The organism is Chloroflexus sp., assembly GCF_034434295.1.
GTDB lineage: Bacteria > Chloroflexota > Chloroflexia > Chloroflexales > Chloroflexaceae > Chloroflexus.
Genome location: NZ_DAOTZQ010000039.1, coordinates 1 through 57,671 on the forward strand (window position 1 = coordinate 1; position 57,671 = coordinate 57,671).

A 57,671-nucleotide genomic window follows, 5' to 3' on the forward strand; every position below is an offset into this window, starting at 1 on the left:
TACCCCACACAATTTACCCCGTCGCATCTGTTGGCGGTTCGACCGGTGGCTGTTCCACCGGTAACGGTTCTGCTGGTGGCGGTGTCGGCGTTGGCAATGGTTTGCCATCAGGGCCAAGATCGGCGGGATTGTACTCGAAAATATCCGGCCATGGCTTGAAGCGCGTCACAAACTCACGGCGCTCGATCTCTTTACCGTCAGGGCCAAGTACGATGCGTGTAAAGAGAATATCCATCCCACCACGTGCTTTGTCGCTTTGTCGTGGCTGGCCAACTGGACGAGAAGGAACCGCAACATAGACCGGCTCGGTCGGCGGCGGTGTACGATTGGTGATTACCGGCCCTTCTAACAGTACTCTCCGTCCGGTCTCAGGACCGTAGAGCCGCACTTCGGCCAGATTCCGCCGCGTATCAACCATCGTCTGCATCAAAATCCAACCACCGGTGTCGTTGAGAAACTTCAGGTCAGGGCCACCGGTGAAGATGGTGGCATCCATACCGGGGCCATCACCGTATGGCCCAAATGCATAACGGTCGTACCAGCTAATGTAAAATGAATGCCCCCAACGCTCGGTAATCGGCAAACCGGCCCAGAATGCAGCACGAAAGACGGTTGTGCTATCCTGGCAAATCCCACCACCCCACTCTAACTGAGTACGATTCTGAATGATGGCATAACCTTCAACAAAGCCATTTGAGCTATCAATGCGACCAATCGTCTGATTGAATGAAAACTCTTCACCGGGTGCAATGAGGATACCGTGCAACAACCGCATGCCGGCCTGGATATTGGTCACGCGATAGGCTGCCGAACCGGTGAAATCGCTACGACCAACCCCAAGCAGAGTCGTGATGCCCAACTGATCGAGGTTGTCAGCCGTGACCGGTGGCGGTATCTCGCGGAAGTTTACCGTTACCGTGCGTTGATCCGCCGGTTTGTTCAATGCTTCAAGTACCGCGTTCAGCGCCTGCGCTTCGTCGATTCGTTTACCTGGCTTGCCCGGTTGAAAAATCTCTAACTTCCCTTCGTTCCAGTTGAGACGTGGATAGGTGCCCTTAACTTCAGTTGAATCGCCGAGCACGATCAACTTTTCCATCACCATATCACGATCAACGCTCACCGCCAGCCGGTCGCCCATCGGATCGGAAATCCGCTCAACCCGAATCATCCGCGCCAGTTCATCGAGCGACCAGACAAACGGACGATTATCAACCAGCAGTGTTACCGGCCCCGCCAGGAGAGCTGCGATCTGATCCTGGGCGAGGAATGCTGCATCATCACGGAGTGATGGCTCAAGGGCACGAGTACGCAACGCGACGGTATCCGGATTCAAATCCTGAATTGCGGACAATATCTCTTGCAATGTCTCAGCTACAAGCACCTGGCGCCCCACCGCACTCGGTGCTACTTCCACCGTCGTGCCGTGTAACATCAGATGGGCATCACGTGCCGGTTGTTCAACCTCCGCCACCCTGGCTAGCAGGTAGCGTTGCATCGCATCTTGATCGATAGAGAGGCGTAAGGGAATATCAATCCCATATTGCCAGACAGCACTCATCTGCTGAAGATCGGTAAAGAGGTTCGCACTCCGCCCTACCGCCAGCGCTGCATCGAGTGCCGCGTCAATTTCAAGTGCAACACCCAACTCAGCAAGCGTTGGCGTCCAGGAACGACCACTGTAGGTTAGCACAACTGGCTGGGCCAGAAAAGGTGCAAAGCTGGCCTCAATCGCCGCTCGTGCCTCCTCACGGGTCATATTTCCAACCGCAACGCCGCGCACCGTCACATTGGGTAGAATGCGTCCGGTATACGAGCGATCAAGGAAAACCATGCCTGTACCAACAATCGCCAGGCCGAACAATACAACTAACAGCAACCACCACCATCCACGGGATACCCTGCGTCGGGTACGCCGGCCTGTGCCACGCTGCACTGCCGGAGGATGAACCACTTGATCCGGCCAGTCGACAGCACCGGGCAATGATGGTGAAAACACCTCACCATCGGTGCGCTCGTGAGTTGGATTGAAAGGCTGCGAATGCTGAACCGACACCAAAACCCTCCTTGCCACCTGTAAATTTGTCTGACAACCTAATATACTCTTGTCAATGGGGGATGTCAATAAAACAAAGCTGACAAATTGCTTGCTTTTGGCGGTTATATCGATATGAACAAAGTATTCCGCACGGTTGGCAGGACTTTAGCGGTAGCTGGAAGGGAAATCCACACCGGGACGCTTGTGCAGATTAAAACGTGCGCGGTGCGATAACTATGTATCCATCGGGTGAGAGGGGGATGTTTACTTGTGAACAGGGTTCTCGATCAACCTGCGCACTAACGCCAGTAATTCACTGGCGCGAAAGGGTTTTTGCAACGTAGCCATGACCGGCACATCCACCAGATTCTCTGCCTGTACCGCATAACCACTGACCAGGGCCAGCGGAATATGCGAATGCATTGCTGCAATCTGGCGGCAGACCTCATAGCCATGCATATCGGCAAGCGTCATATCGATCAGCGCACAGACTACAGGATGATCACTGATCGCCCGAATCGCGTCATTGCCATTATGAAATGCCAGCACACGATAACCGGCACGAACCAGAATGCGTTCGATAAGTGCCCGTACTTCAGGGTTATCATCAATGACCAGAATATAAGACTCCTCTTTCGTTGGTGATGGAACTGGTAACATTTCAGTTGTTACGGACGACATCACCGGTAACCAGACGGTAAAGGTACTCCCCTGACCGGGTTGACTATCCACTTCCAGACCGCCACCGTACCGCTGCACAATATGCAGCACACTGGCTAAACCCAGACCATGACCATGCGATTTGGTGGTAAAAAACGGCTCAAATATACGCTGACGAATAGCGGGATCGATACCCTCCCCGTTATCACGAACCTCCAGGATAGCATACTGACCGGGCAGCAAATGGTGCTGTCGTATCAACCGGCTCTGCATTCTGGCTGTCACCACACACAGACCGGTTTGGACCCAAATCTCACCCCTCTGATCCGGAAACGCCTCTGCGGCATTGATCACCAGATTCATCAACACCTGCCGTATATGTACCGGATCCGCCAGCACAGCAGGGAGACTCGGTTCTAACCCAATGCGAATGTGCACATGAGGGCCAAGTGAGGATTGTAGCAGAGAGACAGTTTCCTGAATGAGGTGATTGAGATCAACCGGTTGCAGCGCCGTCTGCCGACCGGTAGCAAACGATAGTAATTCGCGGACCAAATCACCGGCCTGATGGGCAGCCTCGATGAGATGGTGAATATGCTGATCGGCAGGAGAACCCGTCGGATAGATTGTTTGTAACGCATTGGCATGCGCGACGACCATGCTGAGCAGATTGTTGAAATCGTGCGCGATGCCTCCGGCCATGATTGCCATACTCTCAAAGCGTTCGAGCGCCTGAAGGCGCTGTTCATCACGCACCAACGCCCAGGTCTTTTCCCGCTGATCGGTTAAATCCTGGCCAACCAGTAACAACTCCCCGATGGTACCATTCGTCTGTCGCCGACAGGTCACTGTCCACAAGACGTAGCATTTCCGCCCATCTACCCAAAATGAGGTTTCAAATGAACGATCCCCCTGACCGGTAATGACTTCGCGCACCAGTGCAGCGAAGAGAGGGCGTTCAGCCTCACTCAGCAGCGTCGTGGCGAACGGACGCCCGATCACATCCTCACGCGCACGAGCCAGTACCTGGGCGGCCATGCGGTTAAATTCGGTGATGCGGAGATCGGGATCAAGGCATATCACTAGATTACCGGCCGGCTCGATCAGCAGGCGAAAGCGCTCGTTCGTATCGCGTAGGCGCTCGAACAACAACGAGTTGAAGAATGCAACCCCGATCTGATCGGCCAACAGGGAAAGTAAAAAGAAATCCTCATCGTCTAGCGCTGGATTACCCTGTGACTCGACGATGATGACCCCAACCGGTTCGGCTGTTTCGTAGCGTAACGGCACCGCAATACACTGCTTCGTGTCGGGCATTACCTCCAGAAAATCCGGATCGTGCTGCGCATCACGCACAAATTCAGCTCCCCCGTTGCGTATGACCCGCCCGGCAACCCCTTCGTGCAACTGAATAACCGGTAAGAGCCGGTCATAGCCAACGACTGCCTGTAGGTGCAACGCCCCATTCTGAAGCAGATACATGCTGACGAGCTGATACCCGAAGACATCGTGCAATTGTTTCACAACCAGCCGACAAATAAGATCGGTTTGCAAGGTTGAATTAATCAGGGCTGCTACCCGCTGTACCATCAGCAGTTGCTCTAAACGGCGTTGCGTGGAACGATGCAGCAGAATATTCTCGACTGCCATCGCGATGCGCCGGGCCAATTCGCAGATCAGATCGATGTCATTAGAAGTAAAGCGCCGCGATGAGGTATCGGTGATCGTCAAGACCAACGCACCACAGGTCATCCCATGCCCGCGCATTGGCACACCGAGAATATGACGTGGCCGGATTTGGTGCAGAATATCTCGGTACAACGGGGAAAATGCCGGGTCGTCGTAATATTCGTCGGACAGATCGGCAAGCAAGAGTGGTTGACTGCTATCCAGGACACGAGCCGGTATCGAATGGGGATCGATCAACAGAGAGTGTTGAATAAGATGTTCGACGAGGGGCTGGAAGCGAGTATCGGCATAGGCCAGAGCAACCCGGCGTACCTGCTGCCGTTCATCGCGGATAACGATAGCACACAAATCCCCTAGCAGTGGTACTATGTGGCGGGCAACCTGTTGCAGCGCCTCAATGCCATCTAATGAGACGAGTAAGGCGCCGACGTCGGCGAGCAAACGGGTTTGTGTCACAGTCCAACGTTTTGCCATCAGTTGGCTACACTTTCATGCATAGCAACCCGCCCGCCAGAAGATAAGTATAGTATACGCTTTTTTAATCACGACTTCAAGCAATCCCTGCTCGTGATACAATACTGCCAGTGAACAAAAACTACGTAGCGCGGAGCATAACGATGGATCGTGTGCAATCAATGGAATTAACTGCCACAACATCACCGACCAGCCTGCTCGACTGGCTGACGTTGACGTGTCGGCATATTGCCTTGCTGGCAGCAATGCTGGCTACTGGTGGTAGTCTCTTTTTCAGTGAAGTGCTGGGCTGGATTCCCTGTGAGCTGTGCTGGTATCAGCGCATTTTGATGTACCCACTGACAGTTCTCCTCTTCATCAGCATCTGGCGCGATGATCGTAAGGTCTATCTGTACGTGTTACCCCTCTCGCTCACCGGGATTGCGGTTGCGCTGTATCACTACCTGATGGTGATGTTGATTATCCCACCCGCACCTTGCGCCGGTGCGGTACCCTGCGCGTTTGATTACATCAACATTCCGGGGATACTGAGTTTTGTCAAGATTCCATTTCTGGCGCTGGTTGCTTTCATCATTATCAGTGTGATGATGGCAAATCTGGCTCTGGCCGAAACTGCGCCGGCACACGGTCGGATGGCGCGCACGATCGCCACGGCCATCGTCCTGGCAACCAGTCTCGCTTTCATCGGTCTCGGTGTGATGATCTGATTGTTAGCGATTATATAAGTAAACTGTCATTAGCAAGTGGCCCGGAGTATGGTATACTCTGGGCACTATGATCAAGATGATAAGGGCTGTGCGGGGGCACGGCCAGGAGGGAACAACGACCGACAATCTGCTTTGAAGCGCATGGACTTCGCGAGGAGCGAAGTTGACGAGGAGGGAGGTTCCCGGCGCGAGCCGGAGCTAACGGGTCTGAACGACCCGGAACATCGAGAGATCAGCGGAAGCCTCCCCGGTGCAGGGCACCACCGATAACAGACAAACCAATACCTGCCGGTGACGGTGAGGGCAACGTTGTCTGTAGTGACCCACCACTATCCATTCCCCCACTGATGACATGAATATTGGCTATGGATGCTACTCACGGTAGCAGGTCTGGCTGCTGCACGCTGTCGCAAACGGCGGCTGCCATGGGCTGCTATGGATTGCCTTTGCTTTCTTTGCTATGAAGGAGTTTCTGCTATGTGTGGTATTGTGGGCTATATTGGTGGACGTGAGGCGACCGAAGTTGTGCTGAATGGCCTTCGACGATTGGAATATCGGGGTTACGATTCGGCGGGGATCGCTATCTACGATCCAGATGCCGGGTTGCAGTTGCGCCGTAGTGTTGGCAAGCTCATCAATTTGCAACAACGGGTGCAGGCTGATCCACCACGTGGCCGGGTCGGCATTGGTCATACGCGCTGGGCCACGCACGGCGGCGTCACCGAGCAAAATGCTCACCCCCACCGTGATGCCAGTGGCAACATTGTGGTGATTCAGAATGGGATTGTTGAGAATTATCTAAGCCTGAAAGGGCGTCTGATCGAATTGGGGTATCAATTTGAGTCGCAGACCGATACTGAAGTGATTGCAAAGCTAATTGGGCATTACTACCACGAGCAGCGTGATCTGGTCGCGGCCACACGTCAGGCGTTGCAGGAACTACGCGGTGGCAATGCGGTTGTCGCATTTTGTATTCACGAGCCGGACACGCTGGTTGCAGCGCGCCTAGGCAACGCTGGTGGCATCGCGATTGGGCTTGGTGACAACGAACAGTTTATCGCTTCCGATATTCCGGCTATCCTCGATTACACGCGCAATCTGATCTTTCTGGAAGACCACGACATCGCCGTTGTCCGGCGTGACCAGGTAACGATTACCCTGCTCGATGGTACACCGGTGGCACGGGCGGTACACAGTATTGCCTGGGACCCTGTGGCGGCAGCGAAAGGTGATTATCGCCACTTTATGCACAAAGAGATCGATGAGCAACCACGGGCGCTGATGGATGTGTTGCGCGGACGGATCGATCAGGAGCTTGGTCTGATCACGCTCGAAGACCTCCGCCTCGACGATCAGGACTTACGTCGGGTCCGTCGTATCTACGCTATCGCGTGCGGTACGGCATGGCACGCCGCGTTGGTGGCGAAGTTTATGATCGAGAATCTGGCCCGGGTGCGGGTTGAAGTCGACTATGCCAGCGAGTTCCGCTACCGCCAGCCGATATTGCAGAGCAATGGTGAGCGTGATGCGCTGGTTCTTACTTTCACCCAGAGCGGCGAGACAGTCGATACGCTGGCCGGCATGGAAGAGGCACGCACGCAGGGCGTCCCCAGTGTAGCGATTGTCAACGCAATCGGTAGTCAGGCCGCCCGGCTGGCTGATGGTGGTCCGATCTATCTGCACGCCGGGCCAGAGATTGGGGTCGCATCGACAAAAGCCTTTACCTCGATGCTGGTTGCAGGCTACCTGTTTGCACTACGTCTGGCGCAGGCACATAGGACATTGACGCCGGCCCAGATTCGGGAACATATTCAGGCGCTGGTGGAATTGCCGGGCAAGGCGGCACAGGTGATCGAGCAGGTCACTCCTGTATGTATCGAGTTAGCCGAGCGCTACTATCGGGTTGGTAATGCCCTCTTCCTGGGTCGTCAAATCAACTACCCAATCGCGCTCGAAGGTGCGCTCAAGCTCAAAGAGATTAGCTATATTCACGCCGAAGGCTACCCGGCAGGTGAAATGAAGCACGGACCAATTGCCTTGATCGATGAGGGCATGCCGGTTGTCTGCATTGCTACCCGCGACCACATTTACGAAAAGATGATCAGTAACGTCGAACAGGTGCGTGCGCGTCACGGCCAGGTGATCGCAATTGGTCACGAGGGTGATGAGTTGTTGGCGGCAAAGGCGAATCATTTCATCGGGGTGCCAGCGACATTACCACTACTCCAACCGGTGTTGAATGTGATACCGTTGCAGATCCTTGCCTATCACATTGCCGTGTTGCGTGGGTGTGATGTCGATCAGCCACGTAATCTGGCCAAGAGCGTGACTGTAGAGTAGGCATTATCGAGAGCAGGCTACCAGATAACACTTTTCCGCACACTGCGCGGTGTGCTTCCGGGTTGCAGTGTGCGGAAGCCGTATCGCCACACTTCATACAGCGTAGACACGGACAGTTTGGTGTGAGAGCATTGGACGAGGAATGCATTCTGATGCGAGCCAGCGGCTTGCGCTCGCAGGAGTATACTCACCCGTTTCGACTCCCAGTTCAGTGTGTACCGACATCATGCCAGCCTCGTGGACTGGCATTTCGAGATCACATCACTGCTCAAAATACTGAAAAACTATACCGGCGCTGACGTTACATTACAGCAGTTATGGTTACTGTGCTTGCTGTGATGATGATAATGATGTACGCAGTCCATGCAACGAACGCTCGGCGGCATCAGCTTCATCGGCATCCACACCATCTGGTCGATAGCGTGCCCGTTCATACGTCGCAGTCAGATCGATGAGCGGCTGCCGGTCGGGCAGCGCCGATGAGATGTGTCTACACCACTCGGCTGGTGTCTGATCGGGTGGACGTTGCCAACCCTGGGCCTCCAGGGCGAGCAGTGCCTGAATATACGCTCGCCGCACACGCGACACCGCATCAGCCCCTCGCAGGGCAGCCAGTGCAGCTTGCAAGCCATGCAGACGCCGCCGGAAGGGGCGCCGGAATGAACCAAACAGATCACGAAGGTCAGCGATCAGACTCTGCCCGATGTCGAGCGACTGGCGTTCTTCATCGGTCACCGAACGACGGTGGCGTCGTCGCCAAAGCACGATGATGATGACCAATGCTACCAGTGGGATCAATGCCAGCAAGACGGTTGCCTGTTGGGCAATGGCGACGACTGTCTCTGCGGCAGTATCATCAACCACTACCGTATCGGGGGTTGGGGGTGGCTCTGGACGGAGATTCATCTGTGCCAGTGCCCGGCCTAATGCCCCCAGAAGTATACGTATCACTTCACCAAAGACAACGGTAATGAGATAGACAACTGCGGCACCGATGAGTGCAAATGGCAAGAGGAGCAGTCGCAAAAGCGAGATAATCCCTTCAAGGGCCAGATCACCGCTTAGTAGAGCGGCTAAACTGATACCAAGAGCGAGCACGGCACCGATCACACCCAAAAGCAGAAGACTCCACCGTACATCCAGTGACTGAACTTGATCGGATGTCATCTCAACAACGTGGGTCAGCGCCAGCGCAGCAAGACCACTACCCACGAAGACAACAATGTAGACCAGCAGCAGGTCATTACTAACCGCTTCGCCTGCACGCAACAGTGGACCGAGGATGAGTGCCAGTACCGCACCGATCACACCACGTCCGGCCAGGGTCAGAATAGTAGCACTGTCGTGGTCGGCGAGTCGCACACCACGCCAGACCAGAAAGAATGCAACCAACACTGCCAGATAGATCGGGCCACTTTGGGGTTGGCCAGGACGTAACACTGCGAGCAATGTAAGCGGATCGAGGTCGAACGTCAACCAACTCAGCCAGGCTGCCGCGACTATTGGTGCCAGCATGAGCAGCGAGCGATTAAACGGCCAGCGCAGACGGCTCCCGATCTCATCAGCCACCCGTCCCAGCACGACGGCGCTGAATAGCCCCGGCCACGACAAGGCAATGGTCGTCAGTGTCAGGAACGGCAACCCGACAACCGTTGCTTCAAACGCAGCCAGAAGTATTGTGCGGAACAGGCGAGTCATGAGAGAACAGATTTCAGGTCAGGTGTGGCGAAGACGTACCTTAGCAAACCGCAGGAGGTACAACTGACGCAAAGAAAAACACCGGGAGCGGTTATATCGCTCCCGGCCTCTCGACTTACTTCGTCTCACGATAGAGCACGTGGCGGCGAACAATCGGATCGTACTTGCGCAACTCGAGACGGCTCGGATCGTTGCGGCGGTTCTTCTCGGTGGTATAGGTATGACCGCTCTCAGTGCTCTTCAGCTTGATCACGATGCGGTTTCCCTTTTTGCTGGCCATGGCAATTCCTCTTCCCAACACTACACACGAAATTGCGCCTATCGGCGCACTACGCGCTAGTATACCATATCGCCTGAAGGCGGGCAACTGGGCATGAAAGACGGGCGTAACCTTTAGTGGTCATGCGCATCAGGCAGCCACATCCCGCCGGAAGACAACGCGGAGGGATGAGTCCTCAAAGAAAGCATCTTGGGCCCGCAAACGGGCCAGTGATTGTGGAAGTACAATCCGATGACGGTGCCAGCCAACCGAGATCAGTAGCTCATCATCGCTTTGGGCCAGATGAACCTGATCTTCAGCGGCAAAGGGCAAAGGCACGATCAAATCATAGCCGTAGGCAGTCTTCTCCACGCGCTGGGTTGGCCCTTGATACAGGAAGGCTGTCGGATCACGGTCGGCAAAGAGATGGTCGGCCAACTGCGACAGCAGTTCGGTACCAACGATCTCTTGCGAAAAGTGGGGGGCACGCAGGATGGGCAGCGGCTCAAACATCTCTTCGACCATCGGCGCGTACTGCTGCTGCATTGCCCGCCACTGCGCGAAGTGAGCATCAACCTCAGGGGGTAAAATCCGGTTTACAATAATGGCATCGACCGCGTAGCCAAACAGACTGAGGTAGGTCAACGACCGTTGCGCTTCCCGAATTACCATCTTTTCGAGGTTCATGACGATGCGAGCGGTGCAAATCTGCTGATTGGTTAGCAATTGGCGCACATCGATCAAGGCATCAATCGCTTGCTGAGCAGAGGCCAGCACATCATCATCGGCAATTGGCATATCGGTGACCCGGCGCGCTACCGGTCGTACCACGCGCAACAGAGCACGGGCAATCGGGAAGAGGCGGGCGATCCACCAGCGCATCACATCTGGGAGCGACAGCAGGCGCAACGTCTCGCCGGTAGGGGCCGCATCCACGACAATCACATCGTACTTACCTTCATCGTAGTGACGTTTGATCTGGAGCAAGCTGAAGAGTTCTTCGGTGCCGGGAATAACCGACAACTCACCCTGGGCGATGGTCTCAACACCCTGCCAGGCCAGCAGATCGGCCAGATAGCGTGAAACTGTACCCCAGCTCGATTCAAGTTCGTGCAAGGCATTGATCTCTTGTGCCCACAGATTGGGGGCAACCTGAAGCGGTTCTGCCCGCAGATCAACACCGAGCGAGTCACCCAGAGAGTGGGCCGCATCGGTCGAGAGCACGATGGTTCGATAACCGAGCTGAGCGCAGCGGAGGGCACTAGCCGCTGCAATACTGGTTTTGCCAACGCCGCCCTTACCGGTGTAGAAGAGAATGCGCATACTCGACCGTTCGTTGTAGAAGCGATTTTGTATTATGATAGCGTTAAATTATCTTTTATGCAAATTCGTCGTGCGTGTATCAATTAGCATGTGCAAGCTACCCTAAAGGTAGCCTGAGTGTTACAACGTGACGAATTGCAACGGATAGATGAACCGCCCCGACCCTGATCAGGCCCAACCCAAATCATCCGGCTTCCCGGTTGAGCTGCTCTCATCATCTTTCTTACCGCTCAGTTCTTCTTCGAGCATCTGATCAACCATCTCGTCCCAGTCCTCACCGGCATCTTCACCCAGCTCCTTGCCTAGCCGCTTGGCCCAGCGCGCAATCGAGCGGGGGTCGTTTTCGTCAAGCCCCATGAACGTTGAAGGATCGGCAAGCGATTCGAGGCGATCTTCCTCTGATTTGAGGGTTGCAAAGCGCGAGATTGCACGACGCACCCCCGTGTTGCCGCAGCGTGGACAGGCCAGGCCGGGAGGGTCACTGAATCCACGTACCAGTTTTTGAAACTGGCCGTTACATGCTGGACAGAGATACTCGTAGATTGGCATAGCAACCTCTATTTCCTGGTCACTCGGTGTTAGCGAATAATCTCTTCAACTAAGGGCAATGGCGGTGGTGGCGTATCATGAATAGTATAGGCATACTGAAGCCGTTCGGCAACATGATCGACATCAGCTTCACGTGCAGCGTGGATGGTGAGCAGTGGCGCACCAGCATCAACAGCGTCACCAACCTTTGCCCGCAACACCAATCCTACTGTATGGTCAATTGTATCGTCTTTGCGTGAACGTCCGCCACCCAGCGTATTGACCGCTAAACCCAATGCCTGACCATCAATCGCCGTCACAAAACCTGCCCGTGGTGCCGGGAGATCGACCTGCACGGGGGCGACTGGCAGGTGTTCAGGATGATCAATCACATCTGGATCGCCACCCTGATTGATGACCATGGCCCGAAACTTTTCCCACGCTGCACCCGACTGCAATGCCTCGCTCAACAACGCACGTGCGGCATCACTATCGTTGCGTAAGCCGGCCATGCGCACCAATTCACTCCCCAACACAAGGCACAGCTCAACCAGATCAGACGGCCCGGAACCGCGCAGAGCTGCGATAGCTTCCCGCACTTCCAGCGCATTACCGACCGCAAAACCGAGCGGCTGTTGCATGCTGCTCAGCACTGCAGCAACTTTACGCCCTGCATGCTGGCCGATTGCCACCATCGTTTGGGCCAGACGACGGGCATCGGCGAGTGTCTGCATGAAAGCGCCACGCCCATATTTTACATCGAGCACGATACAATCAGCACCCGCTGCCAGCTTCTTGCTCATCACACTGGCCGCGATCAGTGGAATTGACTCGACGGTGGCAGTGACATCGCGGAGGGCATAGAGTTTTTTGTCAGCCGGTGCCAGATCGCCGCTCTGGGCAGCCACCACTAGCCCCAGTTCACGCACCGCTCGCCGAAACTCCTCGGCACTGAGATTGGTGCGAAAACCACGAATGCTCTCCAGTTTATCAATTGTGCCACCACTAAAACCGAGACCCCTACCACTCATTTTTGCCACCGGCAGGCCAACGGCAGCGACCAGCGGTGCCAGTACCAGGGTCGTTTTGTCACCGACACCACCGGTTGAATGCTTGTCAACCGTCAGCGGGGCAATATCGTGGAGATCGAGCATATCGCCGCTGCGAGCCATAGCGATGGTCAGATCAGCCGTTTCGCGATCATCCATCCCGCGCAACACGATAGCCATTGCCAGGGCAGCCATCTGATAATCGGGAATCGCACCGGCTGCATAGTTCGCGACCACCCATTCAATCTCTTCAGTGGTCAATGCACGGCCATCCCGTTTCGCGGCAATAATTTCTACCATACGCATGGCAGGCATCCTTTCTACGTCCTGGCCCGGCAAATCAGCCGGTGCGCAACTCTTGCATGACTGATGGCAACAGCGGCAACAAATCACCGGCAACAACGCCGGCATCACCAAAGGCCATACGCGCTCTGGCCCCGGCGGCACCGTGCAGGTAGACACCCAGCGCCGCGGCAGCGAATGGCAGACACCCCTGGGCAATCAAGCCGGCAATCACACCGGCCAAGACATCACCCGAACCGGCTGTCGCCAGAGCCGGATTCGCCCCATCAAAAATCAGCGTGCGGCCATCTGGGGCAGCAATGACTGTGGTTGCACCCTTCAGGACGACCGTCTGTCGCCAGCGTTGCGCAGCTTCAGCCGCCGTCGCAACCCGATCAGCAGGTAATTCACTTACGCCAAGCAGACGACGCATTTCGCCGGGGTGCGGGGTAAGCACGCAACGTTCGGACGATAACCGCTCGAACCAGTTTGGGGCAGTGGCAAGAATATTCAGGCCATCGGCATCGATGACTGTAGGTGGTAAAGCCACTGTTTGCTGGGGCTGATTGGTACGTGGTTCACCGACGGCAACAAAGCCGACACGAGTCCGACTTCGCGTGTGATCGAGACCAAAGAGACGCAGTACCAGTTTGCGGGTTGCCTCTGCCTGACCCAATCCCGGCCCAAGCAGTAGTGCCTGATAGGCTGACAGATGCTCGGCCAGATCGTCAACGGCGGCAGGGCCGATTGCACCCCAGTCACCTTCGGCAACCGGTAACAATGTCACCTCTGGGGGTAGCGTAGCCAGCGACAAGACTGTGCGGCCAGTGGCAAGGGTGACCAGACCGGCACCGGAGCGTTGGGCACCGGCACACGCCAGTACGGCTGCACCAGGGTAATTGATCGAGCCGGCAACCACCAGTACTTTACCGAAAACACCTTTATGAGCATCAGCCGGGCGGGGTGGCAACAATGTACGTGCCTGGCTGGCAGTCAACAATTCGCTCATTGTTAATACTCCATCTAATGATGACAGGCCGATGGGGGCTACCACAATCTCTCCTGCATAGCCACGACCGGGCCAGAGCAGTAATCCCCGCTTGATCAAACCGGTCGCAACGGTCAGATCGGCACGAATGGCTACGGTGGGTACCTGACCGTCATCGGCACCAACGCCACTGGGAAGATCAATAGCTACCACTCGCAGATCAGATCGTTGAGCACGTTCGGCATTCACAGCCTGAATGATAGTTGCCAGGTCAGCAGTCGGTGGTCGGGCGCCGGTACCCAACAACCCATCAATTACCAGAACTGCCTTACTGAGAGTCTGCACGAGGAGCGAACCATCACCATCAGTTGCGGCGAATAGCTCAGAGATGGCTCGCTCACGACAGGCTTGCAGGTTGGTATCAACCCCACTACGGCGCCAGACGTAAAGGGTGACCAGCGCACCGGCATCGGCCAGATGACGGGCAGCGACCAGCGCATCACCGCCATTGTTACCTGGGCCAACCAACACCAACACCTGTCGATTGGCTAATGGTGCAGCGTAGTGCAGAACTGCGTCGGCCACACCGGCCCCGGCCTGCTCCATTAAAGCCGCCCAGGTCGTACCATGCGCAACCGCAGCCTCTTCCGCAGCCCGCATCTGACCGGCAGTTACTACAAATGGTAATTTCTCCATAGACATCAGCTACTCCGCCCATGCCACAACACTGGCAAGGGCCAGTTCACCGGTATGAGACAAACTCACAGCCCAGGCACGAATTCCCAAAGCTGCGGCTTGCCCGGCGGCAAACCCTGATAAACGTAATACAGGACGACCATCGTTGTCACGTACCACTTCGATCTCGTGAAAGCCGGCGCGCGGGCGATCAGCGACTGCCAGTGCCCCAAGACCACGCAGCCCGATACCCAGGGCTTTGGCACATGCCTCTTTCGCTGCCCAACGTGCTGCCAGTGCTTCGTAGCGAACATCGCCCGAAGCGACGAGACAGTCAGCCTGTTCGGTCGCGGTATACACGCGCTGCACAAACCGCTGACCGTAGCGCATAACTGCACGCCGGATACGCGCCACCTCTACCAGATCGATCCCGTGATACAGCATAAGGCAACCTATTGCGTTCCGACCAATGACACCTCGGCCACCCGTGCGTCGTAATCATGGCCATTGGCGTAGATCTCAACACTGCGCAGATAACGATAATCGGGCAACCAGTTCTCATCACGCAAATCGACTCGGAACCGGGTCCAGGTCGATGGTTCGACGCGCAGGTAAAAAACCCCATCGGCACGTACCCGCAACGCATCATCACTGGCAGCCGTGTACATGCAGATCACACGCTCCTCATCGGGATCGGCTGGACTGCTATGGCGGGCAACGATACGGATCATTACCGGACATTCGGTGCCGCGATCACCCGCTGCCGGTAATGATTGATAATCCACCCGTGCCCACAGTGAAAAGACCAGAGAACGAAACTCGGACACATCGACCCCACCCCCTTGTACACCGAGTGGTTGGCGAATACTGGTGACAAAGCCTTTGGTCTGCCCGCCAACCCGATAGAACCACGCCGCGGTACGCCAGTCTTCGAGGGAACAAACCAGCGTATCGTTGGGAGGCCGACAAATCTGCGCCAGCCGGAAGAAACCGCGTTCAGGCAAGGGCAGACTCGGTGTGCCTGAAACCTGCCAGGTGGTTGAACGTGGCAAGGTCGGGTCATCGGTGCGCGTGGTATTGTTATACTCAACCTCAGAAAAACGGGAAAAACCGCCATCGCGAATAAGCTCCCAGCGTGCCGGTATCGGTAATCCTGGAATACCTGCCGGATCGACTTCGATCCGCTGTCCGGCAGCCAGCCGTACAGGTTGACCAACCACACCGGTAACGATAGCACTCCCGCTGCGCACAGCAACATCGGCTATCAATGCCGGACGGCCATCACTCCGTATCACTCGACGTTCGGGTGGATAGAGATTAATGCTATAACTACCACCGGGTAATAATTTGACCTGGGCATCGCCTACAGTGACGGTGAAGAACACATTTTGAAACGGTTGATCGCCGCGCACATCGTAGCGCACATACCCATTCGTCTGTTCGAGCGCAACCTGTAACGTGCCACTATGCCAGCGCGTCGTGCGCAGCGTTGTCAGCCGTAGTTCGGTGCCGGCCCATAGATCAAGTTGACTACCCTCGAACAGGCGTAACGAGGCCACCTGCCCGTAGCCGGCATTGGGCAGGGTACGCACCGCTTCCCCCTCACTCAAAGGTTGCTGGTCGCGCACCCCCTGAAAAATGGTGCGACCGGCCGGCTGCCAGACGATGCTTTCATTGGAGCCACGCACGACCAGAACCGCGGTCTGTACATCGGTCGCCGTCAGATACCACTGACGGATATTCCACACCACCCACGAAGTCAAAGCAAGGAACAAACCAAAAAAGACGAAAAGCGTCAGCCACGCAATCCGTAAGGTACGTCGCTGCGCTGCCAATCGATCTTGTGCTGCAACCGTTGATGTTCTCATGGCTGCCATTATACTCCAGGCCGACCTTGCGCTTGCCAGAAATCAACCTTGCCAATGATACGATGAAATGATGACAGGCAGGATACGCTTTCACAGATGGTATAACGTCAAGTGTAGCAGACAAAAACTTGAACAAACGTACTTGACAAAACAAGTGTTCGTTAGCTATAATTGCTACATAAGTTCTAATTTTTTCGCCGCAGCCCATCAAGGTCGCGGCCAACGAAAGGAAAGCGGCCATGAGAAGGCACGAGATGTCTGATCGACAGGCGGAAATCTATCAATACATTGTTCGTTTCATCAAAGAGCGTGGTATTTCGCCGTCAATCCGCGACATCCAGCGCGATCTGCACATCTCATCGACTTCAGTTGTCTCCTACAATTTAGATGTTCTGGAGAAGCTCGGCAAGATTGTACGTAACGATAAAATCTCGCGTGGTATCAGTCTACCGGGGATGGTACCGGCACTTTTGAGAAATGATATTGGGAGGGTACCATTGTTAGGTACGATTACTGCCGGTTCACCGCTCCCCGATCCAGAAGAGATCGATATCAATCGAGCAGAGCAAGTGGTTGTTCCAGCCGATGTTGTTCCCCCAGAGCGATTGAACAATGTGTACGCATTGAAGGTACGTGGGCAATCAATGATCGACGCCCTGATTGATGACGGCGACATTGTCCTGCTCCGCCAGCAAGAGACAGCCGAGAACGGGCAGATGGTGGCGGCCTGGTTGATTGACGAAAATGCGGTGACGCTCAAGAAGTTCTACCTTGAAGATGGTCGCGTTCGCCTGCAACCGGCCAACTCCACGATGCAACCTATCTATACGACGCCCGATAATGTTCGTATCCGGGGACGGGTGATCGGGGTGTTGCGCAGCCTGGTATAGTACGCTACCAGTGTTTGATATACAGATCAGTGACTGATACTGCTGTTGCTTGAGCGGGATGCGATACATCCACCGTATGCCAGACAAGAGGGTGATGACAGGCATGCTTATACCTGTCATCACCCCGATTTTTTGTTCTCCTAAGCACAGATGATATGACCAATGCATCGGGTACGCATTGTCAGCTAATGCTGTTGGACGATATGTACAGGCAGGATTCCACGCTTTAGCAGTTATCCCGTGCTGCCTGGTCAGATGATCGTGACGTGAACGCATGTTGTACCATTGCGAAGAGTAACCGTGTGACAAGCACCTGGATATGGATCACGGTGAGTGCGGCAGCGCATGGCTTCCGCACTTCACATGACAGGATATTTCTCATCTGGTAACATAGCAGTCGGGACACACCAACCAGCTATCACCCTAATGCAGCACCTGAACAATACACCACAGGAGACCAGTAGAGGCGACGCATGCGTCGCCCCTGCTGCCGCACCGCCGACGATCCATCAGCGACTCGCCGATAGCACACCTGGCAACGCTTCAGCACGAGGATCACACCTGAACGATGCACATTGTTGAGCAGGATTTAGAAGTTATCTCAAATTACTGATAGACGACATCATCGTGACGATCACACACATCATCCCCCTGAGCGGCAGGATGAACAGTGTGACACGCACCCGTCATGAAGCACGGCTGGGGCGGCAGCGTGCTGCCACATTCCAAACGATGCGACACGCCTATGACAAGCGTGCAACGAACCAATTCAGCGAATGATTACACGACCGAAGCAACTCTCTGCTATACCAACGGGTTGGGAGCAGGATAGGCTGTTCTTCGTCCCGCTGCCGTCGTTCCATACTGCATAGTACACTTCACGGCGCCTTTGGCACATCAATCGGCATCGGTTCTACGGGCATCAGCCAGGGATCGACCGGTGGGATGATCCACCACCACTCGATAGTCACCCACATCAGCAGAATCATTGCCCCAATTACAGCGATAAAGCCCAGATCGCTCCAGCGTGGTCGCCATCGCCGTACCGGGAGCGCCAGATGCGAACTAAGCCAGAGCAGAATGAAGGTGCCTAAACCAAAGCCCAGCAATGTTGCCCGGTAGACCGGCATGACGACTGAGCCTTCCGGCGTGTAACGAAGGATGCCAATGCTGAACTGTGACAAAAACGGCACGATCATAAATGGATCATTGACACTGAATAACGGAAGATCGGGCTGAGATACGTTCGGCGCAACTGTAGTCACGGCAACGATAGCACTGAACGGATTGAGGTAGAGTAACCATGGTGGTGGACTCTGTCCCTGCGGGTTACTGAATTGTGGCCAGACAGAGGCGATTAGCAAGGGAATACCGCAAATCACCAGTACAATGCCATAGCTCAGGATCGTTGCCGGTGTTGTTCGTCCAAACAAGGCCGAACTAAATAGACCGATTGTGCCGAAGAAGAGTGCAGCACCACCAAGCAGCAGCACGGTAAGGGCAAGCATTCTTAATTCAACCCCGCCAAAGATCAAGACAGTGCTGAAGATCGGGATCGACGCAACAATTAAGAGCAACAAATAGCTTAGGGCGCCGATTAACTTTCCCGCTAACAATTGCCCTGGCCGCAAAGGTGTTGCCAGCAACATATCGTAAGTCAGACGCTCTCGTTCGCTGCTGATTGCCCCGCTCGTCAGGATCGGGGCGACCAGGACGATAAAGAACATTTCAGTGAAGGCCAATCCCTTAAACAAAGCCTGCCCGATGTGTGAACTGAGCACAACCATTCCCGTGCGCGCCTGAAGCACCATATACTGATAGATACCAAAGGTGGTAAGTATCAGCAGCAAGAGAAAGAGCGTCAGGATCAGGTATGGTCGCGCACCGCGCATTCTGGTGCGGGCTTCGCGCACCAGAATTGGGTTGAGCAATGGCCTGCGAATCTGTGTCGTCATATTCTGTCCCTGGTGTGGTATTGCCACTATGAAACGCCTGTCTGCGAAACCTTACCGGCTCAGAGGAGTGTCACGCCTTCCCCACAAATCGGCAGTGTGCTAAGATCAACCGCCAACTAGCGCGCATCGGTCATCGTCAGCCGTAAGAAAAACTCTTCGAGGCTCTCACTGCGCGCACTAAATTCACTGATTGCAACGCCAGCATGCACCAGGCCGGCAAGCAGACCGGCACACTGCTCTTCGTCCACTGTTTGCGTCAGTTCGATAGTAAGTGACCGCGGATCGGCTGGGACAGTGCTGATCGCCTGTACCAGCGGTTGCTGTTGTAAGAACGATACAGCACTGATCAGGTCACGCTCATGCACAATGCGGAGACGAATGCGTGATCCGGTGACCAACTGCTGCTGTACTTCGGCCAGCGACCCACTGATGATCATACGGCCATGATCGATAATGCCAATCGCATCACACACCTCGGCCAGTTCACTCAAAATATGCGAGCTGAGCATAATGGTTTTACCCATATCACGCAGAGTTCGCAACAACTCACGCAACTCAACCCGCGCCCGCGGATCGAGACCACTGGCCGGCTCATCCAGGAGCAGGATAGGCGGATCGTGTACCAGCGCGTGGGCCAGGCAGAGACGTTGCTGCATACCACGCGAAAGGGTCTGCACGAAGGCATCTCGTTTGGCGCTCAGATCAACCAGATCGAGCAGCTCGCCAACTACCTGGCGGAGACGCGTCCCACGCAACCCGTAGCAGCGGGCAAAGAAATCGAGGTATTCCCATACACGCAGATCATCGTACACACCAAAAAAATCGGGCATATAGCCTACTAATCGTTGAGCTGAGCGCGTTGTCAATCGCTCACCCAACAGGCGAATCTCTCCACTGGTCGGCGTGAGCAATCCGGCCAGCAAGCGCAGGGTCGTCGTTTTACCTGCGCCATTTGGGCCGATGAAACCGTAAATACTTCCCTGACTCACCTGCAAATTAAGGTGATCCAGAGCGACAAACTTCTTATAACGGTGCGTCAGATTGATGGTCTCTATCGCCAACGTCATGGTAAGCGCCCTCGCACTACAGGATCGGCGTAGACACAGGTAAAGTTCTGGAAATCGCGATTTTTCAGACGTAACCGGATGACTCCCTGACTGCTCAAGAAGCGATCGGGTTGCGGTATATCAAGGGCCACACTCTGAAAGGCATCGGTTGGAATCGGTGTCCAGCTCCCGGTTATCCAATCGTACACCTCAATCTCACCGCTCCAAAACGAATCGGAGCGCAGGTTGATCAGCAGGACGCTAGGTTGTAAACCGATCAGATCGGCTGGGAGGGTAAAACGCATGATCGTTGGTTGCAGGTCAGGGGCAATACCGAGCAGATTTCCATTATAGCAGGGGCTGTTGGTGCCGGCAGTTTGTTCAAACGAACCAATAAAGCCGTTGCTGGTTAGCTTTACTTCATCGGTTACTTGCAATCGTACTGCTCCACGTACCAGCGTCAGGTGCTGCATTGTAGCCCGTCGGTCAACCGGGATCAAGGATGTTTCAGTATCCTGATACCAGGCCAGCAGCAAAGGCTGTGCGCCACGAGTGATCGAGCCATAGCCGTAGAGGGAATCGATGATGCGGCTGCGCAGTTGGAGCGTTGGCGACACCGGTTGCGCGACTCTGCTCATCGCTTCAAATTGTGGGCCATAGATAAGATAGCTTAGCGAGATGCCATCGAAGGCATGACTAGGCCGTTCGAGCGTAGCCGAGCGCTGTTCACCGGGAGCCAGTGCATTGATCAGCGCAATCTGTTCACCGTAGGCCAGAACAACATCTTCGAGTGTTCGTTCGCTGCGATTCGTAACTTCGCCCTGCACTGTATCACCGTTCACGGTGATCTGGGCGGTAATGAGAGGTGCACTAATCACGCGATCAGAAGCAATCGCTTGCATTGACCATTGTGATATTTCCAGGTTCTCAACGACCAGATTATCATCAGACCCCTGCACATAAGCACCATTCGTTAATGGCGGTGAACTCCATGGCCCTTGTACCGACACCGGTCGTACCATTGTCACACTCTCGGTCGCCTGCAAGCGATAGGCATACCGATCTGGCGAAAAAATACCGATAAATGACCGTTCGTGTGCTGACGTTGGGGTATTAGCGTCAATCAGCGTAATCTGGCTAACTATCACTTCACCACCACGCAATTCGTAACCGATGCCATACGCACCCGCGGCAAAGATGCCTGTCAACACCGGAACAACCACCCAACCCCACGCCAGCCGATCCAATCGCCGTAGAACGAGATATGTTACCGGTCCTACCATCACCAGATAGCAGGTGAGCAAAATCCCGATCAGGTTCAGAGAAGGTAAATCGAGCGCCGGCAGCGTGGTTAACGCGCTGGCCAGATTCTCTTCGACATAGGTCGAGTAAAGCTTTGCGCCGAACCCAAGGCCTGACGGAATGAATGAAGGTGGTGGTAGTAATGCCTGCCACAACTCACGCCAGCCACTCCAGTTCACCACTTCAGGGGCTGCGAGATCAAACGTGAGTACGACTGTTTGACCATTACCGAAACGCTTGCCATAAGCCAGTGGCAACGGCGTTGACGTCAGCGGCAGGGTGATTGGATACACGTCGGGTGCGCTGGCAGATGGTGTCAGAGTCACCGGTGTTACCGGTGGATCAGTAAGCGGTGCAGCCAGCGCACCCGTCGTAGCCGGGATCAGATCGCGAGGCAAGCTAGACAGGGTACGCGCAATCCCAACGTCACCATTCACAAGGAGTGTACCCCCACGCTGCACCCAGGATTGTAACGCACGTTGCTGATCGGGTGTTATCTCATTTGCCGCGACATCGGTGATAATCAGCGCATCAAATGGTGATAGGCCCAGACCCTCTGGCGGTAGATCGGCCAACGATACAGGCACACTCGTCACTCTGATACCGTCAGCCAGTTGTGCAGGTAAGCGCAATTCACGCTCACCAATCACACCAACCAGAAGCCCTTCTGTCACCGGCTGTAAACGTGTTGAGGCTGTCGTTACCTCAGTACCATTGACTAACACACGCACACCAAGTTGACGAGGCGCACCGTAGATGAAGGCATATAATATCACCCCCTTACGCCCGCCACCAGGTAACTCGACAAACGTACTCTGAAAGGGGCCATTTGCTGTTCCGACAACGATCTCAGCCGTGCGATCAACGCCGTTGTTCGTCACCTCAACTGTCACCGGCAACCAGACCCCTGGACGAACCATACCTTGAAAGGCCGGACGTACAACCAGTGTTATATCGGATGCTTGTGCTGCTACGGAATGCGGCAACCACGTACCAAATCCGATGCAGAAGACGCCGAGAAGTATCAACCACCCTGCCCACGCACGCAATCCTCGCATGCGGTATCCTCCATGTAGTAAGGCAAAACCGACATCACTGTTAGAGACGTGATCAGGGAGAAAAAAGTTCCTCGTAAGACAAACGCGCCTACCCTTACAGCGAAGGGCAGGCGCGGCACACGTGGCTGCTATATAATAGAGCGCGTTTAACGGCGCGGACGGTGCAACGGATAGCGATCACGGATTCGAACACGGACCGGATCGGGCTGCACCCGACGCAGCGATACTAACAATCCACCGGCTATGAGAACGAATACCGCCAGTAGTAATAGAGTGGTCATACGCGCATCCTTTCCGCTGCGAAATGGGCCAGCACCCGCAAGCGCAAGTGCATAGTTTCAGTAGTGAGTAGTATAACGAAAAATTGTTACCGCGTCCATACCATTTGATGGATTTTTAGTGATTTTTCATTTCCGACAACACTACCTGCCATGTTGTCACGTCAACTCAGGTATGTATCGTGCGATGGAGATAGGGTATGATTGATCCTGTTGCAATTCGCGCCGGACTAGAGCCGGGCGCGCTGGCTCCGATGACAATCTATTGTTATGATCGAGTTGGTTCAACCATGGATCTGGCCCGTGAAGCAGTGCAAACACTACCACCTGATGCGTTACCGGTGTTAATCGTTGCCGACGAACAGACTGCCGGTCGTGGCCGCCTCGGACGACGCTGGGTAGCCCCGCCCGGCAGTGCTCTGCTCTTCTCGCTCGGCCTGCACCCTCCAGCAGTTGCCACCACCCTGCCGACAACTCTAATCTGGCTCGCAACCGTCGCTCTCGTGGAAACTATCGAGCAAGAGACACCTTTACAAGCCGGCTTGAAGTGGCCCAACGACGTTCTGGTGAAAACGTCAACCGGTTGGGCAAAGACGGCAGGCATTTTGCTAGAGGGTGGCTGGGACAAGAACAGCCTGGTATGGGCAATTATCGGTTGTGGTATTAACATCAATGCGGCACCCGATCCACAGCTCACGCGCTATCCGGCGACGGCGCTAGCCATCGCTGCTGAAACTACTATCGACCGCCTGCACTTTCTGCACGTGCTGATGCGCCGCTACGATTACTGGTTACGGCGACTGTACAGCGGTGAAAGCGATCAGTTGTGGCAGACCTGGCGTAACCGGCTGATCACATTGGGACAAGCGGTACACATCCATAGCGGCAACGATCTGGTGTACGGCACAGCAATTGACGTAGAACACAACGGTTCACTCATTGTTCGTGAACCAGATGGCACACTGCGTCGCATCGAGAGTGGTGACGTTGGTTTGGTCGATGACCGCTCACACAATGAGGTATAAACGACCAATTCGAGCCAGTTTTACCGGTCATCAGTGATTTTTCATCCAGCCATCATTGCAAGCGGTATTCACGTGCTAATAATGATATGGTATAGTAACAGGCAGTGTACAATATGACAGCAAAGATGCCTGAGCCGATCCACGCCCGATCGTGAGGCTGTACGACGATAATTGCAACAAAGGTTGCCATTATTGCGTCGCACAGACGGAAAAGGGTATCTGAAATGCGGAGCTGGAGGTTATGTTGATTGTATACAGGCGCGTAGTTGCTGGCGCCGTCTTTATCATCAGTGTGATTGCCGTAGCCATGATGCTGCGCATCGGATTTGAATGGCGTCAGGCGCTGGTTGATATTGACGCAATGATCGTCACCCCGGCAACTATACCAGATGAAGTTATCACTGACCCAACGGCACCCCCTGTTGTATCAGAAGAGATATATGGTCCTCCACCAGCGACACCGGTCATTCAACCGACGGTCCCCCCTCCGGCGACAGACAATTCACCGGCTGCCACCGCAACCGCCGAAGCGATCCGACTCAGCCGTTCAGAACTCAATATTCTCTTACTAGGGACGGACGCACGCCCTGAAGAGGCTGGACCAACCCGTACCGATGCGATTGTCGTTGTCCATATTGCCCGTGATACCGGACAGGTCAGTATGCTGTCTATTCCCCGCGATCTCTGGGTGAAGTACCCTACCGGTGGCGAAGGCCGAATTAACGCCGCTTACGCTATCGGCGAGAATCGCTTTGGGCCAGGTGGTGGTGCAGCGCTGGCCAAATCAACGGTGAGCAAACTACTAGGTATCCCAATTGATTACTTTGTCCTGATCAATTTTGAAGGTTTTAAGAAGATCATCGACCTTATCGGCGGAATAGAGGTCGATGTGCCGCACGCCATCTATGATCCAGCCTACCCAACAGACGACTATCGAACGATAGAAGTCTCTTTTGCTGCCGGACGCCAGTGGATGGACAGCGAACGTGCACTCATTTATGCGCGCACGCGCCATGCCGATAGTGATTTCGGTCGTAATCAGCGCCAGCAGCAGGTACTGATGGCAATTTTCCAGCGTATTCGTGATCGCGGCCTCTTACAACAGCTCACCAGTCTTGACGATTATACCGGTGCGCTGCGTGGTTATGTACTTACCGATATTAACTATCGCATGATGCTGGAACTGGCAAGTTTCGCGCGCACGATTGATAGCGAGGATATTCTGCGCTATGCTATCGACTCTTCATCGATTGTCGAGCTGAGTGGTGGCGCAACGTTTAGCGTTCAACCACAAGCTCTCCGTCGTATCGTTTCGCAATTCACCGGCGAAGCAGTATCAACCGCCGGTGGCGAATAGCTCACGCTTGTGACCGAAACCTCGACAACGGGCGGCGTATTCCGCAGTATCGCGCTGGCAGCGTTGCTCATTAGCCTGGGCAATATTGCCAGCCGTCTCCTTGGCCTGGTGCGCGAACCGATCATCGCCGCCTACTTCAGCCGTGGACTGGCAGTTGATGCCTTCACCCTGGCCTGGACAATCCCAAACGCACTTTATGAATTACTCATCAGCGGTGCAGTGAGTGCTGCCCTGGTGCCGGTATTCAGTGAGTATGCCGAACGTGATCGTGATGAGTTCTGGCATGTCGTCTCGACGGTCATCACACTGGCCTGCACGGTGCTGGTGATTGCCAGTGCAATACTGGCCTGGCAGGCACCACTGGCAATAGCCCTGCTGACCCGACCAACCGAGTCTGCATTGCAGGCTGAAGCGGTAGCACTGGTTGGCTGGCTGCTTCCAGCCGTGACGTTGATGGGTATTTCGGGCATTGTAACGGCAATCTTACATGCCCAACGGCAGTTTCTGTTGCCGGCATTTGTCGCAGCAGCCTTCAACGCCGGCATGATCGTCGGCATTGTTACCCTGGCCCCGCATGTTGGGGTGAAGAGCCTCGCGGCGGGCACCCTCATCGGTGCTGCGGCACAATTGATCATTCAATTGCCGGGATTGCGCAGGGCGTACATCCGCCCGCGCTTCGATCTGCACCATCCGGCAGTTCGCCGTATTCTACGCCTCTACGCCCCGGTCACACTTGGGATCGGGTTTTCACTAATCGGGGTAACGATTGATCGCTGGCTGGCATCAGGATTTCCCGCCGCAATCTCAACCATGCGCTTTGCCACAACGCTCATCCAGTTTCCGCTGGGACTGGTAGCGTCGGCAGTGGCACTGGCGGTGTTGCCAACCCTCTCGCGCCAAAGTGCTGCCGGCGATGAAGATGCTTTTCGGGCGACGCTGGCCATGGGGCTTAAGGTTGTGTTGCTCTTAATCCTGCCCGCTACTGCTGGTCTGGCAGCACTCAGTCAACCAATTACGGCTGCTCTGTTCGAGCGAGGAGCGTTTCAAGCGCAAGACACAGCAATTACCGCCCTGGCGTTGCTGGCGTATCTCCCCGGATTGCCGGCGGCGGCCATCGATCAGATGCTTCTCTTCGCGTTCTACGCTCGCAAGAATACGCTGACCCCCAACCTGATTCAAGGTGCGGCTATTCTATGCTATCTGGTGGTTACCATACCGCTTGCCGAATGGACATCGTTGGGATTTTTGGGCCTGGTACTGGGCAATTCCGCGCAGTGGATCGGTCACGCAATTATCACCGCGTGGTTGTTGCAGCGCTCGCTACCGCTGAATGGATTACGGCTTGGAGAGGCAATGATCAAGGGAATCATGGCAAGTGGCGTGATGGCAGGTGCAGTCAGTGGGATCGCAATCCTGACCCAGCCATTACCACCCCTTGTTCAGGTGATTGTGGCTGGCAGTGCCGGGGTCTTCATCTATGCGCTGCTCGCTATGAGATTGCGTTTAGAGGCAGCTACCTTCTTTGTGGAGACCCTTCGCCGTCATCTGCATCGTTCGCATTAGTGCCGGTGGTAGACATTGGTCATCGTTACCAAACTATGCGTTGGCGTCTGGCAACAAACAGGAGCCAGGAGTTGCGGTGTGCCAATCGCGCCCGCTAGAAAACACGTGGGTACGGAAGCCTGGCTTCCCTTACGCCCTGAATGGCATATCTGTCGAGAGCCTGGGCGAACAGCCCTTTCAGGATTGACATTTGGGGGGCAGATGCAGGCAACGGCTTCACCTGCCCCACGTGACAGGGTATCTCTCTAGGAATACAGGCGTTGTTCGAGGATCTGCATTCGCTCAACAAAGAGCGACAGGAAACGGGGTGTATCGAATTCTACAACTGCCCGCGCGTTTGGCTGACGACCATCGCTCAGCATAAAATCAGCCACCGTAAAGCCCATCGTTAACGGGCTACAGGTCTCAACCGTCACATGCACATCGGCATAGGTTGCCAGATCGGGCAGAAAGACCAGCGCCAGTGCAGCCGGATCGTTAATTGCACAGCCATCATAGCCAAAATAGCGACGATGGAACTCGATGTAAAACCGGGTAGCATCGGCGATGAAGCGACCAATCGGCTTTCCTGCCTGGGCCAACCGATTGACTTCACTCTCGTGGAGGCGCACCAGGCGCGTAATATCCCACGGCATAATCACCAACGGGGCACCCGCCGAGAAGACGATCTGGGCAGCGTGCGGATCAGCGTAGACGTTAAATTCAGCCCTTGGCGTCACATTACCATCGGCCCGCAACGCTGCGCCCATCATGACAATCTCACGCAACGCGCCAGCAAGCCGGGGTTCTTTGCGTAGCGCAAGAGCAACATTAGTCAGGGGGCCAACTGCAACCAGTGTCACTTCTCCGGGTGCTTCCAGCGCGGTACGAATGATAAAATCGACCGCGTGTTCAGAGGCCGGTTGGAGTTGAGCCGGTGGCAGTTGCGCATACCCCAAACCACGCTGCCCGTGTGTGTCGTGCGCAGTCGTCAGGGGTCGCAGTAACGGTCGATCACAGCCGACAAAGAGCGGGATATGGTGGCCGCCGCCCAGTTCCAGTACCGAGAGACCATTGGCTACCGCCTCGGCCAGCGTACAATTGCCGTGCACAATACTCAAACCGGCCAGCTCAATCTCAGGCGAGGCCAGCGCGAGCAGGATTGCCAGGGCATCATCAATACCTGGATCGGTATCAAGCACGATCCGGCGAGGTAAAGGACTCATTGTTCCTCCTGCGTGGAAACAAACGCTTGTGCAAGATCGTTGATTACTATAGCACAAGTGAATACACGTCCGACAAGCAAGACGAGAGTACGGCGATTATAGTGTTTAATTGACGCTTTGCCGGGGGCGTGCCATAATTGAACGCGAATAACGAGCAACAGGAGCTGGCATGCGTGCCTATCTTGATATTGAAACAACGTATAGCGGCACGATGAGCGTGATCGGAATCTACCGACCCGACAAGGGAGTCATTCAGTTGGTTGGTAGCGGCATCCGTGATGTCGCACTCTACGAGGCGCTCGAAGCTGTTTCGACTATTGTGACCTTCAACGGTAGTAGTTTCGATTTACCGGTAATCAAGCGGCAATTACAGGCAGACCTGCGTGCTGAGTTCGCCCATCGCGATCTCTTGCACGAATGCCGGCGCCGTGGATTACGTGGTGGGCTGAAGGGAGTAGAAGAAAAACTCGGCATTACCCGTGTTTCGTCCGGCCTGACCGGTCGTGATGCGCCGCGCTTGTGGGAGCGATACGAGCAATATGCCGATCAACTGGCATTGCAAACCTTACTCGACTACAACCGTGATGATGTAGTCAATCTGGCTGTACTGGAAGCATTGCTCGATGCCGGCAATCCACCTCTCGCCAACCCGGCGCGTTTTGTTAAACTATGGTAACCAAACAGCGATATTATTGCATCACTCTCTGCAAAAACAATGCAACCACAACTACTTGACGGTCGTTATCAAATCGAACAGCTCCTGGGCGAAGGCGGCATGGCCCGCGTCTACCTGGGACGTGATCTCCGGTTGAATCGCCCAGTCGCGATAAAGATTCCGCATCCTCATCTCATGACCGATCCCGATTTTATGGCGCGTTTCCGTCACGAAGCACACGCAGCGGCGATGGTCAGTCATCCGAACCTGGTCGATGTCTACGACGTTGGTCAGGATGGTGACCGACATTACATTGTGATGGAATACGTTGCCGGCACAACGCTCAAACAACTGATCAACCGTGAAGCACCGTTTGCGATTCCCCGGGCGGTGCGCATTGCCGAACAGATTGCGCGTGGTCTGCACGCTGCCCATCGCGCCGGATTGATCCATCGTGACATTAAACCGCAAAATATTATCGTCACCGACGACGGGCAAGTGCGCATCACCGATTTTGGGGTTGCCAAGAGTCGGCTCTCGACCGCCATGACCGAAACCGGGGTGACGCTGGGGACGGTTGATTATATTGCGCCAGAGCAAGCCCAGGGTCGGGCAGCAACACCTCAATCGGACATTTACGCTTTGGGGGTCGTGCTGTACGAGATGCTTACCGGACGCCTCCCGTTCACCGGTGACAACCCGGTAGCAGTGGCAATGAAGCATATCAGTGAGCCACCACCACCACCACGTCGCTACAACCCGCAGATTCCGGCTGCCCTGGAAGCGATTATTCTGCGGGCATTAGCCAAAGACCCGGCACAACGGCAACAGAGTGCACTTGAACTGGCCGAGGAACTACAGGCGTATGACCGGTTGGTATCACAGGCGACAGTGGTCAACCCAGGTATTGCACCTCCGCCTGCTCAGGTGCAGACGCGCTCACCCGGCCCACAACGCCCGACGCAGGTCACAGCAGCACGCCCGGCACCAATTCCCAGCCCCCGTCCGGCAACCACCCGCGCCCCGCGCCAGGAAAACGTCGGATGTGGTGTCTTCCTGGTAGGTATGCTAACCCTGGTTGGCGTACTGGCGATTGTCTTTGTAGTCAGTAGTGGGATGTTGAATAACCTTTTCAGCGGTAATGCCAATCGCCCGGTCACACCATCAACCGGTACCAATCCTTCAGAAACTCCTTCACCAACTATCGTCGCCACTGCCATTGTCCCCGACATTGTGGGGCGCAGCGATGGTGAAGCCCGCACGTTATTAGAACAAAATCAGCTCATTCCGGCACCAACCGGTGAATATAATCGCGATGTACCCCAGGGCATTGTTATTACCCAAACCATTTCCCCCGGTACGATTGTCGAGGCGAATAGTCCACTGTCGTATACGGTGAGCCTGGGGCCGTTGCTGGTATCAGTTCCCGATGTCACAGGTACACGTAGCACTATCGCTCGCAATCAATTAATAGCCGCCGGTCTGACGGTGACTGTGGTAGAAGAACCCAGTCAAACTGTTGATGCCGGATTTGTGATCAGACAATCGCCGAGTGCAAATCTGCGCATTCCCCAAGGAGACGAGGTAACAATTTATGTAAGCCTGGGTGATGTGGTGCGCTTCCCCGACGTTATCGGACGGAGTAGAGCAGAAGCTGAAGCCATTCTGAACAATACGCCGGGTATCATTCTGGTTTATGTCGATGTGCAGGGGCGCGACCGACTCCCCAACTTTGACAGTTATGCCCCCAATCAAGTGGTGAGTGCCGCACGGGAAACGAGTGGTGGGTATGTTGGCCTAAATAACGGCGATTATATTCCGAGGGGAAGTCGGGTTGTGCTGGGAGTACGGGCAGAGGAATAGTGCGTCTGTCGGTCAGTCGTCTTTGGTCTGGTAGGAGGCAACGCTGCCTCCTACAATCATTTCACGCTGGCATACACCATCAGGTGCGGTCAACGGAGACACTCTGAGTTCGCAAGAGTTCAGCTTCAGCCAGCAGGCGCTGTCGTTCACTGACGCTCAGGGCGCGATCAGCGAAGCGACGCCACTCTTCATTGGTGGCCCAGGCCCACTGACCGGCCTCAGTCGTAATCCAGCGCGGTGCCTTTGGGGTTGTATGGTGATTAGTTTGCATCATATTGAATACACCTCCTCTTCATCAAGTACATGACTCTACTATCATATCATCACCGGTCACAGAGCATATCATAAAGCTATAAGATTGCGACCGGCTGAATACACATCTAGTTGTGGTGACAGACTGCTCATCAAACTGCCGACAACGCCACTTCCTGAATCTGACCATTGCGTAACTGAAAGACGCGGTCGGCTACACCAACCATCTCGCGGCTGTGCGTCACCATGATCAGGGTCTTGCCCTGCTGGCGGGTAAGCTGGTCGAGGAGATCGAGTACCTGCGCACCAGTATCACTATCGAGATTACCGGTTGGCTCGTCGGCCAGCACGAGATCAGGGTTATGAACCAGTGCGCGGGCAATTGCCACCCGCTGCTGCTCGCCACCACTGAGGCGATCAGGATAGGTATTGGCGCGGTCAGCTAATCCAACCGCTTCAAGCATTGCCAGTGCTGCTGCGCGTGCAGTTGTCCCGCGCTGACCATTCAATTCAAGGGGCAGCAATACATTCTCCAGCGCGGTGAGCGTAGGCGCAAGATTATAAAACTGGAACACGAAGCCGATTGAGCGACGACGAAAGAGCGTGCGCTCCCGCTCACGCAACTGATCAAGGCGCTGCCCGGCAACCCAGATTGCGCCGGTGTCCGGTATGTCAATGCCGCTCACGAGATTGAGCAGGGTGCTTTTGCCACTCCCACTCTTGCCCAGCAAAACAATCAGCTCGCCAGCCTGAACCCGGAACGTAATGTCTCGCAAGACGATCCGCTGACGTTCGCCTTCGAGATATGACTTCGTAACATGCTCACAACAGATAACAGTTTTGTCAATCATTTGCATTGGTTGTTGAAATATTTTGCACAGATACACTGACATTATACGGCATGTTGTCCAGGATATGCAATGGGGGATATTTGCCCATTATTGAGCAAGCGGTAGTATTACGCGACGAATTGGATACTGCATTCCACCGTGTGCAATGCCGGGTGCGTATCGTACCGATTACTGGTAAATCTGGTAGAACAGAACGTATGACATACTATCAACGCTTTACCCTGGTGCTGCACCTGAGTGCTCATACACTGCACCAATGCTCACGCACAGCGACGACCAAACAGCGGCTCACCGGTGGTCGTTGAACATGGCATGCGAGCAGAGCAAGTAGATCACACATTACGTTTGCGAAATAAAGGGGCGTAGTGACACTACGCCCCGCTTTGCGACACTATGTACCTTAGCGACAGGCTTCTTCCCGACGCTTCATACGTACTCAAGCCACCCGTAACGATCGGGACGTTCACCCTGCACGATCCCGAAGAACACCTCTTGCACTGCGGCCGTAATTGGGCCACGCCGGCCTGTACCGACAGGAATCCGATCCACTGATCGGATTGGCGTTATCTCAGCAGCAGTTCCGGTAAAGAACAGCTCATCGGCCAGATAGAGCATCTCCCGCGGGAGCACCTGTTCACGCACTTCAACTCCCATCTCGCGCAGCAACGTCATCACTGTATCACGGGTAATCCCGCTCAGGATCGATGAGGTCAACGGTGGCGTGTAGACAACGCCATTACGCACCAGGAACAGGTTTTCGCCACTACCCTCGCTGATATGCCCATCGGCATCGAGGGCAATCCCCTCGGCGTAGCCGTTGGCTATTGCCTCCATCTTGATCAACTGAGAATTCATATAGTTGCCGCCCGCTTTGGCGAGGGCCGGCATGGTGTTGGGGGCAAACCGATTCCACGACGAGATGCAGACATCGACACCCTGTTCCATTGCCTCGGCACCGAGATATTTGCCCCATTCGATGGTTGCGATGGCCACTTCAACCGGATTGTTAAGCGGATTCACCCCGATCTCACCATAACCACGGAATACCACCGGTCGAATGTAGCCTGAACGCAAACGGTTCGCACGCACAGTTTCTTTGACCGCCGCCACTAACTGATCGAGCGTGTAGGGAATTGTGGTGCGATAGATCTTCGCCGAGTCGATGAGGCGCTGCATATGGGGCGTGAGCCGAAAAATCGCCGGCCCCCGTGGCGTTTCGTAACAGCGAATGCCCTCGAAAAAGCTGGTGCCGTAATGAATGGCATGCGACAACACATGCACCGTCGCCTTATCCCACTCCACCAGCTCGCCATTGAACCAGATGTAATCCATTTTCTGGATCGGCATTGATCGCCTCCTTCTTGCGTATCACCAATCACCCGTAAACAAACCAGGCTGCTGCCAGCGTTCTTGTGGCTGCCAGCAGATTATGCCGTTAGGAACCGGTCGTGCACGAGGCGGCAGTACCTGCATGCGAGGTAAACGCTGTACACCGGCCTGTCGTAGCGCCTGACTGACACCACTTAGCGCAGTCTGGGGCGTATTGGCCCGACGTGAGACGTGCGCCAACCAGACATCACCGATCCCGCTATGGGTGGCAACCTGCGCCAGTAGTTGACCGCACTGGATGTTGTCGAGATGACCGAGCGGACTACTGATTCGTTGACGTACCGCCACAGGGTAGGGCGAAAGTGGCAGTAATTCACGAGCGTGATTCGCTTCAACGACAATCAGATCGGCCTTCGCCAGCACTGTTACCGTCTCGGCATTCCAGCTCCCTAAATCAACAGCTATCGCTACAGACACGCCGGCCACCTGTATACGATACCCAACCGGATCAGCAGCATCGTGCGCGACGCGAAAACTCTGAACGTTGAAGACGCCGATTGCACCGTATTCGCCTGCCGGGAGCGGATCGAGTGAGACGGGATCGGGCGACTCACCCAGGGCAGTCAGTGTAGCCGCAGGCGCGACCAGAGGCACGTTGTAGCGGCGGGCAAACGCCAGTGCGTACTGTGCATGATCGGCATGTTCGTGGGTCAGTAAGACAGCCTGTACTTGCTGCGGCGTAGTACCACAGGCGTGTAACAGATTCGTGAGGGTACGAATCGAGATACCGGCATCGACGAGCAGGGCCTGATCACCTGCTCGCACCAGTAACGCATTACCTGTACTTCCTGAAGCGAATGACGCCACCAGCACAATAGTCTCCGTGCATCGATCTGGGCCATCACTAACTACCAGACGAACGCTGCCAGCGCACCAACACCTCACGCGCTGCACGTGCCGCCTGCGCCCGATGACTGATCTGATTCTTCCGTTCAGCACTCAACTCGGCCAGTGTTGCGTCCTCGTCGAGCACATAGAAGAGCGGATCATACCCGAAACCACCACTCCCACGCGGCGTAAACTCAATCACACCGGGAAGCATACCTTCCACCAGCTCGGTTGGATGGTCAGGATGGGCCAGGGCGATCACACAAACAAAACGGGCCAACCGTTGATGCCAGGGAATATCACGCATCTGGTCGAGCAGGTACTGCAACTGGGCCGGCCCTGACAGGCCACCATAGCGCGCCGAATGGACACCGGGAGCGCCACCGAGAGCCGCTACTTCCAGCCCGCTATCGTCAGCCAGTGTCGGTAAACCGCTCAATGTCAGATAGCCTTCGGCCTTGAGGCGTGCGTTTTCCGCGAATGTCTGGCCGGTCTCTTCGATAGTCTTCTGAATGCCCACATCGGCTAATGAATAGAGGCGTAGATTGAGATCGGCAAAGATAGCGGCAAACTCGCGCAGTTTACCGGGATTATGGGTCGCAATCAGTAATTCACGCATACGAGTCACTTTGCGATAGGCCGATGTTTACGCGTGTTACGTGACACCTGGAGGTATCGCGTACTATGATGACAATACGCTTGCTGTAGCAGCCAATTGATCGGCAACAAGACTGAGCGCCATTGTACACGAATGTAGTGACACGAGCAACTATATGCGCGACCACGATGGACGCACGCAACATCGTGGTATCAATGTTCACACCGGAATTCGCCGAGGTGCAGAGTAGACGGAGAAAGACCGGCTATCTCGATCATGCTCCTTATGGTCACCAGCATGCGAGATGCGAGGGGTGTGGAATGAGGAAGGAGACACACGAAAAATGGCACCACTCTGCCTTAATTCCAGACAATTAGTAGCAGGGTGGTGAGAACGGCGTAACCGGCCAATGTGCGGAAGCCAACAGGGGAATGCAAAGAGCGCTTCAGGCACCAACCCCACTTGCCCGCAACCGTTCGGCATTATCGTAGATAATCAGCGCTTCAATAATCTTATCGAGTTCACCATCGAGCACAGCCGGCAAGTTCGAGAAATTTTGCCCAATCCGGTGATCGGTTATTCGATCTTGCGGAAAATTGTACGTCCGAATCTTCTCAGCCCGCTCACCACTACCGACCTGCGCCAGTCGTGAAGCGCCAATTTCGCGTTGTCGTTTCTCTTGCTCGCGAGCATACAACCGTGCACGCAGCACCACCATCGCCCGCTCACGGTTCTGAATCTGTGATCGGCCATCCTGACAGGTAACTACAATCTCTTCAGGTGTACCGGGCTTATAGACAATTCGTACTGCCGAGTCGGTAGTGTTGACACCCTGTCCACCGTGACCGGCACTCCGAAACACATCAACTCGCAGATCTTCAGGTTTGATTTCGATCTCTGTTTCTTCTACTTCGGGCAGCACGGCTACCGTTGCAGTCGATGTATGGATGCGGCCACGCGCTTCGGTGGCCGGTACACGCTGCACACGATGAACCCCGCCCTCATATTTCAATTGGCTGTACGCGCCTTCGCCATGAATCTGGAAGATAACCTCTTTGATGCCACCGATACCGTTTTCGGTCAGACTATCAACTTCCACCTTCCAGCCGTGCGACTCGGCAAAGCGGGTGTACATACGGAAGAGATCGGCAGCAAACAGCGCTGCTTCATCGCCACCTTCACCCTGCCGAATCTCCATAATGACATCTTTTGAGTCGTTTGGATCGCGTGGCAATAACAACAGCTTTAAGTGCTCTTCCAGACTCGCCAGACGCTTCCGTTGCGTCTCAAGCTCTTCCTGAGCCAGTGCACGCAATTCAGGATCGCTATCTTCGAGCATGGCTTCAGCCTCATCAATTGCGCGTTGGGTAGCCTGATATTCGCGATAAGCATTAACAATATCTTCAATTTCACGCTGTTCGCGAGCATACTGCTGCAAGAGGGTAACGTTGGTCGCTACCTCTGGCTGAGCCATCAACTCGGTTAGTTCATCATAACGTGCAGCAACAGCAGCCAGTTTATCAAACATACAATGATTCCATTACGTTAAGATGGCCGATGGCACAATACGCACTGTTGGTGCAGCGTATGTGCCATCGAGAAGTTTTTTCAATTACAGGCCAAGCGCGGCCGCTTTAGCCAGCTTCTTGCGACGATTTCGTTCGGCACGGCGGCGCTTCTCCTTGCGCTGCTCGCTCTTCGAGATGAAGTGCATCTTCTCGCGATAGGCCTTGGTGATGCGCTCGGCAACGACACCTTTATTGAAGCGGCGAATGAGCTGTTCGACAGTTTCGCCTTCACGACGTTCAACTCGCATAGCGCTGCTAGATCAACGGTACGTCAGGCGACATAGAACATCTGTCGGTACGGGGCAATACCTGTTCTATGGTCGTAACCGTGATCCCTCCTCATCACCTCCTTCGCTGTAGATTTGGTGCGCCCCGTAGCAGCGATTATGCGCCATTATTCTTACACCGAAACGATAGTATACCGGATCGCCGATGAATGTGCAACTGGCTACGCTTCACGACGTAAGATCGCCCCGCCATACGGCGGCAGTGCGACCTTTCCAGCCACAAGTTCGGCAGTCTGGCTCGGCAAGACAACCGCCCAGCGACCTGGAGGTACAGGAATGGTACCGGCATGTGGAGCATTATTCAGCACGACGAGCCAGGTCTGGTCTTGAGTCGTACAGGTATACGCCAGATGTCCACGCTGATCATCAATATGGGTGATAGTCCGCTTACCTCGCCAGACAGCGGTCGTTGCCCGCCGCAACGCGCCCAGTTGCCGATAGAAATGGAGCAACTCCTGATCCTGTTCATCGCCCCAGCGCATCGGTAACCGCGATTCTTCCGGGTGACCACTTCCGTCGGCATGGCGCACATCGAGCCATTGGCTAAGACCAACTTCAGTGCCGTAGTAGAGTACCGGTGGATGGGGCAGGGTGTACTGGCAAAGTGCCGCGAGCCGCAGACGACGTGTGTCACCACGTACTACCCACAGAAACCGATTCATGTCATGATTGTCGAGGAACGTCGGCAAGCTGAAACCGGGCGGAAAGTAGTTCAGATGCCGATTGAGAAAGATAGCAAACTGGCTGGCACGGATTTCATCGAAGGCGAAAAAGCGGCGAATGGCTTGCAGAAGCAGAAAATCCAGACAACCGTCAAGACGGCCAACATACGAGCGCAGCACCTCAGCCGTATCCACAGCTTCAGCGATGAGCACACAATCGGGCCTGACAGCACGCGTTGCCGCCCGGAATAACGTCCAGAAATCGTGCGAAGGGCCAATGGTATAGTCGAGGCGATACCCGTCAACTCCCTGTTCCAGCCAATAACGAGCGGCATCAATCATAAACTGGCGGGCTGGTGGGTAGTCCAGATCGAGTTGCGGTAATTCGGCCACCCCAAAGAACGACACATACCGATCAGGATAACGGGTAAAGATAAACCAGTCTCGTTCTGGACTGTGGGGATCGCTGATCGCTCGCTGAAAGATAGGATGTTTGTTCGAGAAATGATTAGCGGTGTAATCAAAGATCACTCGCATTCCCCGGTCATGGGCCGCAGCAATGAGCGTTTGTAAGTCGGCCATAGTACCCAGGCGTGGCTCGACGCTATAATAGTCGGTCGCATCATAACCGTGGTGAGAGGGTGAAGGGAAGAGTGGCGAGAGCCAGATCGTCGTTGTACCCAGACTGGCAATGTAATCCAGATTGCTGGTCACGCCGGCGAGAGTGCCCCCGTAAATCCCCATCGGAGTCGGCGGGTTGGCAAACTGTCGGCCAGGACCAGGATGGAAACGATCAATGAAGACATGATAAATGAGCGCATCATCAAGCCATCCCGGTACTCCCTCATCACCAACCCGATATGCACAGGTACGTGGACGGCGGAAGAACGTCAGGTTGAATTCATACCCCATCTCGTGCAGATAGTGATCGCCCGGCCCTGGTTGCCCGAGAACACTGCCGTCACCCGCAGTTGCTCCGATCACTTCGCTGTACCAGAGTGAGCCGTTCCCCTCACGAAGCCAGGCTTCAATCCGGTAACGAACCACCGTGTCGGCTGGTTGTGGTGGGAGATCAATTACCCACTCCTCGGCATACCCCCAGAGCAGGGTATCCCAATGGCTGGAGAGGCGTTGCCCGTGCGCCACGTAACTTCCCGGTGCCGGCTGACCTCGTTCACCGTGTGGCTCACTACCATCTGTTGTGTAATAGACACACACCTGATCGGCGACAATTGACGGGCCAAGGGTGACGAAGAGCCGCACCGGTTCGCCCGGCTGTGGAGCGAGAGGCTCCATTCGATAGCGGTGCGAAATACCGGCTAACTCGGCCCGCACGTACCCCAATCGCCGACTATCGGTCGCCATAGTCCCGAAGATAAAATCGGCAGAGACGTGATACTGTTCCACGATGAACCATCCTTTGAGTTGACATGTGTTAGAACGAAATTGTTTACTCTATGCAGAGCCAGAGGGGAGGAGATATGGGATGGGATGCGCCATCTTTCATCCCATCCCATATGGCAGCAGCGCCTAGCCTTTCACACCACCCAGCGTCAAACCACCGATGATATAGCGCTGTAACAGCAGGTAGACAATTGCAACTGGCAGTGACAGCAAGATCGAGAAGGCAGCAAAGCGCGACCAGGGGATCTGACCGGCATACTGACCGGTCATGTTGTAGAGTGACATGGCGAGCGTAAAATCTTTCGGGTCAGTCAGGAACTGCCACGACAAAAAGAACTCGGTCCAACCACCGGTAAAACCGAGAAAACCGGTCACTGCCAGGGCTGGCGTGGCGAGGGGTAACACGATTTGGAAAAAGACCTGACTCGGTGAAGCACCATCGATAATCGCTGCTTCTTCCAGCTCTTTCGGGATGGTGTCGAGATACCCTTTCAGATTCCAGATCGCGAACGGCAAAGCCCCCGAAACCATGGCGATCCCAACCCCCAACAGAGAGTTGCGTAAGATGAAGACCTCACTGCGTGCCGGTGTGATACCGCCATAGATCAAACCGAGGCTGATCGCCAGACCAATTGCACCAAAGAAATAGTTACCCGGTCCTGCCGATCCCAGACGGATGGCCGGTGCTACCGCAAAAACAGTCAATCCAAGCAGCATCAACCCGGCCAGGATCAGTACAATGCTCATAATTGCGCTGCTGATACGAATACTGTTCAACAGGGCAAACAGCGGTGCAATGGTCGCCACACTCGGCAACACCGTAATCGCCAGCACTGCAATCATCATAAACTGGCGACCGGGGAACTTGAAGCGGGAAAAAGCGTAGGCAGCACTGACACCGATTAACAAAGCAAAGGCCGAGACGCCACCGGCGAGGCGCAGACTGTTGAAGGCCAGCTCAGTAAACGTGACCGGATTGGCCGTTGGCCGGTCGAGCACCTGCAAATAAGCCTGCAACGATGCACCGGGAGGGATCAGATTCAGCTCGGTCGGACGCGAGATATTGCGTGGATCGAGTGACATACTCACGATCCAGAGAACCGGGAATAAGACGGTGGCGGCGATGAACAGACAGATCGCCTGCAACACTAATTGTTGCCACCACTTCAACCGGCGACCGGCGGATGTACTGCCTGAACGACGCGAACGAATGGTGACACTAGACATCGTAGCTCTCCGTGGCGCGAGAAATCTTGTTAGTGATCAAGAAAATCGGGATCAGCACCAGAGCAATAATGACCGAGAAGGCAGCGGCAACACCGTAGAGTTGATTAACATTAATCAGCTTAAACGCCTGCGTAACCATAATCTCGGTGCGACCGAGCGGACCACCACCACTCATAAAGTAGATGACGTGGAACAGGTTAAATGTCGTTACAATACCAACCATTGCTGCTGGAACCATTGCCGGGCGTAGCAATGGGAGAGTAATCCGCCAGAACTGCTGCAAACCGGTTGCGCCATCGATACTGGCCGCCTCATACATCTCTTTCGGAATCGATTGAAGCGCACCGGTAGCAACGATAGTCATAAACGGCCATCCCAACCAGATATTGGCAATCAACATTGCATAATAACTAAGCGGTAAACCAATCCCTGGAATGGGGTCTTGAATCTGGTTAAACCAGCGAATTTGTACCGGATCAAGACCGAATGGCGTGATAAAGAGGTTAATTAACTGATTAATTGAACCGTACTGATCGTCAAACATATTGCGCCAGACGGTAGCAACAACAATATTCGGCAGTACCATGGGCAAAATATAAATGGCACGGTAGATTTTTCGCCCCCAAAGCCCTTCTACATTCAACAATACTGCAATGATCACACCTAAGACGACATGAAACCCGACATTCGAGAACGTCCACCACAGATTGAACGCCAGTAAACGCCAAAAATCAAAATTACCACCAAGACGAGCGACAAACTGGGGGTTATTGGTAATGATGTCGAGGTAATTTTTCAAACCAACATATTGAGCTGGTCGATAATTGGGTGGTGTCGTGCCGTTTGGGCCAAAGGGGTTGAGCGTTTGTTTACCCTCTTCTTTGATTACACCGTAGTCGGTAAATGACATCCAGACCTGAAATGCCAGCGGATAAAAGGTAACCACCATCATGATGATCAACGCCGGCAACAAATAGACAATTGGGGTACGCAGTTGTTTCCACCCCTCGCGCAGAGCTGAACGCGGTACCCGCACCGATTGCGAGGTCAGCTCTGGATTTGTGGTTGCCATGCGGCTTCCTCCCCTTTGCTTGGACTGATTGCCTGAGATGGTGCTCTATTGCGCAACCGTATCATATCACTGCTTTTGCCCGGTATACCAGTCATCTTTGATCAGACTATACCGGTTGCGACTGGCGGGAGCATATTACAGGCTATCATGCTCCCGCCAGTTTTGTAGACTACGCTACACCATCATCAACCGATTGTCGAAAACGGTCAACAATCGTGGTTGCCGTCTGGCGAACGATTGGTATGAAGCAAACTTACTTCCCGTTCGCAGTGTTCATCAGAGCACAGGCCTCGGCCACGGCTGCGGCTGGATCGGCACCACCGTCGAGCACCTTGGTCATCGCATCACCGAATGGCCCCCAATAGTTATCCAGCTCAGGGATCTGAGGCCGTGGCACACCGGTCGCCGAAGCCTGCGCAAAGGCCTGCACCAACGGATCGCTGATCTCAACCTTCGTGCTGACCGGAACGTGCCCGGCTTCGTCAACGTACACCTTCATCGACTCAGGGCTGGTCAGGAACATCGCCAACGCAACTGCGCCCGCGACATTCTGGCTGTTGATACTGACGTAGAAGCCATCCACACCGGTCAACGGACCAGCCGGTTTTGCAGCGCCCGGCATCGGAGCCACACCGAGATTATCACCCAACACGGCCCGGTAGTCGCCCAGCACCCACGGGCCGTTAATAATCATATCAGCTTTGCCATCTTTGAAGAGCGAGTCGGCCTGACCACCGTCGGTCGAGAAGGTCACCGTCGGAACTTCCTTCAGCGCCTTCAGGAAGGCAAACCACTCGGCACCACCGGACTGATCGGCAATACACTTTCCGCTGGCGTCCATCAACTGACCACCGAAGGCCTGCAACCAGCCGAAATTGTGGTAGGCATTCTGGTTGAGCACCAGGGTGTTACCAGCTTTCACCAGCGCCAGCAATTCATCAGTGTTAGCCGGCGGGTTGGCAACCTTGCTCTTGTTGTAGTAGAGAGCAACTGCCTTGAACGACTCAGGAATGCCGTACAGCTTGCCGTCAAGCGACATCCCGGCCACACCGGTCGGCGCAACATCGGTCAGCTTGCTCTGATATTCGCTGAGATCGGCCAGTACGCCAGCGCGGATCTGGCTACCAAGGCTGTCGTTCGGGGCAATAAACATGTCAGGGCCACCACCTGATGAGACCTCATTGTTGAACTTGTTGAAAATCTGATCGAAGGGAATTTGGAGAACGTTGATGGTGGCATCAGGATAAGCAGCACGTGCGCGATCAATCAGCATATTGATCGCTTTTTCCTCAGCACTTCCGGTACCGTAAGCATGCCAGAGTGTTACTGTACCGGTAATGGCCATACCATCGCCGGTTGATGGGGCTGGCGCGGTCGTTGGTTGGGGAGCAGCGGTTGGTTGAGCAGCAGGGGTCTGACCACAGGCGGCCAGGATGGAGGCGAGCAATGCCAACAAAGCGATAAGTGAAAACGACAGACGCTTCACAAGAGACTCCTTTGCTTGAGGCAACAATGCCAATACCTAATGATAAGCGTACAACAGTCCTGACTCACTAATCACGCTCTGGCGATATGTCACCTCCTTTCACACCATTTGTCCCGTGTTGCAATATCGTTAATTCGCGACGGAGCTTGAGCAGTAACCGAATGAGGGTTTCATGCTCGGTACTATCAAGCGTTGACCAACGTCGCCTGACCGATTCAGTAAATGCAGATCGAACTATACCCAAATGCTCACGTCCCTGTCTGGTCAACACAATCCGCTGTACCCGCCGGTCACTGGCATCAGCAACTCGTTCGACCAAACCGAGCGCACTCAACCGATCAACCAGCCGGGTGGTGCTACTCTTATCGATCAGAAGATGCTCACTCAGATCCGATAAACGCACGCCATTGTGCTCGGCCAGCAGCAGAAGAGCTGCGTACTGCGTAGGGTTGAGCTGGAATTGACGGAGTACACGACGATCACCGTCATCCAGCAAAACATAGACTTCTTGTATCATGCGGTGCTGCTCTGAGCCAGATGGCGTCATATAGTTGCAATGAACTTCATTGTTAGCAGAATAGTTGTATGAACAATTATTGTGTATGGGATTGTATCAGATGAGACGATGCTTGTCAAGTGGGTGCAGCACTTTTTGCAAGAACACTGTATAATACGAGCAGATTTCGGTGATAAACGACTGTGATGCATCACTATGGTAACGATCACCGTGCGCGACGTTGTGCGCCTGGCCCTCCCCGAAGGTACAACAATTGTAGCTGGCGCTGCCGGGTTAGGGCGTCAGGTCAGTTGGATTGCAACGTTACGTGCTACCCTACCGGCCTTTGCTGAACTCCGTGGCGGCGAATTAGCCTTACTATCAGTTGAAGCTGCCCTGGCCCTTGATCCACGGCTTACCCTTGCCGTGCTGGTTCGTCGTCTGGCACAGGCACCGGTGCCAATTGCCGGTGTGGCGGTTCTGGGCACTATTACGACTGACGATCAGCAGGCTGCCGAAGATGCCCGCTTGCCTTTGCTCCAGCTTCCCGAAGGGGTTGACTTACGTGAAGTAGAGCGTGAAATCACCCGCCTTATTACCGATTACGAAGCCCAATTTGAGCGCCGGGCCGCCCGTCTGTACGATCTGCTGACCCAGTGCTCTCTGCAAGGTGGCGGGATAAGCGGCCTGCTTGATATTTTGCACGAACGTACCGGTCAGAGCGTGGCTTTCTACGCCTCAAATGGCGTGTTACGCGCCCAACGTGGGCGGGGGCAATCGCGGCTGGCGTTGCAGGCACTGCGTCCCAATGGACGGGGTGAAACAACGCTACTTAACCAGCAAATCTGGGTCGAACCAATTGGTAATTCAGGTTTGCCAATCGGGTATATCGCGATTGCCGGTACGCTGCTCGATCCATGGGATCGCACCGCGGCACAGCGAGGAGCGCTGGCACTGGCACTTGAGCTGGCAAAAGAGCAGGCGGTACAGGCAGCCGAGGAGCGTCTACGCGGTGATTTTATCGCCGGGATTCTGGCCGGCGCACCCGGTGATCTGGCCGCAGTAATCCAACGCGGTCAGGAATTGGGATATACCCTTCATCTGCCCCATACGGCGATGCTGGTACATATCGATGATGCCAGCACTGCAACACTGGCTCGCGCAGCAACGAACATTCAGAATGAACTGAAACGCCTGGGCGTGAACGCACCAATCTCTCGTCGTGAGAGTAATGTGCTTTGTATGTTGCCTACGACCAGCGTTACGCGCCTGCGTGAGCTAACCGAGCAATTGCGCGAACGGTTACGGCTCGATCATCCAAATGTCGTGATCGCAATCGGAACCCCTGCAACTCATTTGACCGAGTGGCGCCGTTCAGTCGAAGAAGCAGAGCAATCGCTTAGCCTTGGCCGGCAGATTTTTGGCAACGACCGGGTGCTGGCATTCGGCGATCTCGGTGTGTATCGGCTGTTAATCCGCCTCCGTGAAACGCCAGAGTTGTGGTCATTCTACCGGGAGACTCTCTCGAGTCTGGCCGAGTACGACAAACGCCAGCACGCCGATCTCATTAAGACACTCGAAGCCTATTTCAATCATCTTGGCAATCTACGGGCAACTTCAGAAGCATTGCACGTCCACCGGAATACGCTGCTCTACCGCCTCGAACGCATTAAAGAGATCAGTGGCATGGACCTCGACAACGCCGAGGAACATTTTGCCCTCTGGCTGGCTGTACGGGCGCATCGCATCCTGGCAACCCTTGAGGAGTGATAGCAAATCTGGCAGAGAGGTCAGGGCACGAGTTCCAAATACCCTGGTGGCGCATCTGAGCACGAATGCGTTGTATCATCGTTTCCGCTGCACCGTTTGGAGTGCTTAAGCATGGCTTCCGTATCAGCTATGCTTCCTGCCAGGCGTGTGCTGCAACGCCGTTGCCTTACTCCGCCTTGCGCTCGTCCATTACCGGTGCCACTATCACGGAATAAGCGCGATAAGGAGGACGATGGGCAAACTGAAAGCCCGATCCACCGCTCACGCCCAGCCTGCTCATCACGGGTGGTCAACCCTGACAGATGTGCTCTGCCTGCACGTCGTCCTTGTGACCTGCGGGGTAAACTGTTGTGACCCGCGCATGATCGAGATCACGACTGGCGCGGTAGGATGGCTACAGCACACACGGTCACCTCTATAAAGACATCACCTTCGAAACGTGATCCCACTGTGTGCGGAGCGGGAACGCCGGCTCGGTACATCTGCGCTCAGGCCCGGTACAGGGTGATCGTCGGATCACGAGTTACGAACGCTATCACACCAGATTCGATAGTAGCGCTTATGTTCGATCCGTTCCTGAACTAGAGGAAGCCGGCGACAGATGACAGCAGGAGCGCGTGACGGTCACGCATCCCCGTTTCACATCACTCCCCATTCGCCGCATCATTACCCAAAATCACCACAATATCGGCCTGACTGCTTATGCCCGGTGGTGAACCAACAATCAGTTCAGCACCGAGGAGTTGGGCAAGCCGACGAGCGGTGAAAGGAGTGTTCCCAATTTGATATACGACTGTGTGCGGATACTCCCCAGGCGGCGCATCAGCCGGCGAAAGGAGTGTAAAACCATTTGCCGCCAGTTTTTCACTGGTACGACGGGCCAACCCTACCACCCCGGCCCCGTTGAACACCTGCACCTGCGCCTGTTCACTCGCTTCACCGGGTGGCGTCAGCCAGCGCGTGACCAATGCCGCCACATCGTCGGTATTCCAGATCAGGTTAGAGCCATTTGTCTGCACTGCAACGGTGCCCGGTTCAATCCGATAGCGACCGATCAGGGCTGGATCAAGATTGGCTGCGACTCGTGCTACTGCCAGCAATGTATCAACATTCGCTATCGGCAGAGTCGTTACGATTGCCGGCGTTTCACCATCCTGCGTGATCGCGTCACGTAAGCGTGCGATCAGGAGGATGCGCTCAAACCAGTTACGCTGCTGTATCTCGTGGACGATAGCCTGCACCACCTGTTGCTGGCGCTCGGTGCGGCCAAAATCACTATCAGCATGACGGGTGCGAGCGTAGATGAGTGCCCGTGCGCCGTCCATTCGTTGAGGGCCGGGTTCAAACTCAACCCGCATGACCCCGTAATCAGGAGTCGGGTACGCCTCATCAACAATCTGCCGCGGCACATCAATCGTAATACCGCCGAGTGCATCAATCAGGGCAGCAAAGCCGTCGAAGTCAACCTGCACGACGTAATCAACTCGCATTCCACGCTGATCTAAATTGAGGAAACGACTCACTGTATCGGCAGCGTAGGCCATACCGGCCTGTTCCGACGTTACCCCATCGCCGTACAATGCGGTGGCGTGTCGATACCCGTAAGCGTAAGCAGCGTTGATCTTGCTGGGACCAAGCTCTTCCAGCTCAACCTGCGTATCGCGTGGAATTGAAAGTAAGTTAACCCAACCTCCCATCCCGTCAAACCGGATCAGCATCAAGGTATCGCTGCGGACACCCTCTTCTAGGCGATCACGCCGGATATCAACCCCAACAACCAGAATATTCGCGCCAAGTAATGGTGAAGAGAGTGCCGGACCGCGGGGATCAGACACCACAACGCGCTGCGCCAGTTGCCAGACCTGCCAGTAGCCAAGGCCGAGCACCAGGACGATCATCATCACCAGTCCCAGAAGTATCCGGCCCAGCGGCCAGCGTCGTCGCTTTGGAGCAGATGACCCATTCAAGCGACGCATCACCTGGGTTTCGCCGGTGTAAGGAGTGCCACCACGAGGTGTAACATATTGTCCATTTGATGGTTTATCTGACATAAGATTGCTCACGTAATACATTTTCTTCGCTCAATAATACGTGATAGTGATTTCAAACACATCAGACCGGAGTATAATGCTGGTACAATAAATCTGCCTTACCCAAAATGAATGCCACAGGAGCTTCCTGAGTAAGGTTAGAGCAACCACGTTTAACAGCTTACATGGTAAAGCAACATGCTGCGCCAGTGATCATCATTCTTTGTTCACACCACGGAGTATGTGGAATGAGCGTCCGGTATCAGTTCCTAACGGTTATACACTGGCCATAGAACGGAAGAGAGGCATCGGTTGCATCTGGCGATTTATTGTAGGACGTTTGTTCAATAACGTCAAAGACCTCACCGACCTTAGAAGGCGGGGTTCGTGGTTGCTATCACCAATCACTGACGTAATCGAGTACGAGGTACCCTTATCTCGGTCAATGGTATGAGACTGACATCTGTGAGGAGCACATCATGGAATTAGGCTTGATCGGACTTGGTCGGATGGGCGCGAACATGGCAATTCGCTTGCGGCGCGGCGGTCATCGGGTGATTGTGTATAACCGGACAGTGGCCAAAGCGCGAGAACTGGCAGCAGAACACGGTCTGATTGCGGCAGAAGATCTATCCGATCTGGTAGCGATGCTCACCCCACCGCGTGTTGTCTGGTTGATGTTGCCAGCCGGCAGCGCGACCGATGAGCATCTTGCAGCGCTAACTCCGCTCCTTTCGCCGGGTGATATTGTGATCGACGGCGCCAACAACAACTACAAGGCCAGCATCGCACACGCCGAACAGTTGACAGCGCAGGGGCTGCGCTTCCTCGATATTGGAGTAAGTGGTGGTATCTGGGGCTTGCAAATCGGCTACTGCCTGATGGTCGGCGGTGACGAAGAAACCTTCCACTACGTTGAGCCACTCTTGCAAACGCTCGCGCCACCAGAGGGATACCTCCTCTGTGGGCCGCATGGTGCCGGACACTTCGTCAAAATGATCCACAACGGCATTGAATACGGTATGATGCAAGCGTATGCCGAAGGTTTTGAAATCTTGCGCCAGTCCCGCTACAATTTTGACCTCGCCAAAATCAGCCATCTCTGGAATCAGGGTAGTGTCGTTCGCTCGTGGTTGCTGGAATTAGCTGAACGCGCCTTTATGGACGACGCCGATTTGTCCAATATCCGGGGCTATGTTGAAGACAGTGGCGAAGGGCGCTGGACGGTTCAGGAGAGCATCGATCTTGATGTACCGGCACCGATTATCACTCTATCGTTACAGATGCGTTTCCGTTCACGGCAGGAAGACAGCTTCAGCATGAAGGTGCTAGCCGCTTTGCGCCAGCAGTTTGGTGGCCACGCCGTCAAGAAGGTGGAGTAGATCAACGTGACAACCAATGTCCTGGACAATCCGCTCCGGGCCGGACTGCGAATAGGGCGCACCCCTGAACCCTGTACCATGGTCATCTTCGGCGCCAGTGGTGACCTGACCAGTCGCAAACTGGTGCCGGCTCTCTACAATCTGGCCCGTGAGCGCCGCCTACCCGGCGGCTTTTCAGTCGTGGGGTTTGCCCGTCGCGATTGGACAGACGAATCATTCCGTGAACTGCTGCGCGAAGCGGTTAATGCAAATTCACGCTCTGGCGCAGTTGATCCGGAGTTGTGGGCAAGTTTTGCGCAAGGCATTCAATATCACCGCGGCAGTTTTGATGAGGTTGATGCCTATACCCGTCTGGCCGAGCGTCTGGCAGCTATCGATGCCGAGCGTGGGACTGGAGGGAATAGAGTCTTTTACCTGGCGACCCCTCCTGAAGCCTATCCAACCATCATCGCCCAATTAGGCGCACATGGCCTGGCACATTCGCAGGGTTGGACACGGATTATTATCGAAAAGCCGTTTGGTCATGATCTGAGCAGTGCCCAGGCCCTCAATGCCGAGGTTTTGTCAGTCTTTAGCGAAGATCAGGTCTATCGCATCGACCACTACCTCGGCAAAGAGACGGTGCAAAATATCTTGATTTTTCGCTTTGCGAACGGCATCTTCGAGCCAATCTGGAATCGGAGCCATATTGACCATGTCCAGATCACGGTTGCCGAAACTATCGGGGTTGAAGATCGAGGTGGCTATTACGACACATCAGGTGCGTTGCGCGACATGATCCAGAACCACCTGATGCAATTGCTGTGTCTGGTGGCCATGGAACCGCCGGCAGTCTATGATGCCGATGCAGTTCGTGATGAAAAGGTGAAGGTGCTGCGCGCAATCCGACCATTGTCAGTCAATGATACGATACGTGGTCAGTACGGACCGGGTAGTGCTAATGGTCGACCAGTACGGGGGTATCGGGAAGAGAAGGGAGTTTCACCAACTTCACAGACCGAGACCTACGTCGCACTGAAACTCTTCATCGACAACTGGCGCTGGGCCGGGGTACCATTCTATCTACGTAGTGGCAAACGACTCCCGCGCCGGGTAAGCGAGATTGCAATCCAGTTCAAAGCGGCACCGACAATGATCTTTGCCGATACGCCACTGAACGATCTTGAACCCAACGTGTTGGCAATGAAGATTCAGCCCGATGAAGGCATCTCGCTGAAATTCAGTTCAAAGGTGCCGGGTCAACCACAAATTCGTCCGGTCACTATGGATTTCCGCTACGGTGCCTCGTTTGGGGTGACCTCGCCCGAAGCCTACGAACGCCTTTTGCTCGATTGTATGCTCGGCGATGGTACACTATTCACGCGGCGCGATGAGGTCGAGATCAGTTGGGCATTATTAACCCCTATTTTGCGGGCCTGGTCCGAAGGTCCGCCACAGCCCTTTCCCAATTACGAGGCGGGGAGTTGGGGACCCGCCGCAGCCGATGAATTTATCGCTCGCGATGGCCGATTCTGGCGGCGATTGTGACATGGTGGAAAACTATGAGTGAGGTGGCAATCGATATCAGCGCCATCGAGCGTGAATTACGCCAGATGTGGCAAGAGCAGGCCAACCATCCCGGCGCCGGTGGCCAGGCAGTGATACGGGCGCTGACGGTTAACCTGATCGTGCGCGCACCAGATGATTCCTGGGCTGAACAGATACTGGCAGTAGCGCCAGAACTGACGGCACAGCATCCCAATCGTACCGTTGTGGTTGTTGATCAGCCTGGCACACCTCCATCCTTGCAGGCCAACGTGCAGGCACTCTGTACCATCACGGATGCCGGACGTTCCCAGGTGTGCGGTGAGCAGATTACAATCCACTCCCGTGGCACTCCGGCCGGTCAATTGTCCGGCATTATCCTGCCCTTACTGGTTCCCGATCTACCGGTGGTGCTGTGGGCTCCCGGACCTCAGCCGCTGGCTCAGCCATTGATCCAACGTCTGTATCGGCTGTGTGATCGGCTGATTGTTGACTCAACCACCTTTGCCGATCCGATTGCGGAACTGGCCGATCTGGCACTCTTTGAACAACGGGCAAACGGAGCACCGGCGGTGAGTGATCTGGGATGGACACGACTGACGCCGTGGCGTGAGTTAACGGCTCAGTTCTTCGACACCCGATCATTTCTACCCCATCTGCATCGGATTGATGAGATTGAGATCGAGTATGCTGCCGATACAGTGGCTAATCCGGTAGCCGCTCTGTTGTTCGTTGGCTGGCTGGCCAGTTGTCTAAAGTGGATGCTGCTCAAAGATGCGGTTGGAATAGAAGGTGATAGTATCCGACTCTACCTGCGCCGACCGGCGGTTGGGGTTGGGCCGGCGGCAATTCGGCTGGTGAGTGTTGCCATTCGCCCCGCGCCAGATCGACACGGTGAAGGGCTACAACGGATCAGCATGCGCGCCATCGATAATCAACAGGCCGAGTTTGTCGTTGAGGCAACTGATGATGCCGGTCATGCCTGTACACGAGCAACAATTGCCGGTGCCAGTCCTATTGAACGCACTGCAAAGATTGATCATGCAACACTGGCCGACCTATTGAGCAGTGAGCTGCGCCTGCTGAGCAGAGACCGCACCTTTGCCGCAGCACTCGGTCTGGCCGGCAGCCTGGCCCGTCGTTTGGTCAATCGTAATAATACTGCACATTGAAGAGACAACCTGAGCTACTGGCTAGCCTGATTGGTACAGTAGACAAGATGTATGACACATTCCTGTGCGTCGGTATTCAACGTCTAGCCGAAACAACCCGCCGGGATGGGGGCGAAGTAGTGTCTTTTCCATTACAGGTTTGGGGATAGGATAAACTCTTCTGCAGAAGATAGTACGCATAATTGCATAGAAGTCAGGATCAAACCGATGTTTCCTTTCACCGAACTTATCTTCAGCCCAATCGGCATAGGATTACTTGTCCTGATGTTACTGTTAGAATGGCTGACTCTTGTCCAGATCAAGTGGCAACCACTGTTTCGTGCGTTAGGAGATGCCGCTATCGCAAGTACGGTTTCTGCAATCGTTACCTTATTGCTTGGTCAACTTTTGCTAACACTGGTTAATCCGCTGGCCGTTATCGTAGCTGCTTTTGCGCTGGCAGTAGCAGTTGAAGGCTTTGTGCTCATGCTGATCCGCAAACGCAAAGCAGCCGCGAGTTATATGGCAGCACTAGTCGCCAATACCGTGTCGTTCATTTTCTTCCTTATTTTCTATCTATCGTTTCTGGTGATGTGATAAACACTAGAAGTTATCTCACTTCATTAACCCAAGTTGCTACCTTTGTCACCACAGAGATACGGAGGACACGGAGGAAGAGTATTACCCGCGTTGCTGCCTTGAGGCGTGACGTAGCGTGTCTGTAGGAACTGGCTGCCACCCACATCGTTCATGCGGTTGTACTGCACAGTGTTGAGCACCACGTCGTGCTATGCATCCTGGCAACCAACCTCCGTGGCCTGCTCACAGTAGGGGGACGGGTTGAGAACCCGCCTACCGGCTGTCGCATGTGCCCATCACATTGTCACTGCAATGGATCATGATGCCGTTGCGGCAGAAAAAGCGGGAGGGCGAGAGAACACGTGTTGGATCGCATGGAATTATGAAAGTGATCGCATGCTGTATCCATAGATGATCATCCGGTTGACTGGTACGACGTGCGCCCATCATCGAGCATAGCGGGCACGAAAATCACACTTCCGCACACCAGGTAACACAGCCTCCAGAACGCTGCGGTCAGGCATAGCAGCGCTACACACCCAACGCTGTGCACAACCGCTGCTGTTCCTTAGTAATGGTTGTCAGTAATGCATCACGCTCCGTCGGTGGTAAGAACGTAGCACGGACAGCCGTGAGCGTCATTCGGCAAAAATCAGCCGCAGTAAAGCCGAAATGGTGAGCGATCCGCCGAAACTCTTCGCTCAGCGTTGTCTCGAAGAATGTTGGATCGTCGGAATTGATAGTAACCGGCACACCGGCATCGTACAATTGACGCAACGGATGGGTTTGCCAGGATGTAACAGCTTTCGTGCGGATATTGCTGCTCGGACAGACATCGAGGACTACATTACGCTCGACCAGTGCTGTCAGTAAGAGCGGGTCTTCCACACTACGAATGCCGTGACCAATACGAGAAACCGCCAGTACATCAATTGCTCCCCAAACACTGGCCGGCCCGACAACTTCACCGGCATGCGCCATCAACCCTAGACCTGCACGACGGGCAGCCGCAAACAACTCGGCAAACTCTTCCGGCGGATGACCAATTTCATTACCGCCAATCGACCATCCCACCACACCAAGCGAACGACAGGCGATGGCCGTTTCGAGGATTGGCCAGGCTGCCTCGGCGCCGTATTGTCGGCCATAGTCAAGCACAATCCCAACGTGAGGCCCACCCTGACGTCTGGCACGCGCAAAGCCAGCCGCTGCTCCGGCCAGTGCTTCGCGGAGATCAACACCTCGCCGAACATGTTGCATCGGTGAAATCATAACTTCAGCGTAAGTCACCTGTTGACGGGCCAGGGCCATCCCCAGCTCAAACGCCAGTAATTCAAAATCCTCACCGGAAACGATGGTTGCCGCCAGGGCCATAAATGTGTCCAGAAAGTTGTGAAAATCGTCGTAGTGGAAGAGGGCAAGCAATTCTTCTTCGGTCTGTACCGGGAGGGAGATATTATTACGCCGACTCAAAGCCAGAAAGGTTTGCGGCATCACCGCGCCTTCCAGATGAAGATGAAGTTCAACTTTGGGCATACGCTCAATGAACTCCGCCAGTTCAGCCGTTAGCATAATCTCGCCCCCTTTCCAAGACACTGATGCACAGTATTGTACCGGATATTGCAGTACGACGAAACAACGAAATGAGCAAGTACGTTCTGGAAGTTGGCTCATTAATCATCGACAGGCCAGAAGGTGCGTGAATGCACATCAGATCTGGATCAGTAAGGCAACCAATGCGACACACACCCGGCAGAGAGCACGGGAAACGGAAACTTATTCTGCCCGCCAGACCGGACATGCATGGTAGAACCTGTTTCAACAAACATCTACGAGAAGGTATCTCACTCACTGCCAACCGACTCCGTGATCGTGACGAGTACACCCAGCATCCTCGCATCCAGCCGGATTAATGGCATGACACATGCCGGATCGTGAGCATGGCTGCCGCACTCCAAACTTCGCGACACACGTATGGCAAGCGAGTAAGGCACCCAATCCAACAAGCGATGGCACTGACGATGGTCATTAACCCTCCTCACCGGCAGACGAGGAATAGGGTATACTATTGTTGATAGTTGGCGGACGTTCATGAGTCTGTGCAATGGTCGGGTAGCACGACAGTACAGCGTTTATGAACTACGTTCTAAGGTAACCAATCCGGTGGTGATGGCAATGGAAGCGCCTCAACGTAGTCCCTGTCATTGCGGGTAGGAGCAGATTTTGACGATTGACGCGCTCGTGGGGTACAATCAGGCAAGGTTTGGACTGATGAGGATGTAGCGATTTCTATGAAAAACCTCTCTGGTTCACAATCCATCGAGCGCGTGGCTCCCCTCAGTGCCCGTTCCTTGCAGGCTCTGATCCGCACAATGCGACCACGGCAATGGATCAAAAATATCTTCGTCTTTGCTGCAATTGCTTTTTCGGAAGGACGCCTCTGGTATACCGAGCCTGTTCAGTTATTGCGGGTTATTGGGGCATTTATCGCTTTTTGCATGGCGGCGAGCGCTATTTACCTGATCAACGACCTGGTCGATATTGAAAAAGACCGCGCCCATCCCAAGAAACGCCATCGCCCACTGGCAGCCGGTATTCTTAGCCCCACGCTAGCGATGGTTACTGCGGCAATCCTGATCATTGCTGTCTTTCCTTTTGCATTCTGGCTTGATGGCGATCTTGACTTTATGCTGGTATTGGCGATCTATATCGCCGTCCAGGGCTTTCTCTACAGTTACTGGCTAAAGAATGTTGTCATTTTTGATATTCTGATTATTGCGGCGGGCTTCATTTTACGGGCAGTTGCCGGTGCGGTGGTGATTGATATCGTTATTACACCCTGGCTGATTGTCTGCATGGGATTGCTGGCCCTCTTCCTCGGCATCGGTAAGCGCCGCCACGAGCTAAAACTGCTTGAAGATGGTGCCGGTAATCATCGCCGCATTCTGGATGAATATTCCATCCCGTTACTCGATCAAATGCAGGCCATTGTGACTGCCAGTATTGTGATGGCATATAGCATGACAGCTTTCTCGGCACCGGTCGCGCCCCAAGAACCGTTTCCGATGCTGATGATCACGATTCCGTTTGTCGTGTATGCTATCTTTCGCTACCTATACCTGATCCATCAACGTGACGGTGGAGGTGCACCCGAAGACCTGGTGTTGCAAGATCGGCCACTGGCCTTGAGTATTGTGTTATGGGGCGTCACTGTATTGGGTGTTTTAGTACTGTTTCCATCGTAAACGGCTGTGTATACCTTCGTCAAATTTGGTGGCTCGGTTATTACCGACAAGACCGGACGCGAAGCTGCTGATCTGGTGGTGATCGAACGTCTGGCACATGCTGTGGCTGATGCACGTGCCGTCGATCCGAACCTGGCACTGGTGCTGGGGCATGGTAGTGGCTCGTTTGGGCACCATTACGCGGCACGCTATGGTGTCCATCGTGGGACACCTTTGACCGCCGATCATACGGGTTTTGCCCTCACCGCAGCAGCGGCCCTGCGCCTCAATCAGATTGTGGTCGATACATTGCTGGCTGCGCAGGTGCCGGCAGTCAGCTTTCAACCGTCGGCTTCTCTGCAAAGTACCAATGGTCAGATCATTACCTGGGAGACCGCCCCAATTGCCGAGGCATTGCAACGCAGGCTGGTGCCTGTTATTCATGGTGATGTGGCGTTTGATACCGCTCAGGGTACGGCGATTATCTCTACCGAAGCGCTACTCAGCTTTCTTGCCCTACGCAGCCCATTACAACCGCGCCGTATTATTCTGGTCGGTGAAGCAGCCGTGTATACTGCCGATCCGCACCGTGATCCCACCGCTCAACCAATCCCGCTGATTAATCAGGAAAATATTGCTCAGGTCTTAGCGATGACCGGTGGCTCGCGGGCTGCTGATGTGACCGGTGGTATGCGGAGTAAGATCGAATTGATGTGGCACTTAATTGAGCAATTGCCGGAATTGGAAGTTATGCTCATTGGGCCAGACCCGGCATTGCTTACCGCTGCACTTCTCGGTCAATCACTTGCCCTGGGCACGGTGATAAAGAGATGGTAACACCCGATCAACAGATTCGTCAGCGCAGCACTGCCTGGCAACGGCTTGAGGAACTGATTGATCGTGCCAGGGGCGGTATTGCTCAGTTGTCAGCAGCCGAATTGCAAGAACTTGGGCAACTCTACCGTCAGACCTGTACCGACCTGGCAATTGCCCGCCGTGATTATCCCGATCATCTGTTGACAACATACCTCAATCAGCTTGTTGCCCGTGCTCACGGTGTGGTCTATCGCTACAGTCTCAATGAACCGCAGCGAATTATCACCTTTTTTCGCTTTACACTTCCCCAAACCTTTCGCGCAACCTGGCCAATGACCCTCGTTGCGGCAATACTGTTTTTATTGCCGGCAATAGCAGCCTTCATCACGACATTTCGCGATCCTGCGCTAGGCGAAGTCCTTATTCCCGGTATTGAGGTTCTGGTTGATCAGATTCGCGCCGGTGAAGAGTGGTGGTTACGGATTAATGAAGGGCCGGCTGCCGCTACCGCCGAAATTATGACCAACAACATCAATGTTGCCATTAAAGCGTTTGCCGGCGGCGTGACATTTGGCCTGTACACGGCATACATTCTTATGGTCAACGGCCTGCTTCTCGGCACGGTGATCGGTATTGCGCAACGCCTTGATTTTGCCCCCAATCTCTGGGGGTTCGTTGTCGGCCACATGACGCTCGAACTCAGTGCCATCGTCATTGCTGGTGGTGCCGGGTTGCAATTGGGCTGGGCAATTCTGCGGCCAGGTCTGCTCAGTCGGCGTCACGCGCTGGTTGTCGCAGGCCGGCGGTCTGTTGTGCTACTCATCGGGTGCGGGCTGATACTGATTGGGGCTGGCCTTATCGAAGGGTTTATTTCACCAAGCGGACTACCATTTATTGTTAAGCTAATCGTTTCGATAGGTTCGGGCGTGTTGTTGTACACCTACCTGCTATTCAGTGGTCATCATCGATAAGCTGTAGATGGCACAGGGCAGGCACAGAACCATCTATCGCACTCCAACGATGGTCAGCGCGGAAGAGGTTCTCTACAACGACGTGACGTCTGCTGCAATCGCCGAGTCGCACGTGCAGGCTTTATGCGGTGGAACAGCCGCTAGCGCCTGATCAACCGGATCGACTCGATCAGAACCGCGCCGCCATCACCCAGCGCAACCGGGTCGAAGCGAAGACCACCGATCTGCGTCAGTCGTTCACGTATTACATCAAACGGAAGGTGATAGGTTGTCATTTCCCTTCCTGTCAGGGTAAAGCGCAACGAGTAATCTTCACCGGTTCGTCCGGTTGGATCGAGCACAAAGATTTGGGCATCGCGGTTGGTTGTTGTCGTCGTCAGTCGTACCTCTATCGCCTCAATATCAGCGGCAATTAGCAGTAGGGGCGGACTGGTCAGCATAGGATCGAGGGTAGGGATCATATGCCAGCCCACACCAGTCAGGGTATCAGCCTCAACACCGCCGACCTGCCAGCCCCAACGACCATGACGAAAATCCCACCCCTCGGAAACTGCCACTTCGTTGGCCCGCGGGATCAGCCGGTACGCCGGCAAATCTGTCGGCAATGGTGCCAGACGCAACATTCCCTGCACCGGTGCATAGCAGCGGGCCACCGTCTCGGCACTCAAACCAAAGCGCTCGGCTGGTGTCGGCGGCTGGTCGGGAGGGGCAGGCGATGGATGCTGAGCTTCATCGGCAATGATCACCGCGTAGCCGGCAGTAAGTGTCGCCTCGATTCGCTGCTGAATGCGGGCACAGGCAGCCTCCCAATCACCATCACTGGCCGTCATTGCCTGGTTCAGTCCGTATACGTTATCGTGCCGCCAGTAGTGCGGTAAGTACAATTCGAGCACCCCATCGGGCACGATTATCAAATCGCCGGGTTGACTGATTGCGGCCAGGGCTGCGGCAATGCGTCGCTGAAGATCGCGCCCGGCTGCACCGCGCTCGATAATAGCTGGTAGATTAAGCGCCAGCAGGCAGAGCGACAACAACAGACCAACCCAACCGATCCACCTGACAGTTAATGCCGCGCTCAACAAGAGGGCTAGCGGAGGCAAACAGGCGATCCAGAACTCGATATTGTCAGGTTCCCACCACAGGAAGAAGAGGCCATACACCCCAAGCCAGCCAGCAATACCGGCCCGCAATGGCAGCGGCAGGCGTGCGATACCTTCTCTGCCAGTGACAAGCAGCCCTATACCGGCCAGGCCGATCACACCACCGCCAAAGAACGCCAGGGTCGCACTCCAGCCTTTCAACAGACCAATCAATTTCGATCCATCAATCGCA

General features: G+C 54.8%; 46 protein-coding genes (1 of these 46 running past the window's edge). 16 read left to right on the forward strand and 30 right to left on the reverse strand.

What is annotated here, in order from left to right; genetic code table 11:
* Positions 1–13 precede the first annotated feature (13 nt).
* Both VAE57_RS05785 and VAE57_RS05790 read right to left on the reverse strand, forming a co-directional pair.
* A complete protein-coding gene (locus VAE57_RS05785) occupies positions 14–2,053 on the reverse strand; it encodes a VanW family protein (RefSeq protein WP_322820941.1) in 2,040 nt (679 codons plus the stop codon).
* A gap of 246 nt (positions 2,054–2,299) precedes the next feature.
* Positions 2,300–4,840, reverse strand: a complete 2,541-nt coding sequence (locus VAE57_RS05790; RefSeq protein ID WP_322820942.1) for a GAF domain-containing protein — start codon at positions 4,838–4,840, stop codon at positions 2,300–2,302.
* A 161-nt stretch (positions 4,841–5,001) separates the two neighbouring features.
* Here VAE57_RS05790 and VAE57_RS05795 point away from each other — a divergent pair, with 161 nt between their 5' ends.
* Positions 5,002–5,565 (forward strand): disulfide bond formation protein B, encoded by a 564-nt coding sequence (locus VAE57_RS05795; RefSeq protein ID WP_322820943.1) that lies wholly within the window; start codon positions 5,002–5,004, stop codon positions 5,563–5,565.
* 477 nt (positions 5,566–6,042) lie between these two features.
* Complete coding sequence (glmS, locus tag VAE57_RS05800) at positions 6,043–7,905, forward strand: glutamine--fructose-6-phosphate transaminase (isomerizing) (RefSeq protein WP_322820944.1); 1,863 nt, start codon at positions 6,043–6,045, stop codon at positions 7,903–7,905.
* A 321-nt stretch (positions 7,906–8,226) separates the two neighbouring features.
* Here glmS and VAE57_RS05805 read toward each other — a convergent pair whose 3' ends face one another.
* From VAE57_RS05805 to VAE57_RS05840, 8 genes are all read right to left on the reverse strand, one after another.
* On the reverse strand, positions 8,227–9,603 hold the full coding sequence (locus VAE57_RS05805) for a DUF4129 domain-containing protein (RefSeq protein WP_322820945.1): 1,377 nt from the start codon (positions 9,601–9,603) through the stop codon (positions 8,227–8,229).
* Positions 9,604–9,718: 115 nt separating this feature from the next.
* Positions 9,719–9,883: a 50S ribosomal protein L33 gene (gene rpmG / locus VAE57_RS05810; RefSeq protein ID WP_012256375.1), complete on the reverse strand. Its 165-nt coding sequence runs from the start codon at positions 9,881–9,883 to the stop codon at positions 9,719–9,721.
* Between the two features lie 129 nt (positions 9,884–10,012).
* Complete coding sequence (locus VAE57_RS05815) at positions 10,013–11,185, reverse strand: ArsA family ATPase (RefSeq protein WP_322820946.1); 1,173 nt, start codon at positions 11,183–11,185, stop codon at positions 10,013–10,015.
* Between the two features lie 168 nt (positions 11,186–11,353).
* The gene (locus tag VAE57_RS05820) at positions 11,354–11,734 is read right to left on the reverse strand and encodes a zinc ribbon domain-containing protein (RefSeq protein WP_322820947.1); all 381 of its coding nucleotides are present in this window, start codon (positions 11,732–11,734) and stop codon (positions 11,354–11,356) included.
* Positions 11,735–11,763: 29 nt separating this feature from the next.
* A complete protein-coding gene (locus VAE57_RS05825; RefSeq protein WP_322820948.1) occupies positions 11,764–13,068 on the reverse strand; it encodes a pyrimidine-nucleoside phosphorylase in 1,305 nt (434 codons plus the stop codon).
* A gap of 34 nt (positions 13,069–13,102) precedes the next feature.
* The gene (locus VAE57_RS05830) at positions 13,103–14,728 is read right to left on the reverse strand and encodes an NAD(P)H-hydrate dehydratase (protein ID WP_322820949.1); all 1,626 of its coding nucleotides are present in this window, start codon (positions 14,726–14,728) and stop codon (positions 13,103–13,105) included.
* A gap of 9 nt (positions 14,729–14,737) precedes the next feature.
* On the reverse strand, positions 14,738–15,151 hold the full coding sequence (gene acpS, locus VAE57_RS05835) for a holo-ACP synthase (RefSeq protein ID WP_322820950.1): 414 nt from the start codon (positions 15,149–15,151) through the stop codon (positions 14,738–14,740).
* Positions 15,152–15,159: 8 nt separating this feature from the next.
* Positions 15,160–16,575 (reverse strand): hypothetical protein, encoded by a 1,416-nt coding sequence (locus VAE57_RS05840; RefSeq protein WP_322820951.1) that lies wholly within the window; start codon positions 16,573–16,575, stop codon positions 15,160–15,162.
* Between the two features lie 239 nt (positions 16,576–16,814).
* Here VAE57_RS05840 and lexA point away from each other — a divergent pair, with 239 nt between their 5' ends.
* Positions 16,815–17,465 (forward strand): transcriptional repressor LexA, encoded by a 651-nt coding sequence (gene lexA, locus VAE57_RS05845; RefSeq protein WP_322820952.1) that lies wholly within the window; start codon positions 16,815–16,817, stop codon positions 17,463–17,465.
* Between the two features lie 878 nt (positions 17,466–18,343).
* On the opposite strand, the gene VAE57_RS05850 is transcribed toward lexA, so the two are convergent.
* The 4 genes from VAE57_RS05850 to VAE57_RS05865 all read right to left on the reverse strand — a co-directional run bounded on the left by VAE57_RS05850 (position 18,344) and on the right by VAE57_RS05865 (position 23,107).
* Positions 18,344–19,420, reverse strand: a complete 1,077-nt coding sequence (locus VAE57_RS05850; RefSeq protein WP_322820953.1) for an ABC transporter permease — start codon at positions 19,418–19,420, stop codon at positions 18,344–18,346.
* 116 nt (positions 19,421–19,536) lie between these two features.
* On the reverse strand, positions 19,537–20,487 hold the full coding sequence (locus tag VAE57_RS05855; RefSeq protein ID WP_322820954.1) for an ABC transporter ATP-binding protein: 951 nt from the start codon (positions 20,485–20,487) through the stop codon (positions 19,537–19,539).
* Positions 20,484–22,826: a hypothetical protein gene (locus VAE57_RS05860; protein ID WP_322820955.1), complete on the reverse strand. Its 2,343-nt coding sequence runs from the start codon at positions 22,824–22,826 to the stop codon at positions 20,484–20,486. The genes VAE57_RS05855 and VAE57_RS05860 overlap by 4 nt, the downstream gene beginning before the upstream one ends.
* 146 nt (positions 22,827–22,972) lie before the next feature.
* Positions 22,973–23,107 (reverse strand): hypothetical protein, encoded by a 135-nt coding sequence (locus tag VAE57_RS05865; RefSeq protein WP_322820956.1) that lies wholly within the window; start codon positions 23,105–23,107, stop codon positions 22,973–22,975.
* A gap of 197 nt (positions 23,108–23,304) precedes the next feature.
* On the opposite strand from VAE57_RS05865, the gene VAE57_RS05870 reads away from it, so the two are divergent.
* From VAE57_RS05870 to murJ, 3 genes are all read left to right on the forward strand, one after another.
* Positions 23,305–24,129, forward strand: coding sequence for a biotin--[acetyl-CoA-carboxylase] ligase (locus VAE57_RS05870; protein WP_322820957.1), 825 nt, complete (start codon positions 23,305–23,307; stop codon positions 24,127–24,129).
* Positions 24,130–24,370: 241 nt separating this feature from the next.
* Complete coding sequence (locus VAE57_RS05875) at positions 24,371–25,486, forward strand: LCP family protein (RefSeq protein WP_322820958.1); 1,116 nt, start codon at positions 24,371–24,373, stop codon at positions 25,484–25,486.
* A 9-nt stretch (positions 25,487–25,495) separates the two neighbouring features.
* Positions 25,496–27,049: a murein biosynthesis integral membrane protein MurJ gene (gene murJ / locus VAE57_RS05880; RefSeq protein WP_322820959.1), complete on the forward strand. Its 1,554-nt coding sequence runs from the start codon at positions 25,496–25,498 to the stop codon at positions 27,047–27,049.
* Between the two features lie 245 nt (positions 27,050–27,294).
* Here the strand turns inward: murJ and VAE57_RS05885 are convergent, their stop codons facing one another.
* Positions 27,295–28,254, reverse strand: coding sequence for a nucleoside hydrolase (locus tag VAE57_RS05885; protein ID WP_322820960.1), 960 nt, complete (start codon positions 28,252–28,254; stop codon positions 27,295–27,297).
* A 169-nt stretch (positions 28,255–28,423) separates the two neighbouring features.
* On the opposite strand from VAE57_RS05885, the gene VAE57_RS05890 reads away from it, so the two are divergent.
* Together VAE57_RS05890 and pknB are read left to right on the forward strand one after the other, a co-directional pair.
* A complete protein-coding gene (locus tag VAE57_RS05890) occupies positions 28,424–28,930 on the forward strand; it encodes a ribonuclease H-like domain-containing protein (protein ID WP_322820961.1) in 507 nt (168 codons plus the stop codon).
* A 39-nt stretch (positions 28,931–28,969) separates the two neighbouring features.
* Positions 28,970–30,772, forward strand: coding sequence for a Stk1 family PASTA domain-containing Ser/Thr kinase (gene pknB / locus VAE57_RS05895; RefSeq protein ID WP_322820962.1), 1,803 nt, complete (start codon positions 28,970–28,972; stop codon positions 30,770–30,772).
* A gap of 79 nt (positions 30,773–30,851) precedes the next feature.
* Here the strand turns inward: pknB and VAE57_RS05900 are convergent, their stop codons facing one another.
* From VAE57_RS05900 to VAE57_RS05955, 12 genes are all read right to left on the reverse strand, one after another.
* Positions 30,852–31,046, reverse strand: a complete 195-nt coding sequence (locus tag VAE57_RS05900; RefSeq protein ID WP_322820963.1) for a hypothetical protein — start codon at positions 31,044–31,046, stop codon at positions 30,852–30,854.
* A gap of 130 nt (positions 31,047–31,176) precedes the next feature.
* Entirely contained in the window at positions 31,177–31,881 is a 705-nt protein-coding gene (locus tag VAE57_RS05905) for an ABC transporter ATP-binding protein (protein ID WP_416208434.1), read from the reverse strand.
* A 420-nt stretch (positions 31,882–32,301) separates the two neighbouring features.
* Positions 32,302–33,222: a branched-chain amino acid transaminase gene (locus VAE57_RS05910; RefSeq protein ID WP_322820965.1), complete on the reverse strand. Its 921-nt coding sequence runs from the start codon at positions 33,220–33,222 to the stop codon at positions 32,302–32,304.
* A gap of 21 nt (positions 33,223–33,243) precedes the next feature.
* Positions 33,244–34,077: an MBL fold metallo-hydrolase gene (locus tag VAE57_RS05915; RefSeq protein ID WP_322820966.1), complete on the reverse strand. Its 834-nt coding sequence runs from the start codon at positions 34,075–34,077 to the stop codon at positions 33,244–33,246.
* Between the two features lie 31 nt (positions 34,078–34,108).
* Positions 34,109–34,711 carry an RdgB/HAM1 family non-canonical purine NTP pyrophosphatase gene (rdgB, locus tag VAE57_RS05920; RefSeq protein WP_322820967.1) on the reverse strand — a complete coding sequence of 201 codons (603 nt, stop codon included), beginning with the start codon at positions 34,709–34,711 and terminating at the stop codon, positions 34,109–34,111.
* Between the two features lie 424 nt (positions 34,712–35,135).
* Positions 35,136–36,218, reverse strand: a complete 1,083-nt coding sequence (gene prfA, locus VAE57_RS05925) for a peptide chain release factor 1 (RefSeq protein ID WP_322820968.1) — start codon at positions 36,216–36,218, stop codon at positions 35,136–35,138.
* 84 nt (positions 36,219–36,302) lie between these two features.
* Positions 36,303–36,506, reverse strand: a complete 204-nt coding sequence (rpsU, locus tag VAE57_RS05930; RefSeq protein WP_322820969.1) for a 30S ribosomal protein S21 — start codon at positions 36,504–36,506, stop codon at positions 36,303–36,305.
* Positions 36,507–36,706: 200 nt separating this feature from the next.
* Positions 36,707–38,614 (reverse strand): alpha-amylase family glycosyl hydrolase, encoded by a 1,908-nt coding sequence (locus VAE57_RS05935; protein WP_322820970.1) that lies wholly within the window; start codon positions 38,612–38,614, stop codon positions 36,707–36,709.
* A gap of 123 nt (positions 38,615–38,737) precedes the next feature.
* On the reverse strand, positions 38,738–39,838 hold the full coding sequence (locus VAE57_RS05940) for a sugar ABC transporter permease (RefSeq protein WP_322816418.1): 1,101 nt from the start codon (positions 39,836–39,838) through the stop codon (positions 38,738–38,740).
* The gene (locus VAE57_RS05945) at positions 39,831–40,910 is read right to left on the reverse strand and encodes a carbohydrate ABC transporter permease (protein ID WP_012256399.1); all 1,080 of its coding nucleotides are present in this window, start codon (positions 40,908–40,910) and stop codon (positions 39,831–39,833) included. The genes VAE57_RS05940 and VAE57_RS05945 overlap by 8 nt, the downstream gene beginning before the upstream one ends.
* 253 nt (positions 40,911–41,163) lie before the next feature.
* Entirely contained in the window at positions 41,164–42,396 is a 1,233-nt protein-coding gene (locus VAE57_RS05950) for an extracellular solute-binding protein (protein WP_322820971.1), read from the reverse strand.
* A 67-nt stretch (positions 42,397–42,463) separates the two neighbouring features.
* The gene (locus VAE57_RS05955; RefSeq protein ID WP_322820972.1) at positions 42,464–42,913 is read right to left on the reverse strand and encodes a MarR family transcriptional regulator; all 450 of its coding nucleotides are present in this window, start codon (positions 42,911–42,913) and stop codon (positions 42,464–42,466) included.
* 195 nt (positions 42,914–43,108) lie between these two features.
* Here VAE57_RS05955 and VAE57_RS05960 point away from each other — a divergent pair, with 195 nt between their 5' ends.
* Positions 43,109–44,662, forward strand: coding sequence for a PucR family transcriptional regulator (locus VAE57_RS05960; RefSeq protein ID WP_322820973.1), 1,554 nt, complete (start codon positions 43,109–43,111; stop codon positions 44,660–44,662).
* Between the two features lie 644 nt (positions 44,663–45,306).
* On the opposite strand, the gene VAE57_RS05965 is transcribed toward VAE57_RS05960, so the two are convergent.
* A complete protein-coding gene (locus VAE57_RS05965) occupies positions 45,307–46,713 on the reverse strand; it encodes an LCP family protein (RefSeq protein ID WP_322820974.1) in 1,407 nt (468 codons plus the stop codon).
* Positions 46,714–47,171: 458 nt separating this feature from the next.
* Between VAE57_RS05965 and gnd the strand changes: the two genes are divergently transcribed.
* The 4 genes from gnd (at position 47,172) to VAE57_RS05985 (ending at position 51,346) form a co-directional block, all read left to right on the forward strand.
* The gene (gene gnd / locus VAE57_RS05970) at positions 47,172–48,074 is read left to right on the forward strand and encodes a phosphogluconate dehydrogenase (NAD(+)-dependent, decarboxylating) (protein ID WP_322820975.1); all 903 of its coding nucleotides are present in this window, start codon (positions 47,172–47,174) and stop codon (positions 48,072–48,074) included.
* Between the two features lie 6 nt (positions 48,075–48,080).
* A complete protein-coding gene (gene zwf / locus VAE57_RS05975) occupies positions 48,081–49,601 on the forward strand; it encodes a glucose-6-phosphate dehydrogenase (RefSeq protein WP_322820976.1) in 1,521 nt (506 codons plus the stop codon).
* 14 nt (positions 49,602–49,615) lie between these two features.
* On the forward strand, positions 49,616–50,770 hold the full coding sequence (locus tag VAE57_RS05980) for a glucose-6-phosphate dehydrogenase assembly protein OpcA (protein ID WP_322820977.1): 1,155 nt from the start codon (positions 49,616–49,618) through the stop codon (positions 50,768–50,770).
* Positions 50,771–50,977: 207 nt separating this feature from the next.
* On the forward strand, positions 50,978–51,346 hold the full coding sequence (locus VAE57_RS05985) for a hypothetical protein (protein ID WP_322820978.1): 369 nt from the start codon (positions 50,978–50,980) through the stop codon (positions 51,344–51,346).
* A 513-nt stretch (positions 51,347–51,859) separates the two neighbouring features.
* On the opposite strand, the gene add is transcribed toward VAE57_RS05985, so the two are convergent.
* Positions 51,860–52,900 (reverse strand): adenosine deaminase, encoded by a 1,041-nt coding sequence (gene add / locus VAE57_RS05990; protein ID WP_322820979.1) that lies wholly within the window; start codon positions 52,898–52,900, stop codon positions 51,860–51,862.
* 719 nt (positions 52,901–53,619) lie between these two features.
* Here add and VAE57_RS05995 point away from each other — a divergent pair.
* The 3 genes from VAE57_RS05995 to VAE57_RS06005 are packed head-to-tail and all read left to right on the forward strand — an operon-like array spanning position 53,620 to position 56,339.
* The gene (locus tag VAE57_RS05995) at positions 53,620–54,573 is read left to right on the forward strand and encodes a decaprenyl-phosphate phosphoribosyltransferase (RefSeq protein WP_322820980.1); all 954 of its coding nucleotides are present in this window, start codon (positions 53,620–53,622) and stop codon (positions 54,571–54,573) included.
* Positions 54,574–54,579: 6 nt separating this feature from the next.
* Positions 54,580–55,389, forward strand: coding sequence for an isopentenyl phosphate kinase (locus tag VAE57_RS06000; protein ID WP_322820981.1), 810 nt, complete (start codon positions 54,580–54,582; stop codon positions 55,387–55,389).
* Positions 55,383–56,339 carry a stage II sporulation protein M gene (locus tag VAE57_RS06005; RefSeq protein ID WP_322820982.1) on the forward strand — a complete coding sequence of 319 codons (957 nt, stop codon included), beginning with the start codon at positions 55,383–55,385 and terminating at the stop codon, positions 56,337–56,339. The genes VAE57_RS06000 and VAE57_RS06005 overlap by 7 nt, the downstream gene beginning before the upstream one ends.
* Before the next feature lie 140 nt (positions 56,340–56,479).
* Here the strand turns inward: VAE57_RS06005 and VAE57_RS06010 are convergent, their stop codons facing one another.
* On the reverse strand, positions 56,480–57,671 hold the 3' portion of the coding sequence (locus VAE57_RS06010; protein ID WP_322820983.1) for a glycosyltransferase family 39 protein. Its footprint extends 764 nt past the window's final position; only the last 1,192 of its 1,956 coding nucleotides appear in the window; its start codon lies beyond the right edge, outside the window — the gene reads right to left on this strand; it ends in the stop codon at positions 56,480–56,482.

Bases quoted from the DNA above. Each gene is read 5' to 3' on its own strand.
- VAE57_RS05885 (WP_322820960.1), bottom strand. From the start codon at position 28,254: ATGAGTCCTTTACCTCGCCGGATCGTGCTTGATACCGATCCAGGTATT.
- VAE57_RS06005 (WP_322820982.1), top strand. From the start codon at position 55,383: ATGGTAACACCCGATCAACAGATTCGTCAGCGCAGCACTGCCTGGCAA.
- lexA (WP_322820952.1), top strand. From the start codon at position 16,815: ATGAGAAGGCACGAGATGTCTGATCGACAGGCGGAAATCTATCAATAC.
- VAE57_RS05795 (WP_322820943.1), top strand. From the start codon at position 5,002: ATGGATCGTGTGCAATCAATGGAATTAACTGCCACAACATCACCGACC.
- VAE57_RS05815 (WP_322820946.1), bottom strand. From the start codon at position 11,185: ATGCGCATTCTCTTCTACACCGGTAAGGGCGGCGTTGGCAAAACCAGT.
- rpsU (WP_322820969.1), bottom strand. From the start codon at position 36,506: ATGCGAGTTGAACGTCGTGAAGGCGAAACTGTCGAACAGCTCATTCGC.
- VAE57_RS05840 (WP_322820951.1), bottom strand. From the start codon at position 16,575: ATGAGAACATCAACGGTTGCAGCACAAGATCGATTGGCAGCGCAGCGA.
- VAE57_RS05945 (WP_012256399.1), bottom strand. From the start codon at position 40,910: ATGGCAACCACAAATCCAGAGCTGACCTCGCAATCGGTGCGGGTACCG.
- VAE57_RS05830 (WP_322820949.1), bottom strand. From the start codon at position 14,728: ATGGAGAAATTACCATTTGTAGTAACTGCCGGTCAGATGCGGGCTGCG.
- VAE57_RS05805 (WP_322820945.1), bottom strand. From the start codon at position 9,603: ATGACTCGCCTGTTCCGCACAATACTTCTGGCTGCGTTTGAAGCAACG.
- add (WP_322820979.1), bottom strand. From the start codon at position 52,900: ATGCTAACGGCTGAACTGGCGGAGTTCATTGAGCGTATGCCCAAAGTT.
- VAE57_RS05825 (WP_322820948.1), bottom strand. From the start codon at position 13,068: ATGCGTATGGTAGAAATTATTGCCGCGAAACGGGATGGCCGTGCATTG.
- acpS (WP_322820950.1), bottom strand. From the start codon at position 15,151: ATGCTGTATCACGGGATCGATCTGGTAGAGGTGGCGCGTATCCGGCGT.
- VAE57_RS05960 (WP_322820973.1), top strand. From the start codon at position 43,109: ATGGTAACGATCACCGTGCGCGACGTTGTGCGCCTGGCCCTCCCCGAA.
- rdgB (WP_322820967.1), bottom strand. From the start codon at position 34,711: ATGCGTGAATTACTGATTGCGACCCATAATCCCGGTAAACTGCGCGAG.
- VAE57_RS05905 (WP_416208434.1), bottom strand. From the start codon at position 31,881: ATGCAAATGATTGACAAAACTGTTATCTGTTGTGAGCATGTTACGAAG.
- VAE57_RS05995 (WP_322820980.1), top strand. From the start codon at position 53,620: ATGAAAAACCTCTCTGGTTCACAATCCATCGAGCGCGTGGCTCCCCTC.
- pknB (WP_322820962.1), top strand. From the start codon at position 28,970: ATGCAACCACAACTACTTGACGGTCGTTATCAAATCGAACAGCTCCTG.
- VAE57_RS05865 (WP_322820956.1), bottom strand. From the start codon at position 23,107: ATGACCACTCTATTACTACTGGCGGTATTCGTTCTCATAGCCGGTGGA.
- VAE57_RS05965 (WP_322820974.1), bottom strand. From the start codon at position 46,713: ATGTCAGATAAACCATCAAATGGACAATATGTTACACCTCGTGGTGGC.
- VAE57_RS05890 (WP_322820961.1), top strand. From the start codon at position 28,424: ATGCGTGCCTATCTTGATATTGAAACAACGTATAGCGGCACGATGAGC.
- VAE57_RS05940 (WP_322816418.1), bottom strand. From the start codon at position 39,838: ATGTCTAGTGTCACCATTCGTTCGCGTCGTTCAGGCAGTACATCCGCC.
- VAE57_RS05855 (WP_322820954.1), bottom strand. From the start codon at position 20,487: ATGACGTTGGCGATAGAGACCATCAATCTGACGCACCGTTATAAGAAG.
- VAE57_RS05985 (WP_322820978.1), top strand. From the start codon at position 50,978: ATGTTTCCTTTCACCGAACTTATCTTCAGCCCAATCGGCATAGGATTA.
- gnd (WP_322820975.1), top strand. From the start codon at position 47,172: ATGGAATTAGGCTTGATCGGACTTGGTCGGATGGGCGCGAACATGGCA.
- VAE57_RS05900 (WP_322820963.1), bottom strand. From the start codon at position 31,046: ATGATGCAAACTAATCACCATACAACCCCAAAGGCACCGCGCTGGATT.
- glmS (WP_322820944.1), top strand. From the start codon at position 6,043: ATGTGTGGTATTGTGGGCTATATTGGTGGACGTGAGGCGACCGAAGTT.
- VAE57_RS05860 (WP_322820955.1), bottom strand. From the start codon at position 22,826: ATGCGAGGATTGCGTGCGTGGGCAGGGTGGTTGATACTTCTCGGCGTC.
- VAE57_RS05870 (WP_322820957.1), top strand. From the start codon at position 23,305: ATGATTGATCCTGTTGCAATTCGCGCCGGACTAGAGCCGGGCGCGCTG.
- VAE57_RS05875 (WP_322820958.1), top strand. From the start codon at position 24,371: ATGTTGATTGTATACAGGCGCGTAGTTGCTGGCGCCGTCTTTATCATC.
- VAE57_RS05820 (WP_322820947.1), bottom strand. From the start codon at position 11,734: ATGCCAATCTACGAGTATCTCTGTCCAGCATGTAACGGCCAGTTTCAA.
- VAE57_RS05955 (WP_322820972.1), bottom strand. From the start codon at position 42,913: ATGATACAAGAAGTCTATGTTTTGCTGGATGACGGTGATCGTCGTGTA.
- VAE57_RS05910 (WP_322820965.1), bottom strand. From the start codon at position 33,222: ATGCCGATCCAGAAAATGGATTACATCTGGTTCAATGGCGAGCTGGTG.
- VAE57_RS05850 (WP_322820953.1), bottom strand. From the start codon at position 19,420: ATGACGACACAGATTCGCAGGCCATTGCTCAACCCAATTCTGGTGCGC.
- prfA (WP_322820968.1), bottom strand. From the start codon at position 36,218: ATGTTTGATAAACTGGCTGCTGTTGCTGCACGTTATGATGAACTAACC.
- rpmG (WP_012256375.1), bottom strand. From the start codon at position 9,883: ATGGCCAGCAAAAAGGGAAACCGCATCGTGATCAAGCTGAAGAGCACT.
- VAE57_RS05980 (WP_322820977.1), top strand. From the start codon at position 49,616: ATGAGTGAGGTGGCAATCGATATCAGCGCCATCGAGCGTGAATTACGC.